We start from the raw sequence: 57,671 nt of genomic DNA on the forward strand, positions 1-57,671 counted from the left end.
TGCTGATCATGGGGGAGGGAACAACTCCACATTTACTAATGTTGTGATCTCTTCTACAGGAACTGACCTTTATTCAACTATTGCTGGATCAATTGGTTCATTAAAAGGTCCTCGTCATGGTGGGGCAAACCTTGCTGTTCGTCAGCAGATGAAGGCTGTCATCGATGAAATTGGACTTAATGCATCAGATGATAAGATCAAGGAAATTGTTTGTCGTATCTTAGATAAAGACTTCAATGATAAAAGTGGTCTTATTTACGGTATAGGACATGCCGTTTATACTTTAAGTGATCCACGTAGTGAAATCTTATCTATTAAATGTGAAGAATTATCCTATTCTAAGAATAGACATGAGGAATTCGTATTCCACCAGAGATTTGCGGAAATTGCCAAGGAAGAAATCTATAAGAGAAAAGGTAAACGTGTATGTACAAATGTAGATTTCTATAGTGGTCTTGTTTATGATCTATTAGGTATTCCTGAAGATCTTTACACTTTACTATTTGTAATCGGAAGAACTGTTGGATGGGTTGCTCATAACCTAGAAGATAAATTATACGGTGGACGTATTATCCGTCCTGCTACTAAATATGTAGGTCATATTAAATCATGTGAAGATGAAGATGGTCGCTAGACCATCTTTTCAATTGTTTTTTTTAATCAAGTGGCATACAATAAAAAAGAAAGGTGGGCAAATATGAATTATTTGATGAACTATAAAGAATATGGTGATACATCCAATCCTACCATAATGCTAATACATGGAGAATTTCTTTCAGCATGGAACTATGATCTCATTATTGATCAGCTAAAAGATCGTTATCATATTCTCTTGCCATTACTTGATGGTCATCAAGGAAGCAAGGAACACTTTATTTCTATAGAACATATTGCAAAGAAGATTATAGAAGATATCAATAATCACTATGATGGACAGCTTGCACTTATTGGTGGCTTATCATTAGGTGGACAGATCTTATGTGAAATGCTGTCAATAAAAGCTGATATCTGTCAATATGCAATCATTGAAAGTGCTGATGTTATGAAAGAGAAATCTTTTGTCGCTAAGCCAAAAGATCAGCTTAGCTATCGTTTGTCTTTACATAATTATCATTTAAACAGAAAACAAAAGAAACAGTACAAAGAATCTTCAAAGATTGATAAGGAAGACTTCATTAAAATCAATGAAGCAATGCGTCATTATGTATTAAAAGAGACTATTGCTAGTACGAAAGCAAAAGTCTATGTCGAAGTCGGCAGCAAAGAGAAGAACTATATTCCATCTTGTACGCATATCCACCATACAATCAAGAAGAGTCAGATGATTATCATGTATCGCTATGCTCATGGTGATTTCAGTCTTAATCATGTTTCATCTTATGCAAACCTAATAACGAAGCTTATGAAACAAAAAAATACACGATCATAGTTCATGTATTTAAGCAGTATTTATCTGTAAACAAAAACCAGAAGTCGATTGACTTCTGGCTTTTATTTAACGATTCGAGTCCAATTGAACTTGTCTTCAAGTTTACCCCACTGAATACCAGTAAGAGTATCATAAAGTTTCTGAGTTAATTCACCAGTTTCGAAGTTATTGATCTTGCATTCTTCACCTTTGTAGCAAAGCTGACCAACTGGAGAAATAACAGCAGCAGTACCTGTACCCCAAGCTTCTTTTAAAGCACCAGTACGAGCAGCTTCCATTAAGTCTTCAACGTCTAAATGACGTTCTTCAACTTTATATCCCCAATCTCTTAAAAGAGTTAACATTGAATCTCTTGTAACACCAGGAAGAACTGTTCCTTCAGTTGGAGCAGTAACAACTGTATCATTGATTAAGAACATGATGTTCATAGATCCAACTTCTTCAACATATTTCTTTTCATTACCATCAAGCCATAAAACCTGAGTATATCCATGAGCTTCAGCTTTTTCCTGAGCTTTTAATGAACCAGCGTAGTTACCACCACATTTAGTGAAACCAGTACCACCCTTAACAGCTCTTACGTATTCATCTTCAATCCAAATCTTAACTGGAGCAACACCTTCTGGATAGTAGTTTCCAACTGGTGTTAAGATAATAATGAATTTATATGAAGTTGCAGGATGAACACCAACACCAGGTTCAGTCGCAAACATAAATGGACGGATATATAATGATGTTTCTGGTGCAGTAGGAATCCAATCCTGTTCAGTTTTAACAAGTGTTTCAACACACTGAATGAAGTCTTCTACTTCTAAATAAGGCATACAAAGACGTTTATTAGATTCTTGCATACGTTTTGCATTCATTTCAGGTCTAAATAACTGTACTTCACCTTTAGGATTACGATAAGCCTTTAATCCTTCAAATGTTTCCTGAGCATAGTGTAATACCATTGTAGATGGTTCAAGCTGTAATGGTCCATAAGGTACGATTCTTGCATCATGCCATCCTCCCTGGTCTTTATCCCAGTCAACAATTAGCATGTGATCTGTATAATATTTACCAAAGCCTAGTGCGCTCTGATCAGGCTTTTCTTTTAATGTTTTTGCTTTCTCAAATCTGATTTCCATATAAAGCGTCCCCCTTTTTTCTATCACTCATTTTATACCTATTAAAATAGCGTTGCAATATCTTTTTTCGTTAAATGATGAAAATTAAAATACATTTTTATATTTTCTACAAAATTAGAGTTAATTTTTGCGTTAATAAGAAAAAAGATTATTTTCAAACTCATAACGAAATTATTTTTTTTAAAAGATATGACTATGATATAATAGAAAAGACAGAAGTCAGTATGGTAAAAGGAGAAAAGTATTTATGAGACAGGCAGGAATTTTATGTCCCATTTCCTCATTGCCAGGAAAAGGAGTAGGTGATTTTGGGTCATGTGCTTATACATTTGTAGATAAGCTTAAAAATGCCAACGTATCCGTTTGGCAGATTTTACCCCTTAATCCATTATCCTATGGGAATTCTCCCTATCAGCCTTATTCAAGCTATGCGGGAGATGAGCTTTATCTTGATCTAGAAGCGTTTATAAAGGAAGGTCTTCTAAATAAAGATGAAGTAAAAGAAGAAGTGTTTTCTTTAAATAAAGTAGATTATACTCAAGTCAGAACATATAAAGAATCACTTTATCGTAAAGCCTTTGAACGCTTTACAGATTTTGAAGCATTGCGTAGATTTGAAAAAGAACAGGAATGGTTATATGGCTACGCATTATTTAGAGTATTTAAATTAAAAAATGAAGGAAAAGAGTGGAGAGAATGGGAAGATCACTACAAGCTTTACCCAAAAGAAAAGGGTATTGATGTAGAAGAAGTCAAAGACGAAGTTCTCTATCAGGAATTCTTGCAGTACTACTTCAATAAACAGTGGTATGCATTAAAAGAATATGCCAATAAGAACGGTATAGAAATCATTGGCGATATGCCTATCTATGTGGGACTAGATAGTGCAGATGTATGGCTTAATCAGGAAAACTTCCTATTAGAAGAAGATGGCACACCTTCATTTGTGGCCGGTGTACCACCAGATTATTTTTCCAAGACAGGACAGCGCTGGGGCAATCCTATCTATAATTGGGACTATATGGAACAGGATGGATTTACATTCTGGCTTAACCGTATTTCATATGCATGCAAGCTTTACGATATCGTACGTATTGACCATTTTAGAGGATTTGACACTTATTGGAAAATTCCTGAGGAAGAAGAAACAGCAGTTGTTGGTGAATGGGTAGAAGCGCCTGGCTATAAGCTGTTTGATACACTATTTAGCGAGTATCCAGATTGTCGCATCCTTGCGGAAGATCTTGGTGAATTAAGGGGCGAAGTCTATGAGTTAAGAGATCATTACACATTCCCAGGAATGTTTGTCTACATGTTCCATCATCATGACAAGTTTGACTTTGATAAGGTTGTTGTCTATACAGGAACACATGATAATGACACCATCATGGGATGGCATGATGAACTTACAGAAGAAGACTTAACCTTAATCAATGAACAATTAAGAAAATACAGAGAACGTAAGTTCTATCGCAAGGCTATTCATTACTGCATGGATCAAACAAGCAAGATGGTCATCATTCCAATATGGGATCTATTAGGTCTACCAGGAGAATGTCGTTTCAATGTGCCAGGCACAATCGGTTCTCCTAACTGGGAATGGAAACTTGATCATTATAAAGATGTAACTAAAGAATTAAGATTCTTAAAAAAGATTATTGAAAAAACAAACAGAGCATAATAAAGGCATCCCTGAGGATGCCTTTATTAGTTATAGCGGTTATCTTTTTTAAAGAGTGCTTTTCCTTTTGTAGCGGCTGCTACAAAGATAATGATAGCTCCTACAAGAGTAATAATACGAGCAAACATCAGCATGGATGATAATCCATAATGATCACTAATGACACCACCAAGCACATTGCCAATCATGCTGCCAAGACCAGAAGTCATCACAGCGATGAGAGTCTGTCCCATCATATGATCTTTTTCTTCAAGATGATAAGTCACATAGTAGGTGATCACACCAGTTGTTAACGCATAAGACAATGACTGACAAGCCATCCCTATTAATAAGATAGGAAGATTACCCGCTAACGCAATCGTATAGTTTCTTACTATATAAAAGAAAGCCGCAATAGCAATCAAGAGAACACTGTTGAACCTTTTCATAAGTCGAGGTGTAATAGCCATGATTGGCATCTCACTTGCAGCCATAAAGAAAATCGCAATGCCATAGAATGAATTATTTCCTCCAAGGTTCTTCACGATATCAATAAGATAAGTAGAAAGAGCAGTGGAAGCCGCAAATGTAAAAGTAAATCCTAAAAGCAAAAAGAAGAAAAGCTTATATTTAAAGATAATAGAAACAATACTGCTTTTTTCATTGATGACACCTTTATCTTTCACAGTAGGGAAAGTAAAAAGTATAACTAGGAATACCACAGAAGATAAACTGTAGATAATGCTAAGAACAACCGGATTAAATAGATCAATAAGAAATCCTGAAAGCATCGCTGTAGAAGCGTAAGCAACGGAGCCAAGTCCACGTGACAATCCAAAATTCAAATATGATCCTGTACGAATAAGATCCATGCAAAGCATCGATAGGAATGGTACACAGGAAACATTGAGAGAGTAGACAAGTATATAAACCAACATAATTATGATCTTGGGCAATGGTATAAATGTAATAGATACAAACATAAGACCAACACATATAAATAATAGAGTAAGCATCTTTCTAGAAGAAAGAGAAGCTGACTTTACACACATTGTAGAAAGATAAGGACCAAGAATCATATTCATAAGACAGGATATTCCTGATACAATACCGATTTCAGTATTGCTTAATCCCTTATATTTTAAAAAGACTGCAATATATCCCAGGATGGTACAGCTTGCCATCCAGAAAGCAATCTGCAATAAATTGTATTTCATTTGAATATGTTTCATTTTTGAATCCTCCATACATATTCAATATACAATATTTTCAGGTGATACTTATGAATTTTCGCATCATGAAAATCATTATGTTATCATTTACATTTTCATGATATATTATTATATGAAAAAGAATTTCATGGAGGATATATTATGAATGAAGCACAGACAGTAATGGATCGCATTTCCATTATTTATGATCAATTATTTGATGCAGAGAAAAAGATTGCCAAATATATATTAAACAATCATAAGCTTGTAGTAGATATGACAGTCTCAGAACTTGCAAAAGCAAGTGATGTCAGTGTCGCCTCTGTTTCACGCTTTTGTCGAAAAGTAGGCTTAAAAGGATTTCATCAGCTTAAAATTGGATTAGCAAAAGAAATGGTAGAAACCTATGGTGAAGGCAGTATTTCGAATGATATCTCCCTTGATAACATTGGCCAATCTTTACAGAATATTCTTGCAAATAAAATTGAAGAACTAAAACAGACGGTCAATCAGATTGACATTGAAACATTTCATGTGATTCTTAAGACATTAGAAAAAGCCAGACATGTACAGATAGTCGCAGTAGGGAATACGATTCCCGTAGCTATCGATGCGGCTTTTAAGTTCAATGAGTTAGGTATCCCAACAACTGCCGGGACAATATGGGAAACGCAGCTTTCTTATTGTTTTACATTAGGAGAAGGTGATGTATTGATTGCTATCAGTAACTCCGGTGAATCAGATAAGGTTTATGAGGCTGTTAAGATTGCTAAGGAGAATGGAGCAACTACAATTGGTATTACTAATAATAGTCATTCTGCAATTGGGGAAAGTGTGGACTATCATATTACTACAGCAACGCGTGAAAAACTTTTTCTTGATGAGTTCTGTTTTTCACGAGTATCCGCTACAACGGTGATAGAAATCATCTTTTTGTTTCTTACGACATCGATTGAAAACTCACATTCCAAGATTGCTAAATGTGAAGACATATTTGCTTTCGATAAACGCTAAAACACGTGTGAAAAAACGCGTGTTTTTCACGTTTTATAGACCAATTTTTTTTTTCGCTCTGTAATTATTGACGGATAAAACTGTAGTTAGTATAATGAAGTTGTAATAAAATTTCATATGAGAGGGGTGCTTGAAAATAATTTACACAATTACATTTAACCCTGCACTAGATTATGTTATTAGTGTTGATCATTTTAAGACAGGCGTTGTCAATAGAGTGAATGAAGAACATATCTTCTGCGGTGGGAAAGGACTTAACGTATCATTTATTTTAAAGGAATTAGGGTATGATTCTAAGGCATTAGGATTCGTTGCTGGATTTACTGGTGATGAAATTGCTAGACTTGCTAGAGAAGAAATGGGTATCAACGCTGATTTCATTAAAGTTAAGGAAGGTATGTCACGTATCAATGTTAAATTGAGAAGCGATGAAGAAAGTGAAATCAACGGTATAGGTCCTAAAATTACAAAGGAAGATCTTGAAAAGCTATTTAAGCAGCTTGATCAGATGGATAAGTCAGATGTACTTGTATTATCTGGAAGTATTCCTAAATCAATTAGTTCAGGTATTTATGAAACTATTCTTCATAGACTACAGGATAAGAATATCTTCTCTGTAGTTGATGCAACAGGTGATCTATTAATGAATGTTCTTAAATATAAGCCATTCTTAATTAAACCTAACAATCATGAAATTGAAGAAATCTTTAACGTGAAGCTTGAAAGTGAAGAAGACTTAATCTTCTATGCTAAAAAGCTTCAGGAAGAAGGCGCTAGAAATGTATTGATCTCATTGGCAGGAGATGGATCATTACTAGTAGATGAACATGGTGGCACTCACCGTATTGGTGTATGCAAAGGCAAAGTAAAGAATTCTGTTGGTGCTGGTGACAGTATGGTTGCAGGATTTATTGCCGGTTATCTCAGAAATGGAGACTACATGGAAGCATTAGAATTAGGTACTGCATGTGGAGGTGCGACTGCATTCAGTGATTCTCTTGCAACAAAAGACTTCATTTATGAAAATTTAAGACAATTAAAGGGAGAGAAATAATAATGAAAATTACTGAATTGTTAGATCTCAAGGGCATCGCACTTAATGTTAATGTCAATTCTAAAGATGAAGCCATTGACAAGTTAGTGGATTTAATGGATGCCACTGGGAAAATTTCAAGCAAGGAGGACTATAAAAAAGGAATTCTTGCACGTGAAAGCTTAACTTCAACTGGTATTGGTGAAGGAATCGCTATTCCTCACGCACAGGTTGCAGCAGTCAAGACTGCCGGATTAGCAGCAATGACTGTACCTGCTGGTGTTGATTATGAATCATTAGATGGTCAGCCAGCTAAATTATTCTTTATGATCGCTGCTCCAGAAGATGGTGGAAATACTCATCTTCAGGCATTAGCAAAATTATCAGCATTATTAATGGATGAAGCATTCAGAGAAAAGTTGATGAACGCACAGTCAGCTGAAGAATTCCTTCATATTATCGATGAAAGAGAAGCAATTAAAGATGCTGAAGAAGCAGCAGAAGCTGCAAAAGTAAACGAAGGACAGTATAAGGTTTTAGCTGTTACTGCATGTCCAACAGGTATCGCACATACATTCATGGCAGCTGAAAACTTAACTAAAGCAGGGGAAGCTATGGGTTATCCTCTAAAAGCTGAAACAAATGGTTCTGAAGGTATTGGAAATGCCTTAACTGCAGAAGAAATCGCAGCTGCTGATGGTATCATCATCGCTGCTGATAAGAATGTAGAAATGGCTCGTTTTGATGGTAAACCTTTATTATCAGTTTCAGTAACTGAAGGTATTCGTCATCCTGAAGACTTAATCAATAAGATCAGAAATGGTGAAGCACCAATCTATCACGCAGAAGCAGGAGCTGCACCTGCAGCTGGTGGCGCTAACGCTGCTCAGGGCTTCTATAAACACTTAATGAATGGTGTATCTCATATGTTGCCATTCGTTGTTGCTGGTGGTATTTTAATCGCTTTAGCATTCTTATTCGATGATAAGAACGCTGGTGCAAACTTTGGTTCATCAACTCCACTTGCTGCATGGTTCAACGCTATCGGTGGTGTATCATTCGGTATGATGCTTCCAATCTTATCTGGTTTCATCGCAATGTCTATTGCTGACAGACCAGGTCTTGCTGTTGGTATCGTTGGTGGTTTATTAGCTAAATCAGGTGCTACTTTCTTAGATCCAAGTGCTGCTAAGGTTGCAGCTACTCCTGGATTCTTAGGTGCATTATTATATGGTTTCGTTGCTGGTTGGATTATTATTCTATTAAAGAAAGTATTCGCTGGTCTTCCAAAATCATTGGATGGTATTAAACCTATCTTGCTTTATCCTTTATTAGGTGTTGCATTAATGGGTGTATTCGCTTCAGCTGTTAACCCAATCATGGGTGTAATCAACAGTGGATTAACTTCATTCTTAAATGGTTTAGGTAAATATGGTATCTTACTTGGTATCGTAGCTGGTGGTATGATGTCCATCGATATGGGTGGTCCTTTCAACAAGGCAGCTTATGTTACTGCAACTGGTATGTTAGCTTCTAAAAACTATACATTAATGGCAGCTGTAATGGCTGGTGGTATGGTTCCTCCATTAGTTATCGCTTTATCAACTACATTCTTCAAAGACAGATGGTCAGAAGAAGATCGTAATGCTGGTTTAGTTAACTACATCATGGGATTATCATTCATCTCAGAAGGTGCAATTCCATTTGCAGCTAATGACCCAATCAGAGTTATTCCTTCATGTGTATTAGGTTCAGCTATCGCTGGTGGCTTATCAATGTTATTCAACTGTACATTAAGAGCTCCACATGGTGGAATCTTCGTAATTGCTACAATCGGTAACTGGCCAATGTACTTAGCATCTATCGCTGTTGGTTCAGTTGTTGGTGCAATTGTATTATCATTATGGAAAAAACCTTTAAATAAATAATTAACAAAAAACTGTAATTCTATATTTTAAAAGTGGAAGGAGAAATCCTTCCACTTTTTTAGTTATCTTCCGTTAAGATGATGGCAGCCTTAACAGCTTTTTTCCATCCTTTTAGTCTTCTTGTTCTTTTTTCTTCATTCTTGTTAGGAGTGAAGGTATGTTCAATATGATATTGCGCACAAATATCATCCATTGAACGCCAGTAGCCTACCGCAAGACCGGCGAGATAGGCCGCCCCCATGGCTGTTGTTTCAACACATGCTGGTCTTTGTACAGGGGCAAGACAGATGTCTGATTGGAACTGCATCATGAAGTCATTGAGGCAGGCACCACCATCGACTTTTAGTGAACGCAGATCAATTTTGGAATCAAGTACCATTGCCTCGAGGACATCATTGACCTGATAAGCGATGGATTCCAATGTGGCACGAATAATATGACACTTGTTTGTACCACGGGTTAGACCGGTAATAATTCCTCTAGCATAAGGATTCCAGTACGGTGCTCCTAGTCCAGTAAATGATGGAACCACATAGCATCCATTGGTATCCTCGACTTTTGTTGCGAAATATTCTGAGTCATAAGACGTATCAATGAGCTTTAGTTCATCTCTTAGCCATTGAATGGCTGCTCCTGCCATGTAGACAGAACCTTCTAATGCATATTGAACCTTACCATCAATTCCCCAGGCGATGGTCGTCAATAATCCGTGATCAGATGAGACAGGAGTATCACCAGTATTCATTAACATAAAACATCCTGTACCATAAGTGTTCTTCACATCTCCAGCATTGAAGCATGTCTGTCCAAAAAGGGCTGCCTGCTGATCACCAGCAGCGCCGGCGATGGTAATAGAACCATCGAAGAGATGGTAGTCTGTTTGTGCATATATATAGCTTGAAGGACGTACTTCTGGTAACATGGATGCTGGAATATCAAGGAGGTTAAGAATATCCTGATCCCATTTTAATGTATGAATATTAAAAAGCATGGTACGAGAAGCATTGGAATAGTCAGTGACATGTACCTTTCCGCCAGTAAGTTTCCAGATCAGCCATGTATCCACTGTCCCAAATAGCAAGTTGCCTTCATTAGCCTTCTTACGTGCTTCAGGCACATTTTCTAGTATCCAATGGATTTTTGTGGCAGAGAAGTAGGGGTCAATAATAAGACCGGTTTTTTCTTTGATCATGTCAGTATAGCCTTTTTCTTTAAGCTCTTTACAATAATCAGACGTTCTTCGACATTGCCATACGATAGCTCTATAGATTGGTTCACCGGTTGTACGATCCCATACAATCGTTGTTTCTCGCTGATTGGTAATACCAATACCGGCAATCTGACTGCCTTTTGCATTAAGCTGTTTCATTGCCTCGCGTGCTACCGCATACTGGGATGACCATATTTCATTTGCGTCATGCTCAACCCATCCTGGTTTAGGAAAATATTGTGTAAATTCTTTTTTGCTAAGCGCACAGATTTTTCCTTTTTCATTAAAAAGAATACATCTATTGCTCGTTGTACCGGCATCTAATGCCATGATATATCTTTGCATAAGAGTCACCTCATTTCCATTATAATACGATATGTATTATCTTGGTTATATTTTTGTGATTTGGAAGAAAAATAAAAATGTATGTTTGTATGATATTTCTGTTCTGTAGTATAATATAAACATAGAGGAAAGGATTATTATGAAACGAACAAAGAATATTGAAACATTTAGAGACACTGAAGCAATTGTAGAAAAAAACAATGATGAATTAACAGGACTTGAAAAAGTACAGGTTAGATATGGTGCAAGAAATGCATTCAATCAGCCTATTTCTCCTGATGAAGCAGAACATGGAACATGGCTTGCTTTACATGAAGGAGACTACTATCATGTCTTCTATTGGAAAAGAGCACCTTATGAAGGTGGAGAAGTAGAAATCGATGATCGTGATGATTTTACATCTTCAGTAAAAACAAAACAGAAACTCATTCAGGAAGCAAAAGACTATTCTATAACTGAAGAATGGGGAAAGGGAGTCAATGGCTTCAAGGAACTTATGGCAAAATGGAAAGAAGTCAAGTATTGGCATCTTGCTATTGAAGATGAATTCTGGAAAGCATTCCAGGAAGCACAGGCTACTTTTTTTGAGCGCTTAAGAGCACATCACGACGATAATAAGAAAATCAAGTCTGCGCTTATTCAAAAGGCAGAGGAAGTATCCTCAAGTGATGATTTTTCACAGGCTACAGCCCAGCTCAATGCGTTATTAGAAGAATGGAAGCAGGCAGGATCTGCAGGCAATGAGTTAGATAATAAGCTATGGAAAGAATTCCGTAAATATTTTGATATCTTCTATAAACGTAAAGAAGAACATTGGAATGCCTTACAGCCAGCCATTGAAGAAGCAAAACGCAAGAAAGAAGAATTGATCGCATTAGCACAAGAAAAGAAAGATTCGACAGAATGGAAGCAGACAGGAAATTTCTATTATGATCTAATGGAACAATGGAAACAGGCAGGCTATGCTGGCAAGGATAATGATGATTTATGGGCACGCTTCAATGATGCTCGTCAGACTTTCTATAAAAATCGTCAGACATACTTTGATCAGCTAGATGCTAAACATAAACAGAATGCCTCAGAAAAAAAGAAACTCATCGATGAAGCTAAAAGATTAGCACACGGTTTAGACTACTCTAGAGAAGTCACACAGCGTATGCGTGACTTACAGTCAGAATGGAAAAAAATTGGTTCATGTGGCAGAGAAAAAGAGAATGCCTTATGGAAAGAATTCAGAGAACAGATGGATTTCTATTTTGATCATCTTAGAGAATTTAGCAGCTATGAAGGATAAAGAAGAGGGGAAAACCCTTCTTCTTTTTTGTATAAAAAACTTTCTATTTTTTGTTGACAAATAGTCACATTACTGGTATACTATCCATGTACTCAAAAGACGCCGCATTCGTATAACGGCTATTATATCTGCTTGCCATGCAGAGGATGCCGGTTCGATTCCGGCATGTGGCTCCAATTTAGTACATAACACTCCTTCGGGAGTGTTTTTTTGTATCTTATTATGTAATATATGCATGTTAATGTAAATAGGAAGACAAGATGATGAATTATCGGTAATATGAAATTGAAAGGAGGGGGAAGATGAAAGTCAATGTGGAATTATCTAAACAGTATCATCCACCATATATTGTCATTTATACTGATGAAATAAATGATGAAGTCCAGCAAGTAATCGACATGTTTACATCACCTAATCCTCTAGTAGCTAATAAGGAGGGAAGAATGCATGTCTTAAAAGTTGATGAGATCTATATGATTACTGTTGAAGATGGTAAGACAATCATCTATACATACAATGATAAGTATGTTTCTAAAAAACGTTTGAAAAGCTTCGATAAACTATTGGGAAAGGGATTTATGCAAATATCTAAGCAAACAATCATCAATCTTTCTTATTTAGATTTAATTGAAGCTAGTTTCAATGGTGCATTTCTTCTTAAATTAAAGAATGGATTATCAGATTATGTCTCAAGAAAGTACTTTCCTCAATTAAAAGAATATTTAGGTCTATAGGAGAATCATTATGAAAAAGATATTATCTAGTGTATTTGCATCAATTTCTTTAGCGGCTATCATATTTTGTATTGCGTGTGTTATTTTTGATATCTATTCTAATGGAGAATTTGTTAGAGGGGGATATGGTATAACTAAGATGGTGATAGGAACAATGTTTATCGGTCTTGGATTTGGGGTTCCTGCTTTGATTTATGATAATGAAAATCTCACACTTGGAATGCGTACATTGTTCCATATGGGTATTGGTTGTACCGTTTTGTTAATCACAGCATTCATGGTTGGTTGGATTCCGGTTAAAAATGGTCTATGGGCAATGATGAGTGCTATCATCGGCCAATTGTTAGTGGCTTTTAGCATCTGGTTTATCTTCTATTTACATAATAGAAGACTTGCTAAAAAGATGAATGAACGTATTAAAAAATTATAAGAAAATAATGAAAAAACCCTTTGACAAGTTACGGCAATGCTGATATATTAGTCGTGTACTCAAAAGACGCCGCATTCGTATAACGGCTATTATATCTGCTTGCCATGCAGAGGATGCCGGTTCGATTCCGGCATGTGGCTCCATTAGTACATCACACTTCTTCGGAAGTGTTTTTTTATAGTAAAAATCCCGCATTATGCGGGATTTTTGATTTTCTTTTTATTTTTATCGTAAATGATCTTAAGCCCCTTAAAAGTAAGCTCACGATCATAGACATCAATACATGACGTCTGATGATAGAGGATTTTACCTAATCCACCAGTAGAGATGACTTTAAGGTTTTCTCCATACTCTTCTTTAATCTTCTTTACAATATATTCGACCTGGCCAATATAACCAAAGACAATACCAGCCTGCATTGATTTTACAGTATTTTTTCCAATGACAGAGTCAGGTGTACTGATTTCAATTTCAGGTAACTGAGCAGCCATTGAAGAAAGTGCGTTAGCTGTAATACCAATACCAGCACTGGTAGCTCCACCAAGGAATTCTCCTTTTTCTGAAACAACATCATATGTTGTGGCAGTACCAAAATCAATAACGATGCAAGGGCCACCATATGTATAGTAGGCGCCAGCTGCATCGACAAGTCGATCAGCACCTAATGATGAAGGATGTTCAATCTTGACAGAAATACCAGTCTTCACACCTGGACCTACAAAAGTAGGATGGATGTTCAGGTATTTAATGATAGAACTTGAGAATGAGTAATTGACCTTAGGAACTACAGAACTGATGATAACATCCTGAATATCTTCAGCTTTGTAGTTGTTGGCATTCATAAACGCAGAAAGCATAACGCCATATTCATCAGATGTACGTGAAAAACGTGTGTTAAGACGATAATTATTAATAAGCTGGTCATCTTTATAGAATCCCATTGTGATATTTGTATTTCCAATATCTACAACTAGCAGCATGGTTTTAATCCTCCTTAAGTGACATCAGGCGATCAAGAATCACTAATCCCAGATCCTCTTTTGACATCATTGGTAAATCTTCAGTATTTTCTTTTGTAATAAGCGTAGCGACATTAGTGTCTGTCGCAAATCCAGCACCCTTGGTGCGTAAGGAATTAGCGACAATCATATCTGCATTCTTGCGAAGCAGTTTCTCTTTAGCGTGTGCAATCAGATCATTTGTCTCCATGGCAAAGCCGCAAATGATCTGCTGATTTGTGCGGTTAGCACAGAGGTAGGAAAGGATGTCGGGATTTTTGATAAATTCGACATGTAGACAATCGTCGTTCTTCTTGATCTTTTCTTTCGCGACATCTTGTGGACGATAGTCTCCGACTGCTGCTGACATGATAATATAATCTGCCTTTTTGCTTTCTTCTTTCATAAGTTCAAATAGATCATTGGCACTTATGAAAGGTTTCATTGTAACACCTGGAATATCCTTAAGGCTAACAGGGCCATGGGCTAATGTGACGTCAGCGCCAAGAAGGAAAGCAGCGCGGGCAATCGCATATCCCATTTTTCCTGTTGAATGATTTGAAATAAAACGTACTGGATCCATGGATTCTCTTGTTGGACCAGCACTGATGAGAACACGCTTGCCTTTAAGTGGATGAGAATGCAATGCGTATTCAATCATCAATTTGATGCTATTATAGTCTGCAAGTTTGCCTTTACCGACATCACCGCAGGCTAATAGACCTGTACCGGGTTCTATGAATAGAACACCATCATTTTTAAGTGTATCAATATTTCTTTGAGTTGCGTTGTTTTCGTACATATGTACGTTCATCGCAGGGGCGATTAGCTTTGGGCAAGTGGCAGCTAGAAATGCTGCTGTTAACATATTATCGGCAATGCCATAAGCTAATTTTGCCATCGTTGTAGCGGATGCAGGTACGACGATAAAGGCATCTGCATTCTTAACGATGTCAACGTGAGTGATTGTTCCAGGATCGTCATCAAATACGTCAATGTAGACTTTTCTTTTTGTTAATGCCTGAATAGACAAGGGTGTGACGAATTTGGCGGCAGAAGGTGTCATCAAGACATCAATTTCATAATTTTCTTTAGAAAGATCACTGATGAGCTGAACTGATTTAAACGCCGCAATTGATCCTGTAATTCCAATAATCAGTTTCTTTTTCATATTTTATCCTCGCTTTACTTTTAATAAGGCCTTGCTGACAGCTACTGCAATAACTGTACCAACGACTGCTTCAAGCAAGCTCTGTGTAGTCACGACAGTCATGAATGCTGGTAGTAAGGCAGAGAAACTTGTTCCCATAGCTTTTGCGTAAGCTACACCAAAGAAGACGTAGATTCCGCCTAAGACTAGGATTGTGTTAGTAAATGCACCAAAAAAAGAACTTACAGCCATTGCTGTGACATCATTCTTTTCTTTAAGAAGATTGTAGATTGTAGCAGCTACAAAACCAATCATCACTCTTGGGAAAATAGCGATTACTGCGCTTAAGATATTCCCACTGATAAATGGTGAAAAGACAAATGATACAACGGATGGATTCATTGTTGCTTTTAACATTGAAAATAATCCAAATACCAATCCAATGATACAGCCTTCCTTTCTACCAAGGACAATAGCTGCAATAATAACGGGAATATGCAAAGTAGTTGCATTTAATGGACCGATAGGAATGAATCCTAGGAATGGTACCATGACCATTAGGGCCTCGATCGCAATGAACAAGGCAAGATAAGTTAAGTTCTTTGTGTTTTTCATATTCAATTTTCCTCCACTGTTGCTCACAAAGGATGCAACGTTTCTATATATTTGCCTACTCCTATTTCTGTTGATGCTTAAGTAAGTCACCACATGATGAAATCCTCGTAGACAAATTTATTATAGATTAATTATAGAAAAAAGCAATAAATACTATTTTTCATTGATTGGAGAATAGAAAGGATGACGCAGATCTTCTTCATAATCATAATGCAATTTAAATGCCTTGTGTTCATTATAATTTAAACTAAAGAAACAGGCATAAAGCATCGTACAAATATATTGAATAGATAATAAAGAAGAAAAAGGAGCCATCTTATTAAAGATCTTCTCTTTAGAAGAAATATGAAGAATAAGATCACTGTAATGAGAAAGCTGATTATCCCCAAGGGATGTAATCGCAATGATTTTTGTCTTTTGTTTCTTCAGTGTTTTCGCAATCCTGATAATCTCATCTGTTTCTCCAGAATAGGAAATAATAATGGCCACATGTTTAGGATTGCTTACTCTTGCAAGAAAGCCCTGTTCACCAGCCATTGTACGAAAGTTGACCTGTTTGCCGATGCGCATCATATTATGCGCAAAAGATTGTGCCACCAACAGAGAGTTTCCTAGTCCATATAGATCAATGCTGTCTGCTTTATCTAATAGCTTTACGCATTGATTTAATGTCTTTTGATCAAGCAGGGCGGCACTATCATCGATGGTTTCTTTATGCAGTAAGGTAAGATTATTGATGATGGTATTAAAATCATCATCTTTATCAAAAGGAAAGTTGGGATCAATCTCTTTTGATGTATGAAGAGACAGCTCCTTGGCCAGAGTGATCTTTAGATCATTAAATCCTGATAAACCACATTTCTTGGCAAGTCTTACAATTGTAGCAGGGGAAGAATAAGTCTTTTTCGCAAAGGTGTGAATGGACATCTTTACGACCTCTTCACCATGTTCAAGAATATATTGAGCCAGGATATTCTCTGACTCAGTAAAATGCATTTTTAGTTCTAATTGTGTTAATAGATTCATTATGTTTCACCAATCACATTATATCATGAAATAATGTTTCATAAAAAGAACAATCATATGAAAAAGAATGAAACGATATTATAAAGGAGAGCGTTGCTATTTACTTTGATGAAAGCGTATGCATAAAATGAAGTGGACATAAGGAGGACAACTAAGATGAAACAATTACCTAAAGATTTTTATTGGGGAGGAAGTGTATCTTCTTTTCAAACTGAAGGTGCTTATGATGAAGGTGGAAAAGGGGTTTCCATCTATGATGTAAGACCAACACCAGAAGGACATGCTGATTGGAAAGTTGCTATTGATGCCTATCATCGCTACAGTGAAGATATTGCTTTAATGAAAGAAATGGGCTTTAACTTCTATCGTTTTTCAATCTGCTGGAGTCGTATTATTCCTAATGGGGATGATGAAGTCAATGAAGAAGGTGTTGCTTTCTATAATCGTCTTATTGATGAATTAATTGAAAATGGCATTACACCAATGATCACATTGGTACACTTTGATATGCCTTATCATCTTGTAAAAGAATATAACGGTTTTGCATCTAGAAAAGTTGTAGATCTATTTGAACGCTATGCACGAGTATGTATTTCTCGATTTGGTGATCGTGTGAAACATTGGATGAGCTTTAATGAACAGAATCTTCATGCTATGAATCTTCTTTATTCTAATGCTGAAGAGATTCCTGAAGGGGTATCAAAAGAAAAGCATCTCTATCAGGTGGCTCATAATGTTATGATTGCTCATTGTAAGATGGTCAAGGCTGTAAGAGAATTAGCACCTGATGCTAAGGTGGGAGGCATGACAACAATCATGGCTTTCTATCCAGCTACCATGACACCGCAGAACAATCTCTTTGTACAGGAAATGAACAATCTTGTGAATATGTGGACTGTGGATGTACAAGCTAATGGACGCTATCCTGAGTACTACAGTGCCTATTTAAAAGAACGTGGATGGTTCCCTCATTTTGAAGAAGGGGATGAAGAGCTTTTACAATATACAAGTGATTATTTAGCATTCTCATATTATCGTTCTAATGTATTGACAAGTGGAGAACTAGATCTAGAACATGACTATGCTTCACTTCTTGATAAGCATGTCATTAAAAACCCTCATCTTGAAGCGACTGAATGGGGTTGGGAAAAAGATGCAACTGGTTTACGTATTGTCATGAATGATATGTATGCTCGTTTCCATAAGCCATTATTTATCTTAGAAAATGGAATGGGTGCAAGAGAATCTATTGATGTCAATGAACAGGTACAAGATGATTATCGTATCAGCTATCATCGCAATCATATTCAGGCTATGAAAGATGCAATGCTTAAAGATGGAGTTGAATGTCTTGGCTATGTAACATGGGGACCAATAGATATTCCTTCTTCTTCATGTGAAATTGCTAAAAGATATGGCTTCGTCTACGTTAATAGAACTGATCAGGAACTGTTGGATTTAAGAAGAATTCCTAAGAAGTCTTTCTATTGGATCAAGAAGGTCTTTGAAAGCAACGGTGAGGATTTACAGTAGTTTTTAGCAGACTTCATTTGACAGTGCTAATTCTTTGGTGTAATATGTTTTTAGCAATTAAGAAAAGGAGTGCTAAAATATGAGTGAAAAGAAACAGTTTAAGACAGAATCAAAACGATTATTGGATTTAATGATCAATAGCATTTACACACATAAAGAAATTTTCTTAAGAGAATTGGTTTCCAATGCAAGTGATGCCAGCGATAAACTATATTACAAGGCTTTACAGGAAAATATTAACGGTATCTCAAGAGAAGATATGGATATTTTCTTATCAATAGATAAAGAGAAAAGAACAATTACCATTGAAGATCATGGTATTGGTATGGATCATGATGAACTAGAAGAACGTTTAGGTACAATCGCTAACTCTGGTTCAAATGAATTTAAGAATGCCCTTGAAAAAGGTGTAGATAATGTCGATATTATCGGACAGTTCGGGGTTGGCTTCTATTCTGCATTCATGGTTGCAGATAAAGTAGAAGTCTTCTCAAAAAAATATGGTGAAGACAAAGCGTACGCTTGGGTAAGTGATACAAGCGATGGCTATGAAATCTTTGAATCAGGTTTAGATCATCATGGAACTAAGATTGTTCTTCATTTAAAAGATAATACTGAAGAAGAAAACTATGATGAATATTTAAGCCAGTATGAAATTGAAAGATTAATCAAGAAATATTCTGACTATATCCACTATCCAATCAAGATGGAAATGACAGTTTCTAAAAAGAAAGAAGATAGTGATGAATATGAAGATGTTACTGAAGTAAAAGTATTGAACTCTCAGGTTCCACTTTGGAAACGTAATAAGAAAGATATTACTGAAGAAGAATACAATGATTTCTATAAATCAAAGTTTAATGATTTTACTGATCCTCAGCGTGTTATGCATAATAGAGTAGAAGGTAATATCACATATGATTCATTGTTATTTATTCCTTCACAAGTACCAATGAACTATTTCTCAAGTGAATATGAAAAGGGACTTCAGCTTTATTCAAGAGGTGTCTTCATTATGGATAAAGCAAAGGATCTTGTGCCAGAACATTTCCGTTTTGTAAGAGGTCTTGTTGATTCACAGGATTTAAATCTTAATATTTCAAGAGAAATGCTTCAGCATGACCGCAGCATGAAACTTATTGCGGATCGTATTGAAAAACGTATTCAAAGAGAACTAGAAGACATGCTTAAGAAAGATCGTGAAGAGTATGTGAAGTTCTGGAAGAACTTTGGTATGCAGATTAAGTTTGGTATCTATCATTCTTATGGCATGCTTAAAGATAAATTACAGGATTTATTGTTATTCTACAGTGCCAACAAGAAAGATTACATCACTCTTAATGAATATGTAGAAGCAATGAAAGAAGATCAGAAAGATATTTATTTTGCGAGTGGAGAAACTGTCGAAAAGATCGATATGTTGCCAGCTTGTGAAGCTGTTAAAGATAAAGGATTTGATATTCTTTACTTAACAGATAATGTTGATGAATTCTGTCTTCAAATGTTAAGAGATTATAAAGAAAAGACATTCAAGAATGTTACACAGGGTGATTTAAATCTTGAAAGTGAAGAAGAAAAGAAAGAACTTGAACAAAAGACAACTGATCATAAAGATCTACTTGATGCAATCAAGGAAGCATTAGGTGACAAGGTTGTTGAAGTAAGATTATCTTCACGTCTAAAATCACATCCAGTCTGCTTGACTTCAAGTGAAGGTGTATCATTTGAAATGGAAAAAGTGCTTAATGCTATGCCAGAAGCACAGGGACAAAATGTCAAGGCTGGAAGAATTCTTGAAATCAACCCAAATCATGATTTATTTAATGCCTTAGTAAATGTCAATGAGAAGAATGCGGATAAAGTCAAAGACTATGCCTCTCTTCTATTTGATGAAGCCATGTTAATTGAAGGCTTTACAATTGAAGATCCAGTAGGCTTCTCAAATAAGATTACAAGTTTAATGATTGAAGCTTCAAAATAATTGAGTACCCTCCAAGAGGGTACTTTTCATTTAAACAGTGATAAACAGGTAGACAATCCTTGACAAGGAGTAATATAGGAGTATAATTCAAACGTATAAAATGATAAAGAGATAGAGGCAGCGGTGCGTCAGAGTAGGACAGGGAGGAGACATCCGATGAAATGTCTAAAAGGTAATCATCGCCGAAAGAGCTTGGTGGTAATCAGGTCTCTTGGGGATCAAGGAAATACTTTGGTCACTCCTTCGCAAGAAGAGGCGTTATCTGCAGGTTGATATTGAGGCTATGCAATAATGCATAGCTTTTTTTCTTTGTCGGAAAGGATAGTTTATGAAGAAAGTTCTTATCATGTTAATGATGTCTACACTTATTTTAAGTGGATGTACGACAACAAGAAATACAGAAGACAATTTTATTGTAGGAATGGAAGCTGCTTATCAGCCGTTTAACTGGCAGGCTATTAAAAGAGGCAGTTCCGGTGTCTATTTAGATGGAGGAGCAGGAATTGCGGATGGCTATGATGTCGTTATTGCCAGCAAGATTGCTAAAAAGATTCACCGTAAGCTAGTCATCAAGAAAATCAGCTGGGAAGGTCTTCCTAGTGCACTTGAATCAGGAGAAATCGATGCGATTATCGCTGGAATGACAGCTAGTCCTGAACGTGAAAAAGGAATGGATTTTACAACACCTTATTATTCATCAGAAATGGTTATGATTGTTAGAAAGAACAGCAAGCAGGCGCACTATGATAGTGTTGATCAGTTTAAAGGATCAAAGGTGATGGGGCAGAAGAATACCAACTATGATACGATCATTGATCAGATCAAAGGGGTAAAGCATCAGACACCAAAAGCGACTTATCCTGAATTAGTTATGGCTTTAAGAACCGGTGATGCGGATGGTGTTACTGCTGAACTTCCGGTAGCTACAGGAATCTGTAAAGCCAATAAGGAATTAAGTATTGTAAAATTTAAACCAGGAAAAGGGTTTGATATTGATACAACAGTATCAATTGGATTAAAGAATAATTCAAGAAAAACGAAACTCTTTAAAGATGTACAGCGTGCATTAGATTCTATTTATCAAGAAGAAAGAGTAAAAATTATGGAAGAAGCGGTTAATCGTGCACCGCTTTATCAGGATCAGTAGGAGGATATTATGAGTATAGATTTTCATTTTGCTTGGCAGACTTTATTAGATGGCTGGCCATTATTTGCTTATGGTATAGCCATGACATTAGCATTTGCTTTTGTAGGAACAGCTTGTGGTTTAGTATTAGGATTAATTATTGGAGCTATTCATTCCATGGAAATTGATCCATTGGATTCTACTTTTAAGAAGATATTAAAAAAATGTGGACATGTCTTCACATCACTTTATGTATGGATCTTTAGAGGAACACCGATGATGGTACAGGCTGTCTTCCTTTATTATTTATTAAAGCCAATTCTTAATTGGGATGGATTGACTGCTGGGATGATCATTATTTCAATCAATACGGGTGCTTATATGGCAGAAATCATTAGAAGTGGTATTCAAGCTATTGATCCTGGTCAAAGTGAAGGAGCGAAAGCTTTAGGGATGACCAATGCGCAGACTTTGTTTTCAATCATTTTCCCTCAGGCTATTAAGAACAGTTTCCCTTCAATTGGTAATCAGCTTATTGTTAATATCAAAGATAGCTGTATGTTAAATGCGATTGCGGTTACTGAATTGTATTTCCAGGCAACTAGTATTGCAGGAAGTACGATGAAATATACTGAAATCTATATGCTAGTGGCCATTATGTACTTGATTCTTACATCATTGGCAACAGCTATTCTTCATTTTATTGAAAAGAAAATCACTCATACCAATCAGGTGAGTGTTATGGATAATTGTGCATAGGAGGTAGGATGATGGAACATGTTATTGAAATTCAGCATTTAAAAAAATCATATGGCAACTTGGATGTTCTACATGATGTTAATCTTTCTATTGATGAAGGACAGGTAATGACTATTATTGGATCATCAGGAAGTGGGAAATCTACTTTGTTAAGATGTATCAACCTTCTAGAGATTCCAACAGGAGGAACAATTGCTTATCGTGGAAAGAAGATTCTTGATGGAAATATGAACATCAATAGTTATCGTTCTAAGGTAGGCATGGTATTCCAGTCATTTAACTTGTTTGCCAATAAGACCGTTTTAGAAAACTGTATGATTGCTCAGATTAAGGTATTAAAGAGAAATAAGGAAGAAGCAAGACAGATTGCCTTAAAGCATCTTTCAGCAGTAGGCATGGAAAAGTTTGCTCAGGCATCGGTCACTACGCTTTCAGGTGGACAAAAACAGCGTGTTGCAATTGCGAGAAGTTTATGTATGGATCCTGATGTTCTATTATTTGATGAACCAACATCAGCACTTGATCCAGAAATGGTAGGAGATGTATTGGAAGTCATGAATTCCCTTGCTAAAGAAGGATTGACTATGGTTGTCGTTACTCACGAAATGCAGTTCGCTAAAGAGGTCAGCGATGTCGTATGCTTTATGGACAAAGGATACGTCTGTGAAATTGGAACATCGGATCAGATTTTCAATCATCCTAAAGAAGAGCGTACAAAACAGTTCTTAAGTCGTTATATGAATGATGCAAGCTAAAAAGGCTTGCGTTTTTCTTTCGTTTTTCCATTTGTTTTGATAGAATGCTCGAGTGTTAAAAATATAGATATATAAAATACCTTTGATATAAATATGACGAATTTATTACAAAAATAGAAAAAATTGTTTATACTTTGACATATTTTTGACATTATAAATGTAGAATGGATTTATAGGAGGAAAGCTTATGGAGCATGTTATAGGTAAATATGGCGATTTAAAAGAAGCGTTACATCAATATGATATAAAAGAACTTTTAAAAAACTCTTTATTTTTTAAAGTTGATTTCACTCAGGATTATTACGAAGAAATCTTTCGTGGAAATGCCTGTGCTTATATAGAAGAAGGATGTAAAGGGTCTTTTTATGAGGCTGTTAAGTTTCTTGAAAATAACGTTTCTAAAAATAAAGATGAACTGATGAGTCTATTGAATAATCCTAGTGATAATGTGCATAAAGAATTAGATATTGAGCTTTCTATCCAGAATAAGAAGCATATGCTTCATATTATCTCTATTGTAAGAAAGCATTATGGCTATTTCTTTATATATGATACAAAAGATCATCATACTATTGATTTAAGAAAATATGATCTTCTTACTGGCTTATATCATCGTTTCTATTATGAAACACTTATCAATAAGCAAGAAGAAGGAACAATGATTGTCTTTGATATCGACCATTTCCGTTTGATCAATACACGCTTTGGTTTAAAAATGGGAGATGAGGTCCTTGTTGATCTGGCTAATAAGCTTAAAAAGCAGTTTACAGATGGGCTGATCTGTCGTCATTCTGCCGATGAGTTTCTGGTCTTTATTAAAGAGACAAACAAAGAAATAATTGAAGAAAAGATCGGTTTTATTATTGATGTTGTACAAGAATATAAAGATGTCTACTATCGTATGACAGCAGGCTATGCTTTATTAAAAGCAGGGGATGATTTCCAGTCCCTTTATAGAAGAGCAACTGATGAGAAAGAAAAGAACAAGAAGACAAGTGATGCCTTCAAGTTAACTGAAACAATAAATAAATTTGATTTAAAAGATATCGCTGATGGTCTTCCAGGTGCATTGCTTGTCTATAAGGCAACAGGTAGAGAAGAGATTCTATTTGCCAATAAAGAACTGTTGGATATCTTTGAATGTCAGTCATTTAAAGAACTGATGGATTACACGCATGGATCATTTAAGAATCTTGTCTACGAGGATGATATTGAAGAAGTGGAACGTTTTATCTGGAAACAGGTCAATTCTAATGAGAACAGATTTGATTATGTACGATATCGTATTATGACAAAATCAGGTAAGATCAAGAATGTTGAGGACTTTGGAAAGCTTTCTCATAATACAACATATGGTGATGTCTTCTATGTTTTCATCCATGATCTTTCTAAGAAAAGAGATATGTTAAGTGTTATTGGAAAACATGATTATTATGATGTGGATGAAGAAGGCATTGATCGTCTTACGCATTTAAGAAATTATGATTATTATCGTAATAATGCTTTGGATTTTTATGATACATTGCTTTCTCATAATGTTAATGGTGCTTTTATTTATTTGGATATTGTCAACTTTAAGCTATACAATGAAAAATTTGGTTTTATTGGTGGAGATGCATTGCTTAGAAGATTTGGTAGAATGATGGAAGAGATCTTTAAAGAGAGTCTTATTGCTCGTATTTCTGAAGATCATTTCATCGTCCTGACTGATGAAAGCTTAGCGCATGAACGCATTAAGACGTTACATGAACGTATTCAAAATCTTCAGCATAGTGTTTATCTTGATATTAAGGCAGGTATCTTTGTACCAGAAGTTGAACGTGTAAGTGATGCGGCACATGCCTGTGATCAGGCGAAATTGGCTTATGATCAGATTAAACATAATTATCAGGAATATGAATGTTATTATTCTTCTCGTTTAAAAGATCATTATCATAAGAAGAAGTACATTGTCAGTCATTTTAAGGAAGCATTGAACAAAGGCTATATTAAGACATACTTACAGCCAGTGGTGAATGCAAAGAATAGGGAACTGTTTGGCTTTGAAGCTCTTTCTAGATGGTTTGATCCTAAATATGGTATGATTCCTACTGAAACATTTGTAGGTGTATTGGAAGATGCGCATTTAGTCTATGAACTAGATCTTCATACATTAGAGGAAGTCTGTCAGATTATTTCTAAAAGAAAATCCAACGGTGGGAAGATTTATCCTATTTCTGTCAATCTTTCTCGTATCGACTTTGAAAACTTTGATCTCATTACGCATGTTGTTGATATTTTAGATCGATATCAGGTTGATAAATCAAGCATTCATGTTGAAGTGACAGAAAGCATTGCCTTTAACCGTAATGATTTCCTTAAACGTCAGGTCGATCTCTTTAGATTCCATAACTTGGAAGTATGGATGGATGACTTTGGCAGCGGTTATTCTTCATTGAATGCTCTGCAGGAATTTGATTTCAATGTCATTAAGATGGATATGGACTTCATGAAGAATTTCTCAATCAACAGCAAATCACAGATGATTGTTGAAACAATCATGACCATGGCTCATAGGATGGGACTTAAGACACTAGCTGAAGGTGTAGAAACAGAAGAACAGCTGAAATTCCTTCAGAATTGTGGCTGTGATCTATGTCAAGGTTATCTTTTTGGTAAGCCTGAACCTTGGGATAAATATATTTAATATAAGAAAAAGTTCTCGTTTTTTCAGACAGTATGATAGAATGGTAGTAATAGGAGTGATCATATGAAACTAATTCAAGAAATACTGTGTGTCATCGGGGGCTTTTTCTTTATTTATTTAGGAACAGTCTTCATTAGAGCACAAGATGATGTTCGTGCATTAAAAAAAGAATTACAGACAAGTCGTATGCAGTCAATCAAGAAGGTGCAGCAGCAAGTTGATGATGCCTATGCATCATTGCAGGATCTTAATCAACCCATTGCTCTTACCCATAAGTTTGCTTCTAAATTGAATTCATTCTTTAAAAAACGTTGACTTCACTTTTTGTTTATGTATACTAATATGTAATATCATTTATAAACTCGTAGACGAAGAGAGTAGTCAATAGCGATGTCTAAGCGAATCAGTGAGGGTGTGAGACTGATACAGAACTTTTGATGAAGCGTACTTTTGAGAGGTTCATCTGAATGAAGTAGGATGAAAGGTGTTCCGCCTTAAGGAATGAGTGGATATTGTAAAATATCAAGAAGAGTGGTACCGCGTTAATGACGTCTCTTGCATATGCAGGAGACGTTTTTTGTTTATAAATGTGAAAGGGGATATTTAATGATAAAAATGGGGATGAACCGGCGTTAAGAGTCGAATGAATAGATTTTATAAATAAGGAAAGAAGGTAAAGATTATGAAAAAGGTATTAAGTTTAGCATTAAGCATGCTAGTAGCATTCGCACTTGTAGGATGCTCATCACAGAGTAATGGAAAGAAAGAATTATTGATTGGAGTTTCTCCAGATTATCCTCCATATGAATCTTTAAATACAAAGAATGAAATGGAAGGCTTTGATATTGATATGACAAAAGAGCTTATCAAGATTATGAACAAGAATGGTGGAAATTATACTTATAAATGGAAACAGATGAGTTTCGATACATTAAGAGGTGCTGTTCAGTCTAATCAGATTGATTTAGCTATCTCAGGTTTTACTAAACATAAAGAATGGGATGTTCTTTGGTCAAATAAGTACAACAACTCTAAACAGGTTGCTTTAGTTAAAGCAGGTTCTTCTATCAAGAAAAATAGTGATTTAAATGGCAAGAAGATCGGTGCTCAGCTTGCTGCTACTGGTGAAAGTGTTGCTAATGATATTAAGAAGAAAGCTCCTTCTACTACAGTTAAGACATCTAAGGATGCTAAAGTGCTTGTAGAAATGATTAAATCAAATGGATTGGATGCTGTTATTCTTGATGAAGCAGTGGCTAAGAACTATGTAAAGAACAATAAAACATTAGAAATGGTTAATGATGAAGCGTTATTAGTTGAAGAAAACTTAATTATCGCAAACAAGAACTCAAAAGATTTAATCAAAGAAGTCAACAAAGCTGTAGATGAATTTGTTAAATCTAAGAAATATACTGAATTAAAAAGTAAATGGGGTTGCTAAAACATGAATGCATTCATTGAATTCTTAACATTAGATAACTTGACCTACATGCTATTTGGGCTTGTATGGTCAGTTATATATGGTGTCATCGTTGTTCTCGTTGGTACTATTTTAGGTATCATTGGGGCAGCACTTAAAATTTCTAAACATAAAGTGTTACAGAGCATTGGGGGATTATATACTACAGTATTTATTGGAACACCAATGATGCTACAGATTCTCTTCTTTGCAGTAGCTTTACCACAGGCCTTGTCTTTTACAGGGATGCGTTTTGAACCAACAACACTTGGTGTTGTGGCAATGTGTCTTAACGCTGGTGCCTACCAGACAGAATTGATTCGTTCTGGGATCTTAGGTGTCGATAAGGGACAGTGGGAAGCGACAGAAACTTTAGGATTATCTTATTTTCAGGCAATGAGATATGTTATTCTTCCACAGGCCTTTAAGAGAATTATTCCTCCTTTGATTAGTGAATTTATGACATTAATCAAGGATTCTTCTCTACTTTATAACATTGGTGCCATTGAATTGACAGCTTCAGCTAGTGTCCTTGGCTCAAGATCAGCAGGTATCATGATTCCATATCTTGATGCTGGTATTATGTATATTGTCATTTATCTTATCTTATCAAGAGTAGAAAAGATGGCAGAAAGGAGATTAGCAGTAAGTGACTAATTCAATGATAAAGGTCGATCATATTACCAAAACATTCAATGGCTTTACAGCTGTAAATGATGCGTCCTTAGAAATAGAAAAAGGTGAAATTGTCTGTCTGATTGGTCCTTCGGGATCGGGCAAGAGTACCCTTATCAGATGTATTAATGGACTAGAACATCCTGAAACAGGAAAGGTCTATATTGATGGAGAAGAGCTTGATCCTAAATCAGGCAACTTCGCACAGATCAGAAGAAAGATGGGATTTGTATTCCAGCATTTCAATTTGTTTCCTAATATGACAGTATTAGAAAACTTGACATTAGCACCAGTGAAGGTGTTAGGCAAGAGCCAGCAGGAAGCTGAAGATGTGGCTATGAAATATCTTCAGGTCGTTGGTCTTGTAGAAAAGAAGGATGAATATCCTAATAAATTATCAGGTGGACAAAAACAGCGTGTCGCTATTGCGAGAGCACTTTGTCTTGAACCTGAAATGATGTTATTTGATGAACCGACATCTGCACTTGATCCAGAAATGGTATTGGATGTATTGAATGTCATGAAAGAATTAGCAAACGAAGGCATGACGATGATCGTCGTTACTCATGAAATGGGATTTGCGAAAACTGTTGCCAACAGGGTAGTATTCTTAGAAGATGGTAAAATCGTCGAAGATACTGATGCAAAAACATTCTATGAAAATCCAGAAAGTGATCGTGCCAAGGATTTCTTATCTAAGGTCATGTATTAATGGAACTCAAAGAATTCAGTGTTGAAACATGGATGACAGACCATGAGCAAGACTGCAAATTTAACTTAGCGGATACCTGTGTATCCGCTTTGACCATAAATGAGCTTGCCAAGCTTATAGATGTAGATCTACTTTCAAAGATTGGACAAGTATGCCTCGATTATGGACCTATTACAGGTTCTTCTCGTCTTAAACAAGCTATTCTTTCATTATATAAAAATGGCGATGAAGACAATATCGCCATTACCCATGGTGCCATCAATGCCAATCAGCATGTGATGGATACCATTCTTTCTCCCGGGGATCATGTGATCGCCATGACTCCATCCTATGAGCAGTTCTACACTTATCCTGCTTCATTGGGATGCAGCTATACGCTTATTTCCTTGAAAGAAGAAAACCAGTGGAAACCAACCATCGATGATTTCAAGGATGCAATAAAAAAAGAAACAAAGATGATCATTCTCAATAGTCCCAATAATCCTACCGGTACAGTCATAGACGAAGCGCTGATGTCATCACTGATTGATTTAGCAAGAGTGCATGATTGTTATATTATGGTAGATGAAATCTACAAGGGATTATCAGAGAAGACACCAACAAGTGTCTGTGATCTTTATGAAAAAGGGATAGTCACTAACGGACTTTCCAAAATATTTGGTTTTGCAGGTCTTAGACTTGGCTGGGTGAAAGCCAATAAGGAACTGATCAAGAAGATCAATTTTAGAAGAGACTATACAATTATTTCTTCAGGTGCCTTCAGTGATATGATGTCCACTGAGATTCTTGAACATACTTCACCAATATTAAAGAGAAGTCGAGACATTGTTAAAATCAATAAGCAGATTCTTTCTTCTTGGCTAGAAAAAGAAAATCTTGTCACATGTGTTATTCCAGAAGATGGAACAGTATGCTTCCTGCATTATCATCTACCAGTTGATTCAAAGACGCTCTGTAAAGATCTTCAGGAAAAGACCGGGGTATTCTTTGTACCGGGAAGCTGTTTTGATAAAGAGTATCATCTGCGTTTTGGCTTTACGCAGGATCCTCATATTATTGAAGAAGGTCTTGCTTTATTAAGCAGTTATCTCCATGCATTCCAATAGGAATGCATTTTTTTCTTTTTTTAAATAATATATCTTTTCATAGTAAAAATTATCATATATAATAATATGTTGTTAAAGGATGTGAAACGGATGAGAATCAATACAAAGAAGGCTTGGCCTTATGAAATTAATTTCATTGTACATACGAAAGCCTTCGAGTTTGAAAATGAAGGGATTCAAAGAGTCAACGCTGATGATATCAAATCATTCCTTTTAGAGGTTAAGTGGAAAAACAGAACATTTATTGAGTACTGTGACGCTGTTGACGACATCATGTCTCTACAGTTCTCTGACGTATTCGATTTCTTAAGAGCGAAAGTTATTGTGGATGCTCGCAATAAGGATTTAAGTGATTTTAATGATCTAATTTTCAAATAACTGCTTGGGCAGTTATTTTTTATTGAGGTGAGCTATGAAATATACGATTGAAGCATTAACGAAAACTGAAGATATCATGAGAGATTATAAGGTCAATTCATTATTGGCTAAGGTGCTTGAAAGCAAGAATATGGATTTAGAGGATTATCATGCTTTAATTAATCCGAAGCTGACTTATCATGACTTCTCTCTTTTCTCTGAAGGAGAAATGGCAGTGGAACGTATTAGAGAAGCGATTGATCAGCATGAGAAGATCTGTATCTACGGTGATTATGATTGTGATGGCATATTGGCAACTGCAATTATGGTACAGGCTTTTCATGAGTTGAATGTCAAGGTAGGATACCATATTCCTAATCGTTTTGAAGATGGCTATGGCTTAAATGTCAGACGTGTAGAACAGATGGCAGATAAGGGATATAGTCTTATCATTACGGTAGATAATGGCATTAAATCTTTTGATGCAGTAGAAGCGGCTAATAATAGAGGAGTAGATGTCATCATAACGGACCATCATACTTTTGATGAGGATGACTATCCTGATGCTATGAGTATTGTGCATACAAAACTCTCGCAGGATTATCCATTCAAGGAAATCTGTGGTGGCTTTGTAGCCTATAAGCTTGCAGCTACATTGCTTGGTCATCATGATCCTTATTTATATTCGTTGGCTGCATTGACAACAGTTTCTGATATGATGCCTTTACTAGATGAAAATCGCTCACTTGTAAAAAGAGGACTTTCTTTTATGGAAGCCCATCATTATCCTCAGCTGGATCTGCTTTTAGGTAATCAGAAGTATTCAGCAACATCATTAGGATTTAGTGTAGCGCCCAAGATCAATGCTTTTGGTCGATTGCCAGAGATGGTGAATCCTAATAATCTTGTTAAGTATTTTCAAAAACAGGTTGACCCGATGTTCTTAGAGGCAGTGGCCAAGAATGCAGGGACAATCAATTCAAAAAGACAATCACTTACTAATAAGTACTATGAAGAAGCTTTACAGGTTCCTCATGATGATTTCCTTTATTATAGTTCAAGCAACATCCACGAAGGTGTCGTTGGTCTTGTCGCAGGAAAATATGCAAGAGACTACAATCGTCCTTCATTTGTCATGAATTATGATGAAAAGACAGGTATCCATAAAGGAAGCGCACGAGGTGTGGAAGGCTTTAATCTCTATGAGTTCTTTACAGCTCATAGCGATTTATTGAAACAATATGGCGGTCATGCGATGGCTGGCGGCTTTAGTGTTGATGAAGATCATTTTGACTTATTGAAACAAGCGATAGAAGAAGAAATCGTCGGACGCAGTTTTGAAGCAAGTCAGGAAGTAATCCCTTTAACAAATGAAGATTTAACAATCGACAACGTTGAATCACTGGATGCTTTAGAGCCTTTTGGTCAGGGCAATGAAGCACCGAAGTTTATTTTGAAAGATGTTTTATTTGATGATATTAGACAGTTATCTTCAGGTAAACATTTACGATTAGATAAACATCTTTCAGGATGTGATCTTGCTTGCCTTTACTTTTCACAAGGTGAGCGCTATGAAGAACTTAAGCGAAAAGGACCTATTACATGTGTAGGGAGCTTAAGTATCAATGAGTATAGAGGTAAAAAAAGTATCAATTTTATCATTGATGACATTCTCATGTAAGCATGATAATACTTCTCATGATAGATAAAGTTTGATATAATGTGCAGTGTACAGGAGGAACGTTTTATGGATTTAGAAAAATATATAGCTGCTATCCCTGGATTCCCAAAGGAAGGTATTATTTTTAGGGATATTACACCAATGTTACAGGATCCTGAAGCATTCAAGGAAACAATCAATGTGATTGTCAATTATGCAAAGGATAAGAATGTAGATGTTGTTGTTGGACCAGAAGCAAGAGGATTCTTCTTCGGTTGTCCTGCGGCTATAGCTTTAGGAGCAGGTTTTGTACCTGTGAGAAAGCCAGGAAAATTACCTAGAGAAACAATCAGCAAAAAATATGATTTGGAATATGGATCAAATGAAATCCATATGCACAAGGATTCAATTAAAAAAGGACAGAGAGTTTTAATCGTTGATGACTTACTTGCAACAGGTGGAACGATCGAAGCAACAATTGAACTTATCGAACAGATGGGTGGTATCGTTGCTGGTATTGCATTTGTTGTAGAATTAAAAGACTTAAATGCAGCAGAACATTTAAGAGCAAAAGGTTACGATGTGTTCTCTATTGTAACTTACTAATAAAAAGAGACGATTGTCTCTTTTTTCATAAGAAGAAGGAGGTTGGCTAGTTATGGAAATAAAAGGTGCAAAAGATCAGGTGACATTTGAGGATGTTAAAGCGCTCGCTTCTACATATATCACAAATCCTGAGTCGTTGGCTCTCATTCAGAAGGCCTATGACTACATTATGGTCATGCATGATGGACAAAAAAGACGTTCTGGGGAACCATATACTATCCATCTCATCTGGGTTGCATACATCTTATGTACACTACAGACTGGTCCAGTCACAATAGCTGCTGGGCTATTGCATGATGTCATGGAAGATTGTGACGTTCCTCGTGAAGAAATGATTGAACGTTTTGGAGAAGAAATTACAACGCTTGTAGAAGGGGTTACCAAGATCAATAAGATGCCATACATGGATGAATCCGAAATCTATGCGGAAAATCATCGTAAGATCTATATCGCTATGGCCAAGGATATCCGTGTCATCCTTATTAAATTGGCGGATCGTCTCCATAATATGCGTACATTAGAGTTTATGCCGCCAGAAAAGCAGCAGCGTATTTCAAGAGAAACAATGGAAGTCTATGCGCCAATTGCGCATCGACTAGGGATCAATGACATTCGTGTCGAACTAGAAGATTTATGTCTCTACTATCTTGATCCAACAGCTTATCATGAAATAGTTGAACTGCTTGAACAAAAGAAAAGCGAAAGAAAAGAACATGTCGATATGATGATGAAAGAAGTCAAGGCTTTACTTGATGAACATCATGTCTCATATCGTATGAAAGGTCGAGCTAAGCATATTTATTCCATCTACAAGAAGATGGTCATCAAACATAAACGCTTTGATGAATTATATGACCTCAATGCTTTACGTATTATCCTAGATGACCATGTCAATTGTTATGAAGTACTAGGATTGATCCATGAAAGATATCGTCCACTTCCAGGAAGATTCAAGGATTATATTGCCATGCCAAAGCCAAATATGTATCAGTCGCTTCATACGGCTGTCATTGGAGCGGGCGGACAAATCTTTGAAATCCAGATTCGTACGGAATCAATGGATCAGCTTGCTGAGCGTGGGGTTGCTAGCCATTGGCGCTACAAGGAAGGCAAGAACTATTCGGCAAGCAGAGAACAGAAAGAAATTGGTGAAAAGCTGCAGTGGCTTAGTGATTTTATTGCCTTGAGTGATGAAATCAAAGATGAAAAGGCACAGGAGTATTATGATACTTTAAAGAGAGATATCTTTGAAGCCAATGTCTACGTGTTAACACCACAAGGAAAGATTATTGAACTTCCTAATGGTTCTACACCAATAGATTTTGCTTATCGTATTCATACTGAAGTAGGCCATCATGCGGTTGGTGCACTTGTCAATAATGTCATGGTACCAATTGATACTAAGCTAAAGACAGGAAACATCTGTGAAATCAAGACCAATAAGAACTCTGGTCCAAGTGAAGACTGGCTGAAGTTTGTCAGAACAGCGAGTGCACGTAATAAGATCAGATCTTATATCATGAAAAGAGATGCTGAAACGAAGAAGGAAATCATCGAAGAAGGTAGACGTCTTCTTAAAGAAGAAATCAAGCTTCGTGATTTAGATGAAAAGATCTTCATGGCACCAGATACCTATAAGAATTATTTAGGGTCATTTGGCGCAAGAAATTTTGAAGATCTGCTTATCATCTTAGGAAAGCGTCAGGCAGCGCCAGCAACGCTTCTTGAAAAAGTTCAGCCGACAAAGAAAAGCTTCTTTGATAACTTATCTAAGATGCTTAAGAAGAATCAGAATACGGCTATCATGAACAAGAAGAATGAGAAGTCCATTGGTATCAATATAAGCAATATTACAGGATTAAAGATGCAGATCAGTAAATGCTGCTCACCAATTCCAGGTGATTCCATTGTGGGATTTGTCTCAAAAGGACAGGGGATCAAGGTTCATCGCAGTGATTGTCCAAACGTTCAGAATGTCGATAAAGGACGTCTTATTGATGTCTATTGGGATTATACAAACCTTGAAAATAAGAAATATAATGTCGATCTAGAAATCGTTGGCTTAGATCGTCCTAATCTTCTTAGTGATGTTGTTACCTGTTTAGGCCAGGTCAATGTTAATATCATGAATATCAATGCTGGCATCAAAGATCTAGATGCTAATATCAGATTAACTCTCGCTGTAGAAAATGCTGAAATCTTACAGATTACAATCGATAATCTTAAAAAGATTCAAGGTGTTGCGACAATCAAGCGAGTTATACATTAGGAGGATCTATGAAGAAAAAAATTATTACTCTTATATCAATAATAGCTGTCGTTGCCCTGATTGTGGCAGGTGGTCTTTATGCTAAAGATAAGTTTTTCAGTAAACCTTATGATGAATGTTTTGAGCTTATTCATAAGATTGAAAAACAATATGATAGTCAGGGAAACATCTATGCCAATCTTGATAAGGCTGTAAAGAAGTATGCACCTGAGGCTAAGGTAGCAGTGGAAGAAGAACGCTTTGTAAAATATGAAAACGTATGTAAAAATGGTGGGTCAGTTTTCTTCTACTTTAATGGAGATCAAGTAGTAGGCACTTGCACGAAGCATCAAAGTAAACATTTTAAATATAGTTCTAGAGCTTATAAAGTTTATCATGATGCTCTTCATGTGGCTTCTACATTAAAAGATGGTGTCGTATTAAATAATGAATCACTTCAGGAAGCGACATTCTATTATGAAAATGGGTTATCACATATGTCTTATCCAAAGATGAAAATCAATGGACAAGAGTATTCTATTGTTCCTTATTATGATGAAGGAACACATCTGATCAGTGTTCTTGGCGTAAAGAACTTTAAGCCATTTGAAAATGATGGACAGACTTTAAAATATGTGACAGATGGTGATGCCTACTATGATTATGATCATCAGGAATGGTATATCACTTCTAGCAATATTTCTATTAATCTTGAAGGAAAGACAAGAGCTTCTATCCTTCAGGAATTGTCACAGTATTCAAAGGTTAAGGTGAAGGCTGAAGACAATATTGATCTATCTGTCAAAGACTAGCTATTTGAAAATTCGTTTGTCTTTTAATTGCAATTTACAATATCTTGCATTATAATTTTGACAGATTCTATGAAGAAGATTAAATAGTGGAATTTTTACAGAGACGTCGTGGCAGGTGGAAACGATGAAAAAGAAGCTATGGGACACTTTGGAGAATGCGAATGCACGTGATCTCGCGTTAAGAGAAAAAGCGCATGGAAACATGAACTAAGGTGGTACCGCGTTACTAACATGACGTCCTTAGAATAAGGACGTCTTTTTATTTTGAAAGGAGACTTGTATGAAATATAGTGCACCAAGAGGAACAGTGGATATTCTTCCTGACGCATCAGGAAAATGGGAAAAGCTTGAAAGAATCTTAAGAACGATTGCTTCAAACTACCATGTAAAAGAAATGAGAACACCAATCTTTGAACATACTGAACTGTTCAATAGAGCGGTTGGTGATACAACTGATGTTGTGACAAAAGAAATGTATACATTTGAAGATAAAAAAGGACGTTCTATTACATTAAGACCAGAAGGAACAGCTGGCATTGCAAGAGCTTATGTAGAAAACAAGATGTACGCTTTACCAGAAAAGCTTACAAAAGTATTTTATATGGGACCAATGTTCAGATATGAACGCCCACAGAGCGGTAGACAGAGACAGTTCCATCAGTTTGGAGTAGAAATGCTTGGCGTAGAATCTCCATATGTTGATGTGGAATGTATGATGATGGCTATTACAGTCGTTAAAGCATTAGGTCTAGAAAATGTAACACTTCATATCAACTCACTTGGAGATGAAGAATCAAGAGATGCTTACAGAAAAGCACTTCAGGATCATTTTAGACCAGTATTATCTGACTTATGTGAAGACTGCAACGCTCGTTTTGAAAAGAACCCATTACGTATCTTAGACTGCAAGGTCGATGCTAAGCATGAAGCTATGAAGACTGCACCTAAGACAATTGATTATCTTTCAGAAAGTGCTAAAGCACATTTCGATAAGGTCTGTGCTTTACTTGACGATCTAGAAGTTGACTATGTCATCGATACAAACCTTGTAAGAGGATTGGATTATTATTCTCATACAGTCTTTGAAATCATTTCAGATGATCCAAAGCTAGGCGCTGGCGCAACTGTTGGTGGCGGAGGGCGCTACAACGGATTAGTTGAAGAAATCGGCGGTCCAGCTACACCAGGTGTTGGTTTTGCATTTGGTCTTGAAAGATTGATGATTGCCTTAAATGACAATGAAGACGATGACGAGGGTATTGATGCATATATCATGCCACTTGGAGAAGAAGCAAGAGATTTAGGTATGCAGATCAGTGCAGTGCTTAGAGCTAATGGATTTAGTGTTGACATGGATTATGCGGGAAGAGGATTTAAAGGACAGTTCAAGTCTGCTGACCGTTTTAAAGCTACTTACTCACTTCTTTTAGGAGAAGATGAAGTAAAAGGTGAATATGTCAATATCAGAGACAATAAGACAAAGGAACAGGAACAGGTTCCTTTTGAAGATATCGTATCGTATTTAGAGAAAGGTTTAGGTTTATAGAATGAAAAGAACACACAATAATGGTGAACTTCGTTTATCTGATGCAGGTAAAGAAGTCACATTGATCGGTTGGGTTGCCAAGAAGAGAAACATGGGGGCTATCGCCTTTGTGGATCTACGTGACCGTTATGGCATCACTCAGGTTATCTTTGATGAATCATTTGCGGATGCTATTAAGGACGTAAAGAATGAATACATTCTTTCTGTTACTGGTAAAGTTGTAGAACGTAGTTCTAAGAATCCGCATATGCCAACTGGTGAAATTGAAATTGAAGCAAAGAGCTTCAATGTGATCAATAAGGCTAAACAGCCACCAATCATTGTTGCGGATGAAACTGATGCTTCTGAAGAAACAAGAATGAAATATAGATATCTTGATTTAAGAAGACCAGTTCTTCAAAATAAAATCATGACTCGTGCTAAGATTGTAAAATCAATTCATCAGTTCTTGGATGGAGAAGATTTTATTGAAATCGAAACACCATATTTAAATAGATCAACACCAGAAGGGGCAAGAGATTTCTTGGTACCATCTCGTGTTCATAACGGAGAATTCTATGCATTGCCACAGTCTCCACAGTTATTTAAGCAGTTATTGATGGTATCTGGATTTGAAAGATACTATCAGATTGCAAGATGCTTTAGAGATGAAGACTTAAGAGCAGACAGACAGCCTGAATTTACTCAGGTCGATGTAGAAATGAGTTTCATGGATACTGACCAGATCTTAGATATGGGTGAACGTCTTGTTGCTAAAGTCATGAAAGATGTCAAAGGTATTGACATTGAACTTCCATTAAGAAGAATGACATGGCATGATGCAATGGAAACATACGGTATTGATAAACCTGATACACGTTTTGATTTAAAATTAGTAAACTTGAATGAAACAGTTGCGGATAGTGAATTTGTAGTCTTCAAGTCAGCCTTAGAAGCTAATGGTCATGTTAAAGGGATCAATGTGAAAGGACAGGCTGGAAACTATTCTAGAAAGAAGATTGATGCCTTAACTGAAATTGCTAAAAAGTATAAAGCAAAAGGTCTTGCTTGGATGAAAGTTACAGCTGAAGGTGTAACTGGTCCAATCGCTAAGTTCTTTAATGAAGAACAGGCAACACGCATCTTATCAGCAATGGATGCTCATGATGGCGATTTACTATTATTCGTAGCTGATTCACATTACATGGTTGTATGTGATGCGTTAGCTGCCATCAGAAATCATTTAGGTAAAGAGTTGAAACTTTATGACCCATCAACATTTGATTTCTTATGGGTAACACATTTCCCAATGTTTGAATATAGAGAAGAAGAAGGACGTTATTATGCTATGCATCATCCATTTACTCGTCCTATTGAAGAACATCTAGATAAGATTGACACAGATCCTGCCAACTGTTTAGCAGATGCTTATGATATCGTATTAAACGGTTTCGAATTAGGTGGCGGTTCACAGAGAATCTATGATGAAGAACTTCAGGATCGTGCCTTCAATGCTTTAGGATTCACTGAAGAAAGAATCAGAAGTCAGTTCGGCTGGTTCGTGGATGCCTTCCAGTACGGAGCACCACCTCATGGCGGATTTGCCTTAGGATTGGACCGTTTAGCAATGTTGCTTACAGGAAGCGAATCATTAAGAGATGTTATCGCATTCCCTAAAAATACAAGTGCAACTGACCCAGTAACTGATGCACCAGGTGTTGTTTCAGAAGAACAGTTAAATGAATTAGGAATCGAAGTGACAAAGAATGAATCAGAAGAGAATTAATAGAGTTCTTGAACAGATGAAAGAAGAAGGCTGTGATCATTTATTGATCACAGATCCTGCTTCTATTGATTATTTAATTGACTATTACAATGATCCACATGAAAGAGTCTACGTGATGGCCTTATCTCAAGATGGCAATCATCGACTATTCTTCAATAAACTATTCTATGTAGAAAAAGATCTTGGAATCGATATCACATGGTTTAGTGATACTGATGATGCGATGGCTATGATTAGAGACTATCTTAAAGATGCTAAAAAAGTTGGTGTAGATAAAGATATGCCAGCAAGATGGCTATTGCCATTAATGAAACTTGACACACAGTTTGTACTAGGTTCTTCATGTGTGGATTATGTAAGAGGCATCAAAGATGAAGAAGAACAGGAAATCATGATTAAAGCCAGCCAGATCAACGATCAGGCGATGGCGAGAGTTAAAGAGCTATTAAAAGAAAATCATACAGAAAAAGAAATGGATGGTCTTCTTTTAAATATCTATCATGAATTAGGTGCAAGCGACCATTCATTTGAACCAATCTTTGGATATGGGAAAAATGGTGCTGATCCACATCATGTCGGTGATGATTCTCGTCTTAAAGAAGGCGATTCTATCATCGTAGATATGGGATGTATCTACAATGGATACTGTTCTGATATGACCAGAACATTCTTCTATAAGAGTGTTTCAGAGAAACAGAAAGATGTTTATAATCTTGTCCTTAAGGCACAACTTGCTGCGGAAGCTGCAATTAAGCCTGGTCTAAAGTTATCTGATATTGATAAGGTGGCAAGAGATATTATTTCTGAAGCTGGATATGGGGAAGAATTCAATCATCGTTTAGGTCATTTTATTGGACGATTGACTCATGAAGCAGGGGATGTATCTAGTGCTAATGATGCAATCATTAAGCCAGGTATGATCTTCTCTATTGAACCAGGGGTTTATCTTCCAGGTGAATTTGGGGTAAGAATTGAAGATCTTGTCCTTGTAACAGAGGATGGATGTAAAGTCTTGAATCATTATCCTAAAGAATTAATGATATTAGAATAAAGCAAGTCTAACTTGCTTTTTTCATTAAGGAGGAGCTATGTTATACGCTGGAATTATTTTATTGTTAGTGTTTGTAGTGCCTATTTTTGTTAAGAAAGTCTTTCATTTAGGAAGTGTCTTAGGTATAGTTATTGCTTTATCATTGATATTTAGCTCTTATTCAAGAATAATTCTTTATGCCTTGTTTAATAGTCCTGTGCAATCTTTCATTAAGATCATGTTGGTGCTTCTTATTGCTTTGTTTATTATTGAAACTTACATGATGATTATTTATGCCTTAAAGAAGTCAGGCAATGATGGATTACTTATTGTACTAGGATGCAAGAAGGGCAGTGATACATTAAATAATCGTATCAAGAAAGCTTATGCATACTTAGCTGATCATCCGCAGTCTTTAGCGATTGTCAGCGGTGGTGTGGATTCACATGATAATGTCAGTGAAGCTGAGTATATGAAAGAGCAGCTCGTCAAGATGGGAATTGATGAAGATCGTATTTATGAAGAAACACGTTCAGAAGATACGAAAGAGAATATTCGCTATTCTTTAGAGTTAATTGATAAGCATCAATTAGTAGGACCATTTATTCTTGTGACAAGTGGTTTTCATATTTATAGAGCAAGACTTATAGCGCTTAGAGAAGGTATGGTCGTCAGCAGTCTTGCTTCAAGAACACCTTTGTTGCTGCTGCCGGGCTATTATTTAAGAGAACTTCTCGCATTAAGTGCGCATATGATTTTTAAATAAAAATAATTTTATGAAAGATGCTTTCATTTTTTATGTTTTCCTAAACTAAAATGTGTTAGAATGTCAAAGAGGTGAAGAAAATGTACTATTTTGTCGGAATTAAAGGTTCAGGTATGGCATCATTAGCAGAAATTCTTCATGATTTAGGTCATGAAGTAGCTGGTAGTGATATTGACAAATATATTTTTATTGAAGAAGAATTAAAGAGAAGAGGCATTCCTATTTATTCTTGGAATAAGGATAATATTAAAGATGGTATGCATGTCATTACTGGTAATGACTTTGATCGTTCTAATCCAGAAGTGGCTGCTGCTCAGGATAATCCTAATGTTATCTGTCAGAACTATTGTGAATTCCTTGGGGATTTCTTTAATAACTTTATTTCAATTGGTATTGGCGGTACACATGGTAAAACAACGACTACAGGTATGTGCTATCACTTATTCAAGGATTATGATAAGACTAATGTATTGATCGGTGATGGTACTGGATATGCAGTTAAAGATGCAAAGTATTTTGTATCTGAAGTTGATGAATTCAGAAATCATTTTAAGCATTACTATAATGACTATGCTTTAATTAACAATGTTGAATATGATCATGTTGATTATTTCAAGACATTTGAAGATTATAAGAAAGTATTTGAAGAATATGGAAACAGAGCTAAAAAGATGGCTGTCATCTGGGGTGATGATCCATATCTTCCACATATGAACTGGACTAAACCAGTTTGTAAGTTTGGTCTAAATGATAATAATGATATCCAGGCTAAGAATGTTATTAACAATGATAAGGGATTATCATTTGATGTTTATGCCCATGGAGAATTATTTGGACATTTTGCATTGCCATTCTACGGCATGCATACATTGTATGATACTTTAGCAGTTATTACTTTAGGTTATCTTGAAGGAATGGATGCTGAATATATGCAAAAACAGCTTTCTACATTTGAAGGTGTTAAGAGAAGATATACTGTTAAAGAGAAGGGTGATTGCATCTTCGTAGATGATTATGCACACCATCCAACAGCTGTACAGTATGTACTTGAAGAAACAAGAACAAGATATCCTGGTAAACAGATTATTGCTGTATTCCAGCCAGATCGTTTCTCTAGAGCATTACGTTTTGCTAAACGATTTGCAGCTGCAATGGATTTAGCGGATCATCCATTCTTCTTGGATTTCCCAGATAATGCACATCCTGAACCAGGAATTGATATTGATGTCACTGAGATTACACAGTATATTCCTAGAGCGAAGATTGTGAAAACTGACAAGGAACATGCCAAGATGTTAGCTGCTTATGATAATGCAGTTTATGTGTTTATGAGTAGTAAGGATATCTATAAACTTGAAGAACTAGTTATTGAAGCCAAAGGATAGGGTTGAAAGCGCTTTAATTCTATGCGATAATATTTATATTAGAGAGGAGAATTACATGAGTGCATTTGATATATGCTTAGCATTTCTCATTTTATCTGGGTCGTTTGCTTTAATCTGTCTTGGTATTCTTTTATTGAAGTCATCTCAGGTTCTAAAAGATGTGAGTGCTTTAACGAAAGAAGTAGAAGTAACAATTGATAAGGTCAATAAGACTGTTGATGATGTCAATTACAAGATGGATCAGATGAATGCCCCTGTTGAATTTGTAAATAGGGTATTTACAAAAAGAAGCCAGAATCCAGGTATTTTGGGAACAATTCTCGGTTTGAAGTCTTTTTTTAAGAAAAAATAATATCACATAGGAAAGAGGGTATGAACATGAAATTAGGAAAGTTTTTAACAGCAGCTACTATTGGCGCAGTTGCTGGATTATTATTGGCACCAAAGAAAGGTAAGGATTTAAGAGAAGATTTAAAAGTTAAATCTAAAGAGACTTACGATAAAGTAAAAGGTATGACAAAAGAAGACCTTGAAGCTATTATTGGTGAAACAATTGATAATGTTAAAAAATCTGTAGATGAATTTGATTCTGATGAATTTAAAGCAACAACAAAAGAAAAAATGGAAGATCTACAAAGCAAGTTACAGGATTTAGCTAGTAAAGTGAAAGATTCTGAACAATATGAAAAGGTTGTTGCAGGTGTAGAGGACGTCACTAAGAAATTAAATGATCGCTTAGATGATGTGAAGAAGAAAGTTCAAGACGGTGTTCTGCCTGATCCTGACATCATTGAAGATGAAATCGATGATGTAGAAGAAGAATTAGATGAAATCATTGATAAAATTAACTAAATAGAATGGCAGTGTGGAAGTATGAAGAAAACAACAATTTATGATGTTGCGGAAGAAGCTGGGGTTTCATTAGCAACCGTATCACGTGTGATCAACGGTTCTAATGTCGTAAAGCCAGCTACAAGAGAGAAGGTATTGGAAGTCATCAGAAGATTGGACTTTAAGCCTAATCAGATTGCTAGAGGTCTAGCTACAAGTAAAACAACAACTATCGCAATTGTTTTTCCTCAGGCACTTTTCGGTCATGTTAAAGATATGATCGGTGGTATTGGAGATACAGGAAGAACACTTGATTACAATATTACAATCTATACTACAGAAGATATCGGGGATGGTGACCCTGTTGCTGCGGTATTGGAAAAGGTCATCAAGTCTAGAGCTGATGGTGTTGTTCTTTTCAATAGTGATCAGATTGATCATGAAATTGAAATCATGAAGAAATATAATTTGCCAACAGTTGTTGTTGGATATAAAGTTGCCGAAGATAAGATCGGATCTATCTATGTTGACGCAAGTCATGTTTCTTATGATCTTGCAAAGAAATATCTTGCTGAAGGCAAGGAAGATATTGTTTTTGTAAGACCTCAACAGAATCTTGTGAGATTGGATGATTTTGTAGATGGTATCAAGAAAGCATTTGAAGATGCTGGTAAATCTTTTGATGAAGATAAACAGGTTATTAATACATCTACTCATTATGAAGAAAGTTATCCATTCTTTATCGATTATTTCAAAACACATAAACATGATGTTGTCTTAACTGGATATGATAAAGAAGCTGTTGCAGTTGTTAACGCTGCACAGGATAATGGTATCAGCATTCCTGATGATATGCAGGTTGTTGGCATGATGAATACAAGCTATTCCATCATGAGTAGACCATCCTTAACAACAATTCATGTTCCTGTCTATGAGATGGGAGCTATGGCTATTCGTCTGATGACAAAGATGCTTAATGAAGAAGAAATCGATCAAAAAGCTGTCCCTGTTGTCACTCAGATGATTACAAGAAATACGACAAAATAAGGGCACAGCTCCGAATAACGGGGTATGCCTTTCCCACGGAAGTGGAAAGATAAAATCAAAATTATCGCTTTGGGCTGATATCAGTGATGATATCAGTCCTTTTTTCGTTTATCCATTCTCTACTTGACTCTTACGAGCTCCAACATGGTTCGTTTTTCACCTTAGTAGCAACTTCTCTCCATGTATGAATGAATGTGCTATCTGAATTCGCTCTTTTCTTTGCGGAGCTGCTCAATAATCTCTGCAGGTCTGTATTCTTTCTGGAAGTCATCAATGAATATGAATTTGTCCGTCGTATTGTCGTAGGACGAGTGATGAATCAAACTTTCGTTGGAGAGAGTTATCACTATTTTTTTCTTGAGGATCGGTATGATACATACTTTTCCCGCAGGTTAAAAAAGAACGTGACTGAAAAACAATTTCAGAGTCCCGCTGAAAGTAACAGAAAGTGTATTTCCCGTAGTTTGGAAGATTATCCAAATTTCTTTGTCTTCTTTTTTTGTTTTATTAGTGATAATATATGTCCTGGAAAAGGGGAAATGTTATGTATGAAGAAATATGTAATTCAATGAAAAGAACCATCTGGTACATAAAATCAGGTGTTGAATGGATTTTGATTGGACTGTTTGTAGGATGTATATGTGGTATTGTTGGTACAGCTTTTGCATTAGGTATCAATTATGCGACATCATATCGTATGAGTCACGGGTTTATTCTTTATTTTCTGCCTTTGGCAGGGCCGGTGATTGTCTGGATCTATCATCGTTTAGATGTAGCGGGAAGAGGTACGAATGATATTATTGCGGCCGCAAGAGAAGGAAACTTCCTTCCTGTCTTGCTAATTCCTGCTATCTTCGTGAGTACAATCATTACCCATCTGTTTGGCGGATCGGCTGGACGAGAGGGAGCTGCTTTACAGATTGGTGGAGATATTGGTAATACTATTGGAAAATGTTTTAAGCTGGAGAAAAGAAAGGTGGGCATGATTACACGTGTAGGTATGTCTTCGTTCTTTGCAGCGCTGTTTGGTACACCGGTGGCAGCGACAGCTTTTGGGACTATGGTTATCAATGTCGGAGAGATTCCTTATTTAACAATTTTTCCTGCCTTGATTGCTTCTCTTGTCTCTTCTTCAATCTCTTATCATTGTGGTGTAGCACCAGTGAGATTCAATGTGGGAGTCCCTTCACTTGATTCCATCATGATCATTAAGATTGCGATCTTGGCGATGCTTTGTGCAATAGTTTCAGTATTATTTGTTAAGAGCTTATCTTTCTTTAATTATTTAATGAGAAAATATCTAAAGAATGCTTATGTCAGAGCACTTGTAGGTGGATGTATCATTGTCTTGCTTTCTTTATTGTTAAATACAAGAGACTATAATGGGGCAGGAATGGATGTCATCAGTAAGGCGCTTCTTAAAGGAGAAGCTTCCCCTGTTGCATTCATCTGGAAAATCTTATTTACAGCCATCACACTTGAAGCGGGATATAAAGGTGGAGAAGTTGTTCCTACTTTCTTCATCGGTGCAACATTTGGATGTTTTGCCTCTACATTATTACAGATTCCACCACAGTTTGGGGCAGCCATTGGAATGATCGGTGTCTTTGGGGCGGCAACCAATTCCTTCCTATCACCACTTTTCTTATCGGTAGAAGTATTTAGTGGTACAGGCATTATCTTCTTTGCGTTAGCTTGTATCATCTGTTATATCTATTCAGGATATTCGGGATTATATTCTTCACAGATGATTGTTTTTTCAAAGGTGACAAGTGAACAGGTAGATGCGAAGACCAATCTATATCACACGGGAGATTGGTATAAATATCAATAAATCTATTTGACAACAGCTTTTTTGTGCTATAAGATAAATGCAAGCGATGAAAAAGACAAGTAGTCATATTGAATGAACAAGAGAGCTTATGGGTGGTGCAAATAAGCCAGGAGATATGATGAATACACTTTGGAGCAGCTAAGTGCAAAGCTTAGACGGAGAGAGACTTCGTTATCAACTAAGAGAGTGTACAGATGTACAAATAAAGGTGGTACCGCGAGAATTCGTCCTTTAGGAGGAATTCTCTTTTTATTTATATACAGGAGGAACAACATGGGTATTTATGAAGAGTTAGTGTGGAGAGGCTTAATCAAGGATGTTTCTTCTCCAGAACTTAAAGACAAATTAAACAATGGCGGATTAACATTCTATATTGGAACTGATCCAACTGGAGATAGTCTTCATATTGGTCATTTCTCATCATTCTTGATTAGTAAGAGACTTAAGGATGCAGGACATCATCCTATTCTTCTTGTTGGAGGAGGAACTGGATTAATTGGTGATCCTAAGCCAACTGCTGAAAGACCAATGATCACTTATGAACAGGTAGAACATAACTTCAACTGTCTAAAAAAACAGGCTGAAGATATCTTTGGCTTTGAAGTCGTTAACAACTATGACTGGTACAAAGATATGAACTTCATTGATTTCTTAAGAGATTATGGTAAATATTTCAATGTCAGCTACATGTTAAATAAAGATATCATCAAAAGACGTCTAGATGAAGGAATCACATATGCAGAATTCTCATATATGATCTTACAGGCTATGGACTTCTACGTATTACATAAAGAAAGAGGCGTAGATATGCAGGTTGCAGGACAGGATCAGTGGGGTAATATCACTGCTGGTATTGAACTTGCAAGAAAGAAAGATGGTAGTGAATTATTAGGATTCACTATGCCATTATTGACTAAGAGTGATGGTACTAAATTCGGTAAGTCTGAAGGAAAAGCAATCTGGCTTGATCGTGAAAAGACTTCACCATATGAAATGTATCAGTTCTTTATTAACAGTGAAGATGAAAAGGTTATTGACTATCTTAAATTCTTAACATTCTTATCAAAAGAAGAAATTGAAGCATTAGAAGAAAGTCATAAGAAAGAACCACATAAAAGAGAAGCGCATAAAGCACTTGCTAAAGAAGTTATCACTTTCCTTCATGGAGAAGAAGCCTATGAAGAAGCCGTTGCCATTTCACAGATGCTATTTAGTGGACAGATCAAAGATTTAACTTATGATCAGGTAAAAGAATGCTTCAATGGTGTACCAACAGTAGAAGTAGATGAAGACTTAATGATCTTAAATGCCTTAGTAAAAGTGGGAGCTGCTTCATCAAACAGAGAAGCACGTCAGTTTGTAAAAGGTGGATCAGTGATGGTCAATGGAGAAAAAGTCACTGATGAAAAATTTGTAGTAGCGAAAGCCAACGCTTATGGCGAAAAAGCAACAGTTATCCGTAGAGGAAAGAAAAAATATTTCGTTATTAATCACAAGTAAGAAACCTTAGGGTTTCTTTCTTTTGTTTAATGAAAGATTATGATAGAATGACACCGGTGATAAAAAATGGAAAATGGAATTCTACTTATTAATAAAGAAGCAGGCATGACAAGCCACGATGTTGTTAATCGGGTAAGAAAAATCATGCATACAAAAAAAGTCGGTCATGCGGGTACATTGGATCCAGATGCAACAGGTGTACTGGTTCTTTGTATCAATAAAGCTACAAAAGCCTTGCAGTTTTTAACTGCTGATGAGAAGGAATATATTGCGACAATGAGTTTAGGAACTTCAACTACAACTTATGATGCAAGCGGTGATGTCACTAGTGAAAAAGAGTTTACAGGATATCATCATCTAGAAGAAGTACTTTCTTCTTTTATCGGTAAACAAAAGCAGGTCCCACCAATGTATTCTGCTATTAAGGTCAATGGTAAGAAGCTTTATGAATATGCAAGAGAAGGCAAGAAGATTGAAGTTGAACCACGTGATATAGACATCAAGGAAATTGAACTTCTTAAAGAAGAAGGACATGAAATTACCTTTCGTGTCAAATGTTCAAAAGGAACTTATATTCGTTCTCTTTGTGTCGATCTTGCTAAAGCATTGGGTTATCCTGGACATATGAAAAAGCTTATCCGTACACAATCAGGTGCTTTTAGAATTGATGATTGTATCACGCTGTCAGAGTTAGAACAGGGAGAATACAAGATCATCTCATTAGAAGAGGCATTCTCTTCTTTTGATAAGATAGTCGTAGAAGATGATAGTATAGTCACAACTGGAAAAAAGATTAAGAGTGATATTGATCATCAGGTTGCCGTCTATTCAAAAAGCGGTGCCCTTTTAGCAATCTATGGTCCAGATGGAAAAGGAAATCTTAAAAGCATGAGAGGTCTTTTTTAATGAATGTCATATATCTTGATAAAGAGTATCTTACTGATGAACATTATGCATTGGCATTAGGGTTTTTTGATGGCTTGCATCAAGGCCATCTTGCTTTAGTTGATGAAGTGAAAAAGATTGCGGATGAGAAACACTTAAAAAGTGCAATCATGACTTTTGATCGTCATCCTTTATCATTATTAAAGAATGAAAAATGTCAGTCATTGATTTCCTCTAATGATCGCATTGAACTATTGGCAGATATGGGGATTGATACATTGTTTGTGATTCGCTTTACAATGGATGTAGCGAAGCTTTCACCACAGGCTTTTATTGATCAGTATCTTAAACATGTGGATCATCTTGTCGTAGGATTTGATTTTCATTTTGGACATAAGAACAAGGGAGATGTTTCATCATTATCCCACCAGCATTTTGAAGTCTCAGTTATTGCACCGATCATGTATGATGAGAAGAGAAAAGTATCTTCTACGCTTATTAAAGAACTGCTTACAAGTGGGAATGTCGAAGAAGCGAATCGTCTTTTGACAAGACCGTTTTCAATCAGGGGAGAAGTAGTACATGGCAAGAAGAGAGGAAGAACGATAGGCTATCCTACGGCCAATGTTGATTTTGATAGTTATTATGTAATAAGAAGAGGTGTCTATGGCGTAAGAGTTAAACTCAATGATAGCGTTTATTACGGAATGGGCAATGTGGGAATTAATCCTACTTTCAATGAACTTTCTAATGATCTATTGGAAGTGCATATCTTTGATTTAGATGAAGATCTTTATGGTAAAACAATTAAGGTTGAATTTATAAAATTTATAAGAGATGAAAAGACTTTTTCTAATATTGAAGAACTCAAGCTTCAGCTTAAAAAGGATGAAGAACAAATTAAAAAAACATTGACAATAACGAAATATTCTATATAATTACAAGTGCGGCTATTGCTAGGATTCACGCACCTCCAAGCGCGGTTCTTGGAAATAGCTAAGTAATAATTATTAAGGAGGACATATTCATGTTAACTAAAGAAGAAAGAACAGCAATTATCAAAGAATACGGAAGAAAAGAAGGAGATACTGGTTCAGCAGAAGTACAGATTGCTTTATTGACTGCAGATATCAATAAATTAAACGGTCACTTCAAACAGCATCCAAAGGATAAACACGGTAACCGTGGTTTATTAAAGAAAATCGGACGTAGAAGAGATATGTTAAAATATCTTAAAGGTGAAGACCTTGACAGATATACAACATTAGTTGACAAGTTAGGTTTAAGAAGATAATTATTAAAATAGGAACATTGGAGATCCAATGTTCCTATTTTTCTAATAAATGTAAATTAATTTTGTGGAAATCCATCACCATGGGGTGAGGATAGTAGAGGTGAGAAAATGGCGAAACAAGTATTTAGTACAGAATTTCATGGAAAAACGCTTACTGTTGAAGTAGGTGAATTAGCAAAACAGGCTAATGGAAGCTGTCTTGTCAGATACGATGATACAGTAGTCCTTTCTACAGCTTGTGCAGGTAATACACCTAAAGATGTAGACTTTTTCCCATTAACTGTAACTTATGAAGAAAAAATGTATTCTGTCGGAAAAATTCCTGGCGGATTCTTAAAAAGAGAAGGTAGACCAAGTGAACATGGTACATTAACAGCACGTATGATTGATAGACCAATCAGACCATTGTTCGCTGATGGGTTTAGAAATGAAGTACAGGTTGTCAATACTGTTATGTCAGTAGATCCTAATGCGAGCCCAGAAATGGCAGCTATGCTTGGTGCATCTATTGCATTATCAGTGTCTGATATTCCTTTTAATGGTCCAATTGCTGGTGTTAATGTGGGCTTAATTGATGGTGAATACACAATCAATGCTGGTCCTGAATTAATGGAAAAGAGCGAATTGAACCTTGAAGTTGCTGGTACAAAATTTGCGATTAACATGGTAGAAGCAGATTCTAAGGAAGTTTCTGAAGAAACAATGTTAAATGCGATTTTATTTGGTCATGAAGAAATTAAGAAATTAATTGCTTTTGAAGAAGAAATCGTGGCAGCATGCGGTAAAGAAAAGATGGAAATTCCTCTATTCACATTGGATGAAACAATTGTTCATGATGTAACAGAAATTGCCAATGATCGTATGAAAGCAGCTATCTCTATTCCAGGTAAGCTTGAAAGATATGGCGCAATTGATGCTTTAAAAGAAGAAGTTGTTGCTTCTTATGAAGAAAAAGAATATGCGGATATCGCAGAACATGATAGTACAATCAAGCAGGTAAAGATGGTCTTAGATGATCTTGAAAAAGAAGAAGTAAGACGTTTAATTACTGAAGACAAAGTTAGACCAGATGGTCGTAAGCTTGATGAAATCAGACCTTTAAATGCACAGGTTGATTTATTGCCAAGAGTACATGGTTCCGCATTGTTTACTCGTGGTGAAACACAGGTTATGTCAGTTGTGACATTAGGTGCATTAAGTGAAATCCAGAAGATCGATGGTCTTGGAAATGAAACAGAAAAAAGATGGATGCATCATTACAACTTCCCACCTTATTCAGTAGGTGAAACAGGAAGAATGGGGGCACCAGGACGTCGTGAAATCGGTCATGGTTACTTAGGAGAAAGAGCATTACGTCAGGTTATGCCTTCTGAAGAAGAATTCCCATATACAATCAGAGCGGTTGCAGAAGTATTGGAATCTAATGGTTCATCATCTCAGGCTTCAATCTGTGCCTCTACTATGGCATTGATGGCTGCTGGTGTACCAATCAAGAGCCCGGTTGCTGGTATCGCTATGGGACTTGTCACTAAGGGTGACAACTATACAATCTTAACTGATATCCAGGGTATGGAAGATCATTTAGGTGATATGGACTTTAAGGTTGCTGGTACATCAAAAGGTATCTGTGCTTTACAGATGGATATCAAGATCGATGGTATCACTAAAGAAATCTTAGAAGAAGCATTAGCTCAGGCTAAGAAGGCAAGAGCTGAAATCATGGATGTTATCTTGGAAGCTATTCCTGCACCAAGAGATCATTTATCTCCATATGCTCCAAAATATGCAACTATGCGTATTGAAGTTGACCAGATCAAAGATGTTATCGGTAAAGGTGGAGAAACAATCAATGATATCATTGAAAAATGTGATGATGTCAAGATTGATATCGATGATGAAGGTTTAGTGACAATCTATCATTATAGCCAGGAAGCTATCGATAAGGCTGTCAAGATGATTGAAGATATCACTAGAAAAGCTAATGTTGGTGAAATCTATGATGGTAAGGCAGTCAGAGTAGAAGACAAGTATGCCTTCATTGAATTATTCCCAGGAACAAACGGTTTCTTACACGTAAAAGATGTTGCATGGGATCGTACTGAAAAAGTATCTGATGTTATCAAGTTAGGTGACATTGTAAAAGTTAAGGTTACAAAAATCACTGACAAGGGTGTCAATGTTTCAAAGAAAGCATTAATGCCTCGTCCAGTTAAAAAAGAAGAAAAGAAAGAAGAAACAGCTGATGAGTAAGATTATTCTTGCGAGCAGCTCTCCTAGAAGAAAAGAACTTTTAAAAAGAGAAGGCATCGACTTTATGGTCGATGCCTCTTGCATAGATGAGGTTCTAGATGAGAGTCTGCCACTAAAAAGCAGACTGATGAAATTATCTTATGATAAAGGTGAACCTATTCATAAGAAATATCCTAAAGACATCGTGATCAGTGCGGATACGATAGTCTTTCATAATGATGAGATTATCGGTAAAGCAAGTGATAAAGAGGATGCAAGAAGAATCTTATTATCATTATCAAATGATAAGCAGATTGTCTTTACTTCAGTTACAATCTTTAAGGAAGACATGATTATTTCCTTTATTGATGAAACAGCGGTGTACTTTAAGGATATTGAAGGTATGATTGATGATTATCTTCTTCATGATGAATGGAAAGGTAAGGCAGGCGCCTACGCTATTCAGGGCATGGCTTCAAAGTTTGTAGATCATATTGAAGGAGATATCGATACAGTTATCGGCCTTCCTGTTAAACGTGTTGTAGAACTTATTTAGTACAAAGGAGACAGGAATGAAATATTGGGATATATTCAAGAAGATTGATGATTAAAGACAATTATGTATCCCTATGTTACTTGTTTTCTCCTTTGTTTAAAGATTAGAAGATATGGAATATCTTAATCGTATATCCATTCTTGTGCATGATCTGGTGATAGAGTTTGATATCATTAAGGTGAATAAAATGCTTTATCCAGTGGATGCTATTAAATATATGAAACAAAGAAATGCAGATTATTGAGATAATCTGTATTTTTTAATAAACTATTTTTAGCACTTCTATATTGACAGTGCTAAAAATAATGTTATACTGTATTTAGCACAGAGAGATATAGAGTGCTAAAAGGAGTGATAGATATGAATGAAAAAATGACAGAAGCAGTAAGAACTGCCATCAGCAATGCTGCTAACATGGCGATGAATCTTTCTCAGCAGGTCATCGATGTACCGCATGTTTTATATAGTGCATTGCAGGATAGTTCGGGTATTTTCTATCGTGTATTGACGAAGCTTAATAAACCTGTAGAACAGGTTATGGACGAACTTAATAATCGTATTAATATGAAGCCTTCTGTTAATCACGTTAGTGAAAATGATCTGCGTATGAGCTATGATCTTAATAATCTTTTTGGAGAAGCAAATAAGATCATGTCATCTTATGGTGATGAATATTTAAGTATTGAACATATCATTCTGGCACTTTTCCATACAAATTCAACTGATATTAAATCATTGATTCAGAAGTTTGGTTTAAATGAAAAAGAAGTTGAAAAGGTCATCAAGGAAATGAGAGGTGGACAGAAGGTGGATTCACCTAATCCGGAAAATAACTATGAAGTATTAGAGAAATATGGTAGAGATCTTATCAAGGATGTAAGAGAAGGTAAGCTTGATCCAGTTATTGGTCGAGATGAAGAAATCAGACGTGTTATTCAGATTCTTTCTCGTAAAACAAAGAACAACCCAATTCTTATTGGTGAACCTGGGGTTGGTAAGACTGCCATTGTAGAAGGTTTGGCATGGCGTATCTTCAAGAATGATGTTCCTGAAACATTAGCAGGAAAAACATTGTTTGAACTTGATTTAGGTTCACTTGTAGCTGGTGCAAAGTACCGTGGTGAATTTGAGGAACGTTTAAAAGCTGTTCTTAAGGAAATTAAGAAGGCAGAAGGAAATATTATCCTCTTTATTGATGAAATTCATCAGCTTGTCGGAGCTGGTAAAACAGATGGGGCAATGGATGCGGCTAACTTGTTAAAGCCAATGCTTGCTCGTGGTGAACTACATTGTATTGGTGCCACAACATTGGATGAATATCGTCAGTATATTGAAAAAGATGCAGCCTTGGAACGTCGTTTCCAGAATGTCATGGTTCATGAACCTGATTTAGATGATACTATCGCAATATTGCGTGGTTTAAAGGAACCATTTGAATCTCATCATGGGGTACAAATTACCGATAATGCGATTATTGCGGCTGCTCATCTAAGTGATCGTTATATCACTGATCGTTATCTTCCAGATAAGGCGATTGATTTAATTGATGAAGCATGTGCTTCTATTCGAATGGATATTGATTCTTTACCAGAAGAACTTGATTCCATTACAAGAGATAAGAATCGTCTAGAAATGGAACGTATTTCTATTGAAAAAGAAGATCAGAATGATGATACAAGACATCGTTTAGCTGAAATTAAAGAGAAGATTGCGTCTCTTGATGAAAAGATCAAAGGCTTGACTGATAAATGGAAAGTAGAGAAATCAGGTCTTGATCGTATTAAAGAGTTAAAGAGTCAAAAACAAAGACTTGAAACAGAGATGTCTCAGGCAGAGACACAGGGTTATCTAGAAGAAGCTTCACGTATTAAATATGAAAAGCTTCCTGCTATTGAAAAGGAAATTGCCTCTTTACAGGAAAAAGAAAATGATGATGCTTTACTACAAGAAAAAGTAACAGTAGATACTGTCTCAGAAGTTATTGCAAGATGGACAAATATTCCTGTTTCTAAATTGATGGCTTCTGAAAAAGAAAAGCTTCTTCATCTTGAAGATGTCTTAAGACAGCGCGTCATTGGACAGGATGAAGCAATCTCTAAGGTTACTGATGCAATCTTAAGAAGCAGAGCTGGTATCAATGATGAAGCAAGACCAATTGGTTCATTCCTATTCCTTGGTCCTACTGGTGTAGGTAAGACTGAAATTGCAAAAGCGTTGGCTGAACAGCTCTTTGATTCAGAGAAGAATATCATTCGTATTGATATGAGTGAGTACATGGAGAAATACAGCGTGTCACGTTTATTAGGTGCGCCACCAGGATATGTTGGATATGAAGAAGGTGGACAGTTAACAGAAGCAGTTAGACGTGCGCCTTACAGCATTGTTCTTCTTGATGAAATTGAAAAGGCTCATCCTGAAGTCTTCAACATTCTATTACAGCTATTGGATGATGGACGATTAACTGATTCTAAGGGTAATGTGGTTTCATTTAAGAATACAATCATTATCATGACATCCAACCTTGGTTCTGAGTATCTTCTACAAGGAAATACAAGTGAAACAAGAGCTGCAGTTGATAACTTATTAAAGACTCACTTTAAGCCAGAGTTCTTGAATCGTATTGATGAGACAATCATGTTTAATTCTCTTGATGAATCTATTGTCTACAAGATTATCAATAAGTTCATCAAACAGCTTCAAGCACGTCTTGATGAAAAGAAGATTACTCTTGATTTAACTGAAAATGCGAAAGCACAGATTAAGTTGGATGCCTTTGATGCAACATTTGGGGCAAGACCAATTAAGCGTTATATTCAATCCCATATTGAAACATTGCTTGCTAGAGAAATGATTAAAGGCACTGTTCAACCAAATGATCATGTTATGATAGATTATCAGAATGGTTTTATCTTAACTTCCAATAAGCACGTAGATTAACTACGTGCTTTTGCTTTATAAAGACTATCCATTTTTCTTTTCATAGTATTAAAAAAGTGTTATTATGAACGTCGGAGGAATGGCTATGCAGAGATATTTTATTTCAGATGAATCAATCAATAATGAACTCATTAAAGCGGATGCGGTGATGCATAAGCATATCGCTAAAGTTATGAGACAAAAAGAAGGGGATCGTGTCATCTGCATTGATCCACATAAGCATGTCTATCTTTGTGAGATTATTGATATCACAGAAGGATTGCTTAAGATTGTAGAAACACTGGATGATAACCATGAACTTGATGTAGATGTCACACTTGTCTATGGGTTACCTAAAGGTGATAAATTTGAAAAGGTCATTCAGAAAGCGACAGAGCTAGGGGTAACGCGTATTGTACCTTTTTTATCTCGTCGTTCTTTAATTAAAGTTGATGAAAAGAAATGGGAAAAGAAAGCTGTACGTTATCAGCGTATTATTCAGGAAGCTGCTGAGCAGTCTTATCGTTTGATTGTACCTGAACTTACAGGATGCATTAAGATGAATCAGCTTTCTGATTATTTATCAGAAGTGAATCTTGTTGCTTATGAAGAATCTGCCAAAGAAGGGGAACAGTCAACTTTTAAGCAGGCGATGAATCGTCTTACATCTTCTATTACCATCGTTGTAGGACCTGAAGGTGGCTTTGATGAAGAAGAAGTAGAAGAAATGAAAAAGATGGGCTTTGAAGCGTGCGGACTTGGAAAAAGAATTCTTCGTAGTGAGACAGCACCACTTTATATGCTGAGTGTAATTGGTTATGAAAGGGAGCTAAATTGTGAAGGTCGTAGGGAAGATTAATAAATATGTAAAAAGGCCAGCTATTAAGCAGACTGATCTTTATCAATATGTGGAGAAGCATCGTCATTTATTGGAAAGAGTCAATTGTCCTATTAAAATAAAATGTGAACAGGATCTATTTGACTATGAGATTGTGGTGCAGTCATTATGTACAAAGCAGATTATTGATGATGCTTTTGATATGTTTAGAACAGAAGATGATATGTATCAGTATCTTGATTATAATGAAAGAAGAAGATTGTTTTCTCAAGATCTAAAGCCACAGATTGCGACTCGTCCACATTGTCTTGATGTCGATGGCAATGATATTTATCTTGCCTGCTATGAACCATTGATTAATAACTGGTATACCCTGGATTATCAGATGGTTGAATTAAAGCAGCATCGTGAACATATCGATGAAGCCCATGTGACAAAGGATACACCTTTTGCCTTATATGGAAAGGGTGTCTATCGTACTAAGTTTTCATCGTTGATGCTTGTTTTTGAAGATGAATTAGGTTTGGTCTTTTATTCAAAAGATTTTGGAACTTTGTATTTTTATAAGAAAGATACTTTCCAGATGATATTAAGCATTACTATTAAGCCTAAAGATTATGAAGAAGATATTCCTTTGGATATCTTGCGTCTGCTTACAAAATGTTTTTTAGAACAGCGTGACAAAGACGCGCTGATGGTTATGCATAAAGAAGGTTTTATCGATGATAAAATCTATAAGAAGTTAATGAAAATTGTGAAATAGGAGAATGATATATGCCAACTGTTGCTTTTCATACATTAGGATGTAAAGTGAATACTTATGAAACGGAAGGGATGCTTGAACTGTTCAAGAATGCGGGTTATACGCATGTAGACTTTGAAGAAAAGGCTGATGTCTATGTTATCAATACATGTACAGTCACTAATACAAGTGATTCAAAGTCACGACAGATGATCAGAAAAGCAAAACGTACCAACCCTGATGCAGCAATTGCTGTAGTGGGGTGCTATGCCCAGGTTTCTAGTGAAGATATCGCTAAGATTGATGGTGTTGATGTCATCATTGGTACACAACATAGAAATAAGATTGTAGATCATGTAGAAAAGTATCTTCAGGATAAAAAGCAGATTGTAGATATTGAAGATGTCATGCAGCTTCATGATTTTGAGAAACTAAAGATCTACTCTTATGAAAACAGAACCCGTGCCTTCATGAAAATACAGGATGGCTGCAATAAATTCTGTACTTACTGCATTATCCCTTATGCAAGAGGGGGTATCCGTTCATGCAATCCGCAGGATGTCATCACTCAGGCACAGCAGCTTGTCGATAATGGCTTCTTAGAAATCGTACTGACAGGAATCCACACAGCTGGATATGGAACTGATCTTAAGGATTATTCGTTCTATCAGCTATTAAAGGATCTTGTAGAGAAGGTCAAGGGATTAAAGAGATTACGTATTTCTTCAATTGAAATGGGACAGGTGACACCTGAAATTATTGATCTTATCGGTCAATCAGATATTATCGTTGATCACCTTCATATCCCGATTCAGTCAGGCTGTG

General features: G+C 36.2%; 51 protein-coding genes, 2 tRNA genes, 1 riboswitch and 3 other annotated features (1 of these 57 running past the window's edge). Of the genes, 46 read left to right on the forward strand and 7 right to left on the reverse strand.

The window, feature by feature from the left end; genetic code table 11:
* A partial coding sequence (locus T513_RS0101885) for a citrate/2-methylcitrate synthase (protein WP_035876453.1) occupies positions 1-634 on the forward strand: 634 nt, incomplete at its 5' end.
* Between the two features lie 63 nt (positions 635-697).
* Complete coding sequence (locus T513_RS0101890) at positions 698-1,429, forward strand: alpha/beta fold hydrolase (RefSeq protein ID WP_051654349.1); 732 nt, start codon at positions 698-700, stop codon at positions 1,427-1,429.
* Between the two features lie 62 nt (positions 1,430-1,491).
* On the opposite strand, the gene T513_RS0101895 is transcribed toward T513_RS0101890, so the two are convergent.
* Positions 1,492-2,559: a branched-chain amino acid aminotransferase gene (locus tag T513_RS0101895; protein ID WP_029072219.1), complete on the reverse strand. Its 1,068-nt coding sequence runs from the start codon at positions 2,557-2,559 to the stop codon at positions 1,492-1,494.
* A 247-nt stretch (positions 2,560-2,806) separates the two neighbouring features.
* Between T513_RS0101895 and malQ the strand changes: the two genes are divergently transcribed.
* Positions 2,807-4,240, forward strand: a complete 1,434-nt coding sequence (gene malQ, locus T513_RS0101900) for a 4-alpha-glucanotransferase (RefSeq protein ID WP_031588683.1) — start codon at positions 2,807-2,809, stop codon at positions 4,238-4,240.
* A 26-nt stretch (positions 4,241-4,266) separates the two neighbouring features.
* On the opposite strand, the gene T513_RS0101905 is transcribed toward malQ, so the two are convergent.
* The gene (locus T513_RS0101905; RefSeq protein ID WP_051654350.1) at positions 4,267-5,451 is read right to left on the reverse strand and encodes an MFS transporter; all 1,185 of its coding nucleotides are present in this window, start codon (positions 5,449-5,451) and stop codon (positions 4,267-4,269) included.
* Positions 5,452-5,592: 141 nt separating this feature from the next.
* On the opposite strand from T513_RS0101905, the gene T513_RS0101910 reads away from it, so the two are divergent.
* The 3 genes from T513_RS0101910 (at position 5,593) to T513_RS0101920 (ending at position 9,405) form a co-directional block, all read left to right on the forward strand.
* On the forward strand, positions 5,593-6,444 hold the full coding sequence (locus tag T513_RS0101910) for a MurR/RpiR family transcriptional regulator (protein ID WP_029070277.1): 852 nt from the start codon (positions 5,593-5,595) through the stop codon (positions 6,442-6,444).
* Positions 6,445-6,574: 130 nt separating this feature from the next.
* A complete protein-coding gene (pfkB, locus tag T513_RS0101915; RefSeq protein WP_434221062.1) occupies positions 6,575-7,498 on the forward strand; it encodes a 1-phosphofructokinase in 924 nt (307 codons plus the stop codon).
* 2 nt (positions 7,499-7,500) lie between these two features.
* Positions 7,501-9,405: a PTS fructose transporter subunit IIABC gene (locus T513_RS0101920; protein WP_031588687.1), complete on the forward strand. Its 1,905-nt coding sequence runs from the start codon at positions 7,501-7,503 to the stop codon at positions 9,403-9,405.
* Positions 9,406-9,463: 58 nt separating this feature from the next.
* Here T513_RS0101920 and glpK read toward each other — a convergent pair whose 3' ends face one another.
* The gene (glpK, locus tag T513_RS0101925) at positions 9,464-10,960 is read right to left on the reverse strand and encodes a glycerol kinase GlpK (protein WP_031588689.1); all 1,497 of its coding nucleotides are present in this window, start codon (positions 10,958-10,960) and stop codon (positions 9,464-9,466) included.
* 139 nt (positions 10,961-11,099) lie between these two features.
* Here glpK and T513_RS0101930 point away from each other — a divergent pair, with 139 nt between their 5' ends.
* The 5 genes from T513_RS0101930 (at position 11,100) to T513_RS0101950 (ending at position 13,561) form a co-directional block, all read left to right on the forward strand.
* Positions 11,100-12,254: a DUF349 domain-containing protein gene (locus T513_RS0101930; protein ID WP_051654351.1), complete on the forward strand. Its 1,155-nt coding sequence runs from the start codon at positions 11,100-11,102 to the stop codon at positions 12,252-12,254.
* 101 nt (positions 12,255-12,355) lie between these two features.
* Positions 12,356-12,430: transfer RNA gene (locus tag T513_RS0101935), tRNA-Gly, on the forward strand.
* A gap of 126 nt (positions 12,431-12,556) precedes the next feature.
* Positions 12,557-12,988, forward strand: a complete 432-nt coding sequence (locus T513_RS0101940; protein ID WP_031588691.1) for a LytTR family DNA-binding domain-containing protein — start codon at positions 12,557-12,559, stop codon at positions 12,986-12,988.
* A 10-nt stretch (positions 12,989-12,998) separates the two neighbouring features.
* Positions 12,999-13,418 (forward strand): DUF3021 domain-containing protein, encoded by a 420-nt coding sequence (locus T513_RS0101945; RefSeq protein WP_031588692.1) that lies wholly within the window; start codon positions 12,999-13,001, stop codon positions 13,416-13,418.
* 68 nt (positions 13,419-13,486) lie between these two features.
* A tRNA-Gly gene (locus T513_RS0101950) sits at positions 13,487-13,561 on the forward strand.
* Between the two features lie 51 nt (positions 13,562-13,612).
* On the opposite strand, the gene T513_RS0101955 is transcribed toward T513_RS0101950, so the two are convergent.
* From T513_RS0101955 to T513_RS0101970, 4 genes are all read right to left on the reverse strand, one after another.
* A complete protein-coding gene (locus T513_RS0101955; protein WP_031588693.1) occupies positions 13,613-14,398 on the reverse strand; it encodes a type III pantothenate kinase in 786 nt (261 codons plus the stop codon).
* Between the two features lie 4 nt (positions 14,399-14,402).
* Complete coding sequence (gene coaBC / locus T513_RS0101960) at positions 14,403-15,587, reverse strand: bifunctional phosphopantothenoylcysteine decarboxylase/phosphopantothenate--cysteine ligase CoaBC (RefSeq protein WP_031588694.1); 1,185 nt, start codon at positions 15,585-15,587, stop codon at positions 14,403-14,405.
* Between the two features lie 3 nt (positions 15,588-15,590).
* Positions 15,591-16,181: an ECF transporter S component gene (locus tag T513_RS0101965; RefSeq protein WP_029070285.1), complete on the reverse strand. Its 591-nt coding sequence runs from the start codon at positions 16,179-16,181 to the stop codon at positions 15,591-15,593.
* A 153-nt stretch (positions 16,182-16,334) separates the two neighbouring features.
* Positions 16,335-17,207 carry a MurR/RpiR family transcriptional regulator gene (locus T513_RS0101970; RefSeq protein ID WP_031588695.1) on the reverse strand — a complete coding sequence of 291 codons (873 nt, stop codon included), beginning with the start codon at positions 17,205-17,207 and terminating at the stop codon, positions 16,335-16,337.
* A gap of 156 nt (positions 17,208-17,363) precedes the next feature.
* Here T513_RS0101970 and T513_RS0101975 point away from each other — a divergent pair, with 156 nt between their 5' ends.
* The 35 genes from T513_RS0101975 to mtaB all read left to right on the forward strand — a co-directional run.
* Complete coding sequence (locus T513_RS0101975) at positions 17,364-18,740, forward strand: glycoside hydrolase family 1 protein (protein ID WP_031588696.1); 1,377 nt, start codon at positions 17,364-17,366, stop codon at positions 18,738-18,740.
* A 79-nt stretch (positions 18,741-18,819) separates the two neighbouring features.
* Complete coding sequence (gene htpG, locus T513_RS0101980; protein ID WP_029070288.1) at positions 18,820-20,721, forward strand: molecular chaperone HtpG; 1,902 nt, start codon at positions 18,820-18,822, stop codon at positions 20,719-20,721.
* Between the two features lie 104 nt (positions 20,722-20,825).
* A riboswitch (Lysine riboswitch) is annotated at positions 20,826-20,990 on the forward strand.
* Between the two features lie 59 nt (positions 20,991-21,049).
* Positions 21,050-21,868 (forward strand): transporter substrate-binding domain-containing protein, encoded by an 819-nt coding sequence (locus T513_RS0101990; protein ID WP_031588697.1) that lies wholly within the window; start codon positions 21,050-21,052, stop codon positions 21,866-21,868.
* Between the two features lie 9 nt (positions 21,869-21,877).
* Complete coding sequence (locus tag T513_RS0101995) at positions 21,878-22,606, forward strand: amino acid ABC transporter permease (protein WP_029070290.1); 729 nt, start codon at positions 21,878-21,880, stop codon at positions 22,604-22,606.
* A gap of 8 nt (positions 22,607-22,614) precedes the next feature.
* Complete coding sequence (locus tag T513_RS0102000) at positions 22,615-23,361, forward strand: amino acid ABC transporter ATP-binding protein (RefSeq protein WP_035876460.1); 747 nt, start codon at positions 22,615-22,617, stop codon at positions 23,359-23,361.
* 187 nt (positions 23,362-23,548) lie between these two features.
* Positions 23,549-26,047 carry an EAL domain-containing protein gene (locus tag T513_RS11635; RefSeq protein ID WP_051654352.1) on the forward strand — a complete coding sequence of 833 codons (2,499 nt, stop codon included), beginning with the start codon at positions 23,549-23,551 and terminating at the stop codon, positions 26,045-26,047.
* 63 nt (positions 26,048-26,110) lie between these two features.
* On the forward strand, positions 26,111-26,362 hold the full coding sequence (locus T513_RS0102010) for a hypothetical protein (RefSeq protein ID WP_029070292.1): 252 nt from the start codon (positions 26,111-26,113) through the stop codon (positions 26,360-26,362).
* 41 nt (positions 26,363-26,403) lie between these two features.
* Positions 26,404-26,606, forward strand: a binding site (T-box leader).
* A 123-nt stretch (positions 26,607-26,729) separates the two neighbouring features.
* The gene (locus tag T513_RS0102015) at positions 26,730-27,488 is read left to right on the forward strand and encodes a transporter substrate-binding domain-containing protein (RefSeq protein WP_031588700.1); all 759 of its coding nucleotides are present in this window, start codon (positions 26,730-26,732) and stop codon (positions 27,486-27,488) included.
* A gap of 3 nt (positions 27,489-27,491) precedes the next feature.
* Positions 27,492-28,163 (forward strand): amino acid ABC transporter permease, encoded by a 672-nt coding sequence (locus T513_RS0102020; RefSeq protein WP_029070294.1) that lies wholly within the window; start codon positions 27,492-27,494, stop codon positions 28,161-28,163.
* Between the two features lie 4 nt (positions 28,164-28,167).
* The gene (locus T513_RS0102025) at positions 28,168-28,893 is read left to right on the forward strand and encodes an amino acid ABC transporter ATP-binding protein (RefSeq protein ID WP_029070295.1); all 726 of its coding nucleotides are present in this window, start codon (positions 28,168-28,170) and stop codon (positions 28,891-28,893) included.
* Positions 28,893-29,999 carry an aminotransferase class I/II-fold pyridoxal phosphate-dependent enzyme gene (locus T513_RS0102030; RefSeq protein ID WP_031588701.1) on the forward strand — a complete coding sequence of 369 codons (1,107 nt, stop codon included), beginning with the start codon at positions 28,893-28,895 and terminating at the stop codon, positions 29,997-29,999. Before T513_RS0102025 ends, T513_RS0102030 begins: the two co-directional genes overlap by 1 nt.
* A gap of 90 nt (positions 30,000-30,089) precedes the next feature.
* Entirely contained in the window at positions 30,090-30,377 is a 288-nt protein-coding gene (locus T513_RS0102035; RefSeq protein ID WP_029070297.1) for a post-transcriptional regulator, read from the forward strand.
* Positions 30,378-30,411: 34 nt separating this feature from the next.
* Entirely contained in the window at positions 30,412-32,037 is a 1,626-nt protein-coding gene (gene recJ / locus T513_RS0102040) for a single-stranded-DNA-specific exonuclease RecJ (RefSeq protein WP_029070298.1), read from the forward strand.
* Positions 32,038-32,103: 66 nt separating this feature from the next.
* Entirely contained in the window at positions 32,104-32,622 is a 519-nt protein-coding gene (locus T513_RS0102045; RefSeq protein WP_029070299.1) for an adenine phosphoribosyltransferase, read from the forward strand.
* 52 nt (positions 32,623-32,674) lie between these two features.
* On the forward strand, positions 32,675-34,891 hold the full coding sequence (locus tag T513_RS0102050) for a RelA/SpoT family protein (RefSeq protein WP_029070300.1): 2,217 nt from the start codon (positions 32,675-32,677) through the stop codon (positions 34,889-34,891).
* Between the two features lie 8 nt (positions 34,892-34,899).
* Positions 34,900-35,682: a hypothetical protein gene (locus T513_RS0102055; protein ID WP_031588702.1), complete on the forward strand. Its 783-nt coding sequence runs from the start codon at positions 34,900-34,902 to the stop codon at positions 35,680-35,682.
* A 60-nt stretch (positions 35,683-35,742) separates the two neighbouring features.
* Positions 35,743-35,927 (forward strand) — a binding site (T-box leader).
* A 35-nt stretch (positions 35,928-35,962) separates the two neighbouring features.
* A complete protein-coding gene (hisS, locus tag T513_RS0102065; RefSeq protein WP_029070302.1) occupies positions 35,963-37,228 on the forward strand; it encodes a histidine--tRNA ligase in 1,266 nt (421 codons plus the stop codon).
* A gap of 1 nt (position 37,229) precedes the next feature.
* Positions 37,230-38,993 (forward strand): aspartate--tRNA ligase, encoded by a 1,764-nt coding sequence (gene aspS, locus T513_RS0102070; RefSeq protein ID WP_029070303.1) that lies wholly within the window; start codon positions 37,230-37,232, stop codon positions 38,991-38,993.
* The gene (locus tag T513_RS0102075) at positions 38,974-40,044 is read left to right on the forward strand and encodes a M24 family metallopeptidase (protein ID WP_029072236.1); all 1,071 of its coding nucleotides are present in this window, start codon (positions 38,974-38,976) and stop codon (positions 40,042-40,044) included. Before aspS ends, T513_RS0102075 begins: the two co-directional genes overlap by 20 nt.
* A gap of 37 nt (positions 40,045-40,081) precedes the next feature.
* On the forward strand, positions 40,082-40,789 hold the full coding sequence (locus T513_RS11640; RefSeq protein ID WP_051654353.1) for a YdcF family protein: 708 nt from the start codon (positions 40,082-40,084) through the stop codon (positions 40,787-40,789).
* An 80-nt stretch (positions 40,790-40,869) separates the two neighbouring features.
* Positions 40,870-42,174, forward strand: a complete 1,305-nt coding sequence (locus tag T513_RS0102085) for a UDP-N-acetylmuramate--L-alanine ligase (RefSeq protein ID WP_029070306.1) — start codon at positions 40,870-40,872, stop codon at positions 42,172-42,174.
* Between the two features lie 55 nt (positions 42,175-42,229).
* Positions 42,230-42,526 (forward strand): DUF948 domain-containing protein, encoded by a 297-nt coding sequence (locus tag T513_RS0102090; protein ID WP_029070307.1) that lies wholly within the window; start codon positions 42,230-42,232, stop codon positions 42,524-42,526.
* A gap of 26 nt (positions 42,527-42,552) precedes the next feature.
* On the forward strand, positions 42,553-43,026 hold the full coding sequence (locus tag T513_RS0102095; protein ID WP_029070308.1) for a YtxH domain-containing protein: 474 nt from the start codon (positions 42,553-42,555) through the stop codon (positions 43,024-43,026).
* A 21-nt stretch (positions 43,027-43,047) separates the two neighbouring features.
* Positions 43,048-44,052, forward strand: a complete 1,005-nt coding sequence (locus tag T513_RS0102100) for a LacI family DNA-binding transcriptional regulator (RefSeq protein ID WP_029070309.1) — start codon at positions 43,048-43,050, stop codon at positions 44,050-44,052.
* Positions 44,053-44,596: 544 nt separating this feature from the next.
* Complete coding sequence (locus tag T513_RS0102110) at positions 44,597-45,886, forward strand: chloride channel protein (protein ID WP_051654354.1); 1,290 nt, start codon at positions 44,597-44,599, stop codon at positions 45,884-45,886.
* A gap of 37 nt (positions 45,887-45,923) precedes the next feature.
* Positions 45,924-46,121: a binding site (T-box leader), on the forward strand.
* A gap of 38 nt (positions 46,122-46,159) precedes the next feature.
* Positions 46,160-47,386 carry a tyrosine--tRNA ligase gene (gene tyrS, locus T513_RS0102115; RefSeq protein ID WP_029070310.1) on the forward strand — a complete coding sequence of 409 codons (1,227 nt, stop codon included), beginning with the start codon at positions 46,160-46,162 and terminating at the stop codon, positions 47,384-47,386.
* 66 nt (positions 47,387-47,452) lie between these two features.
* Positions 47,453-48,292 carry a tRNA pseudouridine(55) synthase TruB gene (gene truB / locus T513_RS0102120; protein WP_031588708.1) on the forward strand — a complete coding sequence of 280 codons (840 nt, stop codon included), beginning with the start codon at positions 47,453-47,455 and terminating at the stop codon, positions 48,290-48,292.
* Complete coding sequence (gene ribF, locus T513_RS0102125; RefSeq protein ID WP_029070312.1) at positions 48,292-49,209, forward strand: riboflavin biosynthesis protein RibF; 918 nt, start codon at positions 48,292-48,294, stop codon at positions 49,207-49,209. Before truB ends, ribF begins: the two co-directional genes overlap by 1 nt.
* Positions 49,210-49,298: 89 nt before the next feature.
* Complete coding sequence (gene rpsO, locus T513_RS0102130; RefSeq protein WP_029070313.1) at positions 49,299-49,565, forward strand: 30S ribosomal protein S15; 267 nt, start codon at positions 49,299-49,301, stop codon at positions 49,563-49,565.
* Between the two features lie 108 nt (positions 49,566-49,673).
* Positions 49,674-51,815: a polyribonucleotide nucleotidyltransferase gene (gene pnp, locus T513_RS0102135; RefSeq protein ID WP_031588709.1), complete on the forward strand. Its 2,142-nt coding sequence runs from the start codon at positions 49,674-49,676 to the stop codon at positions 51,813-51,815.
* Positions 51,808-52,350, forward strand: a complete 543-nt coding sequence (locus T513_RS0102140; protein WP_031588711.1) for a Maf family protein — start codon at positions 51,808-51,810, stop codon at positions 52,348-52,350. Before pnp ends, T513_RS0102140 begins: the two co-directional genes overlap by 8 nt.
* A 360-nt stretch (positions 52,351-52,710) precedes the next feature.
* Positions 52,711-55,287, forward strand: a complete 2,577-nt coding sequence (locus T513_RS0102145) for an ATP-dependent Clp protease ATP-binding subunit (RefSeq protein ID WP_031588712.1) — start codon at positions 52,711-52,713, stop codon at positions 55,285-55,287.
* Positions 55,288-55,372: 85 nt separating this feature from the next.
* On the forward strand, positions 55,373-56,125 hold the full coding sequence (locus tag T513_RS0102150; RefSeq protein ID WP_029070317.1) for an RsmE family RNA methyltransferase: 753 nt from the start codon (positions 55,373-55,375) through the stop codon (positions 56,123-56,125).
* Positions 56,103-56,867 (forward strand): hypothetical protein, encoded by a 765-nt coding sequence (locus tag T513_RS0102155; RefSeq protein WP_029072241.1) that lies wholly within the window; start codon positions 56,103-56,105, stop codon positions 56,865-56,867. The genes T513_RS0102150 and T513_RS0102155 overlap by 23 nt, the downstream gene beginning before the upstream one ends.
* Positions 56,868-56,878: 11 nt before the next feature.
* Positions 56,879-57,671 carry the 5' portion of a tRNA (N(6)-L-threonylcarbamoyladenosine(37)-C(2))-methylthiotransferase MtaB gene (gene mtaB, locus T513_RS0102160; protein WP_029072242.1) on the forward strand. 512 nt of this gene lie beyond the right edge of the window, so 793 of the gene's 1,305 nt are visible here — the first part of the coding sequence; the start codon lies at positions 56,879-56,881; its stop codon lies beyond the right edge, outside the window.

The organism is Kandleria vitulina DSM 20405 (assembly GCF_000702065.1).
GTDB classification, from domain to species: domain Bacteria; phylum Bacillota_I; class Bacilli_A; order Erysipelotrichales; family Coprobacillaceae; genus Kandleria; species Kandleria vitulina.

Coding starts and splice junctions, on each gene's coding strand:
- T513_RS0101890 (WP_051654349.1), top strand. CDS start 698: ATGAATTATTTGATGAACTATAAAGAATATGGTGATACATCCAATCCT.
- T513_RS0102110 (WP_051654354.1), top strand. CDS start 44,597: ATGTATGAAGAAATATGTAATTCAATGAAAAGAACCATCTGGTACATA.
- truB (WP_031588708.1), top strand. CDS start 47,453: ATGGAAAATGGAATTCTACTTATTAATAAAGAAGCAGGCATGACAAGC.
- T513_RS0102030 (WP_031588701.1), top strand. CDS start 28,893: ATGGAACTCAAAGAATTCAGTGTTGAAACATGGATGACAGACCATGAG.
- T513_RS0102100 (WP_029070309.1), top strand. CDS start 43,048: ATGAAGAAAACAACAATTTATGATGTTGCGGAAGAAGCTGGGGTTTCA.
- T513_RS0102020 (WP_029070294.1), top strand. CDS start 27,492: ATGAATGCATTCATTGAATTCTTAACATTAGATAACTTGACCTACATG.
- T513_RS0102140 (WP_031588711.1), top strand. CDS start 51,808: ATGAGTAAGATTATTCTTGCGAGCAGCTCTCCTAGAAGAAAAGAACTT.
- T513_RS0102095 (WP_029070308.1), top strand. CDS start 42,553: ATGAAATTAGGAAAGTTTTTAACAGCAGCTACTATTGGCGCAGTTGCT.
- T513_RS0101955 (WP_031588693.1), bottom strand. CDS start 14,398: ATGCTGCTAGTTGTAGATATTGGAAATACAAATATCACAATGGGATTC.
- glpK (WP_031588689.1), bottom strand. CDS start 10,960: ATGCAAAGATATATCATGGCATTAGATGCCGGTACAACGAGCAATAGA.
- T513_RS0101995 (WP_029070290.1), top strand. CDS start 21,878: ATGAGTATAGATTTTCATTTTGCTTGGCAGACTTTATTAGATGGCTGG.
- hisS (WP_029070302.1), top strand. CDS start 35,963: ATGAAATATAGTGCACCAAGAGGAACAGTGGATATTCTTCCTGACGCA.
- T513_RS0101940 (WP_031588691.1), top strand. CDS start 12,557: ATGAAAGTCAATGTGGAATTATCTAAACAGTATCATCCACCATATATT.
- T513_RS0101910 (WP_029070277.1), top strand. CDS start 5,593: ATGAATGAAGCACAGACAGTAATGGATCGCATTTCCATTATTTATGAT.
- T513_RS11640 (WP_051654353.1), top strand. CDS start 40,082: ATGTTATACGCTGGAATTATTTTATTGTTAGTGTTTGTAGTGCCTATT.
- T513_RS0102010 (WP_029070292.1), top strand. CDS start 26,111: ATGAAACTAATTCAAGAAATACTGTGTGTCATCGGGGGCTTTTTCTTT.
- T513_RS0101895 (WP_029072219.1), bottom strand. CDS start 2,559: ATGGAAATCAGATTTGAGAAAGCAAAAACATTAAAAGAAAAGCCTGAT.
- T513_RS0102075 (WP_029072236.1), top strand. CDS start 38,974: ATGAATCAGAAGAGAATTAATAGAGTTCTTGAACAGATGAAAGAAGAA.
- aspS (WP_029070303.1), top strand. CDS start 37,230: ATGAAAAGAACACACAATAATGGTGAACTTCGTTTATCTGATGCAGGT.
- T513_RS0101905 (WP_051654350.1), bottom strand. CDS start 5,451: ATGAAACATATTCAAATGAAATACAATTTATTGCAGATTGCTTTCTGG.
- T513_RS0101970 (WP_031588695.1), bottom strand. CDS start 17,207: ATGAATCTATTAACACAATTAGAACTAAAAATGCATTTTACTGAGTCA.
- T513_RS0102055 (WP_031588702.1), top strand. CDS start 34,900: ATGAAGAAAAAAATTATTACTCTTATATCAATAATAGCTGTCGTTGCC.
- T513_RS0101965 (WP_029070285.1), bottom strand. CDS start 16,181: ATGAAAAACACAAAGAACTTAACTTATCTTGCCTTGTTCATTGCGATC.
- htpG (WP_029070288.1), top strand. CDS start 18,820: ATGAGTGAAAAGAAACAGTTTAAGACAGAATCAAAACGATTATTGGAT.
- T513_RS0102035 (WP_029070297.1), top strand. CDS start 30,090: ATGAGAATCAATACAAAGAAGGCTTGGCCTTATGAAATTAATTTCATT.
- T513_RS0101930 (WP_051654351.1), top strand. CDS start 11,100: ATGAAACGAACAAAGAATATTGAAACATTTAGAGACACTGAAGCAATT.
- T513_RS11635 (WP_051654352.1), top strand. CDS start 23,549: ATGGAGCATGTTATAGGTAAATATGGCGATTTAAAAGAAGCGTTACAT.
- ribF (WP_029070312.1), top strand. CDS start 48,292: ATGAATGTCATATATCTTGATAAAGAGTATCTTACTGATGAACATTAT.
- rpsO (WP_029070313.1), top strand. CDS start 49,299: ATGTTAACTAAAGAAGAAAGAACAGCAATTATCAAAGAATACGGAAGA.
- recJ (WP_029070298.1), top strand. CDS start 30,412: ATGAAATATACGATTGAAGCATTAACGAAAACTGAAGATATCATGAGA.
- T513_RS0102050 (WP_029070300.1), top strand. CDS start 32,675: ATGGAAATAAAAGGTGCAAAAGATCAGGTGACATTTGAGGATGTTAAA.
- pnp (WP_031588709.1), top strand. CDS start 49,674: ATGGCGAAACAAGTATTTAGTACAGAATTTCATGGAAAAACGCTTACT.
- T513_RS0102025 (WP_029070295.1), top strand. CDS start 28,168: ATGATAAAGGTCGATCATATTACCAAAACATTCAATGGCTTTACAGCT.
- T513_RS0101920 (WP_031588687.1), top strand. CDS start 7,501: ATGAAAATTACTGAATTGTTAGATCTCAAGGGCATCGCACTTAATGTT.
- T513_RS0102145 (WP_031588712.1), top strand. CDS start 52,711: ATGAATGAAAAAATGACAGAAGCAGTAAGAACTGCCATCAGCAATGCT.
- T513_RS0101945 (WP_031588692.1), top strand. CDS start 12,999: ATGAAAAAGATATTATCTAGTGTATTTGCATCAATTTCTTTAGCGGCT.
- T513_RS0101990 (WP_031588697.1), top strand. CDS start 21,050: ATGAAGAAAGTTCTTATCATGTTAATGATGTCTACACTTATTTTAAGT.
- T513_RS0102000 (WP_035876460.1), top strand. CDS start 22,615: ATGATGGAACATGTTATTGAAATTCAGCATTTAAAAAAATCATATGGC.
- coaBC (WP_031588694.1), bottom strand. CDS start 15,587: ATGAAAAAGAAACTGATTATTGGAATTACAGGATCAATTGCGGCGTTT.
- T513_RS0102090 (WP_029070307.1), top strand. CDS start 42,230: ATGAGTGCATTTGATATATGCTTAGCATTTCTCATTTTATCTGGGTCG.
- malQ (WP_031588683.1), top strand. CDS start 2,807: ATGAGACAGGCAGGAATTTTATGTCCCATTTCCTCATTGCCAGGAAAA.
- T513_RS0101975 (WP_031588696.1), top strand. CDS start 17,364: ATGAAACAATTACCTAAAGATTTTTATTGGGGAGGAAGTGTATCTTCT.
- T513_RS0102045 (WP_029070299.1), top strand. CDS start 32,104: ATGGATTTAGAAAAATATATAGCTGCTATCCCTGGATTCCCAAAGGAA.
- T513_RS0102150 (WP_029070317.1), top strand. CDS start 55,373: ATGCAGAGATATTTTATTTCAGATGAATCAATCAATAATGAACTCATT.
- tyrS (WP_029070310.1), top strand. CDS start 46,160: ATGGGTATTTATGAAGAGTTAGTGTGGAGAGGCTTAATCAAGGATGTT.
- T513_RS0102015 (WP_031588700.1), top strand. CDS start 26,730: ATGAAAAAGGTATTAAGTTTAGCATTAAGCATGCTAGTAGCATTCGCA.
- T513_RS0102085 (WP_029070306.1), top strand. CDS start 40,870: ATGTACTATTTTGTCGGAATTAAAGGTTCAGGTATGGCATCATTAGCA.